At 73.3% G+C, this 56,416-nt stretch carries 56 protein-coding genes (2 of these 56 only partly in view); 38 read left to right on the forward strand and 18 right to left on the reverse strand.

Annotated elements, in window-relative coordinates:
* Together ACA514_RS25560 and ACA514_RS25565 are read left to right on the forward strand one after the other, a co-directional pair.
* Positions 1-572, forward strand: partial view of an ATP-binding cassette domain-containing protein gene (locus tag ACA514_RS25560; RefSeq protein ID WP_375043752.1) — the 3' portion only. It extends 187 nt beyond the left edge of the window; the window shows 572 of its 759 coding nt (coding positions 188-759); the start codon falls outside the window, past its left edge; the stop codon is at positions 570-572.
* Positions 572-1,813, forward strand: a complete 1,242-nt coding sequence (locus ACA514_RS25565; protein ID WP_375043815.1) for an ROK family protein — start codon at positions 572-574, stop codon at positions 1,811-1,813. Before ACA514_RS25560 ends, ACA514_RS25565 begins: the two co-directional genes overlap by 1 nt.
* Positions 1,814-1,834: 21 nt before the next feature.
* On the opposite strand, the gene ACA514_RS25570 is transcribed toward ACA514_RS25565, so the two are convergent.
* From ACA514_RS25570 to ACA514_RS25585, 4 genes are all read right to left on the reverse strand, one after another.
* Positions 1,835-2,341 (reverse strand): flavin reductase family protein, encoded by a 507-nt coding sequence (locus ACA514_RS25570; RefSeq protein WP_375043753.1) that lies wholly within the window; start codon positions 2,339-2,341, stop codon positions 1,835-1,837.
* Between the two features lie 212 nt (positions 2,342-2,553).
* Positions 2,554-3,834 (reverse strand): YbhN family protein, encoded by a 1,281-nt coding sequence (locus tag ACA514_RS25575; protein ID WP_375043754.1) that lies wholly within the window; start codon positions 3,832-3,834, stop codon positions 2,554-2,556.
* Between the two features lie 153 nt (positions 3,835-3,987).
* Positions 3,988-4,257, reverse strand: a complete 270-nt coding sequence (locus tag ACA514_RS25580) for a hypothetical protein (RefSeq protein WP_375043755.1) — start codon at positions 4,255-4,257, stop codon at positions 3,988-3,990.
* Positions 4,258-4,337: 80 nt separating this feature from the next.
* Entirely contained in the window at positions 4,338-5,885 is a 1,548-nt protein-coding gene (locus tag ACA514_RS25585) for a hypothetical protein (protein ID WP_375043756.1), read from the reverse strand.
* A 111-nt stretch (positions 5,886-5,996) separates the two neighbouring features.
* Between ACA514_RS25585 and ACA514_RS25590 the strand changes: the two genes are divergently transcribed.
* The gene (locus ACA514_RS25590; RefSeq protein ID WP_375043757.1) at positions 5,997-6,698 is read left to right on the forward strand and encodes an HAD family hydrolase; all 702 of its coding nucleotides are present in this window, start codon (positions 5,997-5,999) and stop codon (positions 6,696-6,698) included.
* Positions 6,699-6,723: 25 nt separating this feature from the next.
* Here ACA514_RS25590 and ACA514_RS25595 read toward each other — a convergent pair whose 3' ends face one another.
* From ACA514_RS25595 to ACA514_RS25605, 3 genes are all read right to left on the reverse strand, one after another.
* Positions 6,724-7,776, reverse strand: coding sequence for a TRM11 family SAM-dependent methyltransferase (locus ACA514_RS25595; RefSeq protein WP_375043758.1), 1,053 nt, complete (start codon positions 7,774-7,776; stop codon positions 6,724-6,726).
* Positions 7,777-7,871: 95 nt separating this feature from the next.
* Positions 7,872-8,369 carry a hypothetical protein gene (locus ACA514_RS25600; protein ID WP_375043759.1) on the reverse strand — a complete coding sequence of 166 codons (498 nt, stop codon included), beginning with the start codon at positions 8,367-8,369 and terminating at the stop codon, positions 7,872-7,874.
* Between the two features lie 86 nt (positions 8,370-8,455).
* The gene (locus ACA514_RS25605) at positions 8,456-9,433 is read right to left on the reverse strand and encodes a ferritin-like domain-containing protein (RefSeq protein ID WP_375043760.1); all 978 of its coding nucleotides are present in this window, start codon (positions 9,431-9,433) and stop codon (positions 8,456-8,458) included.
* A 251-nt stretch (positions 9,434-9,684) separates the two neighbouring features.
* Between ACA514_RS25605 and rimP the strand changes: the two genes are divergently transcribed.
* The 16 genes from rimP to ACA514_RS25685 all read left to right on the forward strand — a co-directional run bounded on the left by rimP (position 9,685) and on the right by ACA514_RS25685 (position 26,379).
* A complete protein-coding gene (rimP, locus tag ACA514_RS25610) occupies positions 9,685-10,332 on the forward strand; it encodes a ribosome maturation factor RimP (RefSeq protein WP_375043761.1) in 648 nt (215 codons plus the stop codon).
* 25 nt (positions 10,333-10,357) lie between these two features.
* Positions 10,358-11,425: a transcription termination factor NusA gene (nusA, locus tag ACA514_RS25615; RefSeq protein WP_375043816.1), complete on the forward strand. Its 1,068-nt coding sequence runs from the start codon at positions 10,358-10,360 to the stop codon at positions 11,423-11,425.
* 4 nt (positions 11,426-11,429) lie between these two features.
* Positions 11,430-11,732 (forward strand): YlxR family protein, encoded by a 303-nt coding sequence (locus ACA514_RS25620; RefSeq protein ID WP_375043762.1) that lies wholly within the window; start codon positions 11,430-11,432, stop codon positions 11,730-11,732.
* A 108-nt stretch (positions 11,733-11,840) separates the two neighbouring features.
* On the forward strand, positions 11,841-14,867 hold the full coding sequence (gene infB, locus ACA514_RS25625) for a translation initiation factor IF-2 (RefSeq protein WP_375043763.1): 3,027 nt from the start codon (positions 11,841-11,843) through the stop codon (positions 14,865-14,867).
* 226 nt (positions 14,868-15,093) lie between these two features.
* Positions 15,094-15,402, forward strand: a complete 309-nt coding sequence (locus tag ACA514_RS25630; protein WP_375043764.1) for a DUF503 domain-containing protein — start codon at positions 15,094-15,096, stop codon at positions 15,400-15,402.
* Between the two features lie 118 nt (positions 15,403-15,520).
* Entirely contained in the window at positions 15,521-16,054 is a 534-nt protein-coding gene (gene rbfA / locus ACA514_RS25635; protein ID WP_375043765.1) for a 30S ribosome-binding factor RbfA, read from the forward strand.
* Entirely contained in the window at positions 16,051-17,334 is a 1,284-nt protein-coding gene (locus ACA514_RS25640) for a bifunctional oligoribonuclease/PAP phosphatase NrnA (protein ID WP_375043766.1), read from the forward strand. Before rbfA ends, ACA514_RS25640 begins: the two co-directional genes overlap by 4 nt.
* A gap of 9 nt (positions 17,335-17,343) precedes the next feature.
* Entirely contained in the window at positions 17,344-18,216 is an 873-nt protein-coding gene (gene truB / locus ACA514_RS25645) for a tRNA pseudouridine(55) synthase TruB (protein WP_375043767.1), read from the forward strand.
* A 108-nt stretch (positions 18,217-18,324) separates the two neighbouring features.
* Positions 18,325-19,035 (forward strand): hemolysin III family protein, encoded by a 711-nt coding sequence (locus ACA514_RS25650; RefSeq protein WP_375043768.1) that lies wholly within the window; start codon positions 18,325-18,327, stop codon positions 19,033-19,035.
* 109 nt (positions 19,036-19,144) lie between these two features.
* Positions 19,145-20,089, forward strand: a complete 945-nt coding sequence (locus ACA514_RS25655; protein ID WP_375043769.1) for a bifunctional riboflavin kinase/FAD synthetase — start codon at positions 19,145-19,147, stop codon at positions 20,087-20,089.
* 234 nt (positions 20,090-20,323) lie between these two features.
* A complete protein-coding gene (gene rpsO / locus ACA514_RS25660; protein ID WP_021599383.1) occupies positions 20,324-20,593 on the forward strand; it encodes a 30S ribosomal protein S15 in 270 nt (89 codons plus the stop codon).
* 276 nt (positions 20,594-20,869) lie between these two features.
* A complete protein-coding gene (locus ACA514_RS25665) occupies positions 20,870-23,203 on the forward strand; it encodes a polyribonucleotide nucleotidyltransferase (protein WP_375043817.1) in 2,334 nt (777 codons plus the stop codon).
* A gap of 97 nt (positions 23,204-23,300) precedes the next feature.
* A complete protein-coding gene (locus ACA514_RS25670; RefSeq protein ID WP_375043770.1) occupies positions 23,301-24,614 on the forward strand; it encodes a M16 family metallopeptidase in 1,314 nt (437 codons plus the stop codon).
* 48 nt (positions 24,615-24,662) lie between these two features.
* Positions 24,663-25,043: a phage holin family protein gene (locus ACA514_RS25675; protein WP_375043771.1), complete on the forward strand. Its 381-nt coding sequence runs from the start codon at positions 24,663-24,665 to the stop codon at positions 25,041-25,043.
* A 59-nt stretch (positions 25,044-25,102) separates the two neighbouring features.
* Positions 25,103-25,840, forward strand: a complete 738-nt coding sequence (dapB, locus tag ACA514_RS25680) for a 4-hydroxy-tetrahydrodipicolinate reductase (RefSeq protein WP_375043772.1) — start codon at positions 25,103-25,105, stop codon at positions 25,838-25,840.
* Positions 25,840-26,379: a transglutaminase family protein gene (locus tag ACA514_RS25685; RefSeq protein WP_375043818.1), complete on the forward strand. Its 540-nt coding sequence runs from the start codon at positions 25,840-25,842 to the stop codon at positions 26,377-26,379. The genes dapB and ACA514_RS25685 overlap by 1 nt, the downstream gene beginning before the upstream one ends.
* 18 nt (positions 26,380-26,397) lie before the next feature.
* Here ACA514_RS25685 and sigJ read toward each other — a convergent pair whose 3' ends face one another.
* A complete protein-coding gene (gene sigJ / locus ACA514_RS25690; protein ID WP_375043773.1) occupies positions 26,398-27,276 on the reverse strand; it encodes an RNA polymerase sigma factor SigJ in 879 nt (292 codons plus the stop codon).
* 101 nt (positions 27,277-27,377) lie between these two features.
* Between sigJ and ACA514_RS25695 the strand changes: the two genes are divergently transcribed.
* Positions 27,378-28,232: a hypothetical protein gene (locus ACA514_RS25695; protein ID WP_375043774.1), complete on the forward strand. Its 855-nt coding sequence runs from the start codon at positions 27,378-27,380 to the stop codon at positions 28,230-28,232.
* Here the strand turns inward: ACA514_RS25695 and ftsH are convergent.
* Positions 28,229-30,289 (reverse strand): ATP-dependent zinc metalloprotease FtsH, encoded by a 2,061-nt coding sequence (gene ftsH / locus ACA514_RS25700; protein WP_375043775.1) that lies wholly within the window; start codon positions 30,287-30,289, stop codon positions 28,229-28,231. The two genes, ACA514_RS25695 and ftsH, sit on opposite strands and share 4 nt — an antisense overlap.
* A 151-nt stretch (positions 30,290-30,440) precedes the next feature.
* A complete protein-coding gene (gene modA, locus ACA514_RS25705) occupies positions 30,441-31,238 on the reverse strand; it encodes a molybdate ABC transporter substrate-binding protein (RefSeq protein ID WP_375043776.1) in 798 nt (265 codons plus the stop codon).
* Positions 31,239-31,517: 279 nt separating this feature from the next.
* Here modA and ACA514_RS25710 point away from each other — a divergent pair, with 279 nt between their 5' ends.
* The gene (locus tag ACA514_RS25710) at positions 31,518-32,198 is read left to right on the forward strand and encodes a uracil-DNA glycosylase (RefSeq protein ID WP_375043777.1); all 681 of its coding nucleotides are present in this window, start codon (positions 31,518-31,520) and stop codon (positions 32,196-32,198) included.
* Positions 32,199-32,309: 111 nt separating this feature from the next.
* Entirely contained in the window at positions 32,310-33,338 is a 1,029-nt protein-coding gene (locus ACA514_RS25715; protein WP_375043778.1) for a hypothetical protein, read from the forward strand.
* Here the strand turns inward: ACA514_RS25715 and ACA514_RS25720 are convergent.
* The 4 genes from ACA514_RS25720 to ACA514_RS25735 all read right to left on the reverse strand — a co-directional run bounded on the left by ACA514_RS25720 (position 33,302) and on the right by ACA514_RS25735 (position 37,108).
* Positions 33,302-34,168 (reverse strand): 1,4-dihydroxy-2-naphthoate polyprenyltransferase, encoded by an 867-nt coding sequence (locus ACA514_RS25720; protein WP_375043779.1) that lies wholly within the window; start codon positions 34,166-34,168, stop codon positions 33,302-33,304. The two genes, ACA514_RS25715 and ACA514_RS25720, sit on opposite strands and share 37 nt — an antisense overlap.
* Before the next feature lie 43 nt (positions 34,169-34,211).
* Positions 34,212-35,879 carry an MFS transporter gene (locus ACA514_RS25725; protein ID WP_375043780.1) on the reverse strand — a complete coding sequence of 556 codons (1,668 nt, stop codon included), beginning with the start codon at positions 35,877-35,879 and terminating at the stop codon, positions 34,212-34,214.
* Positions 35,880-35,942: 63 nt separating this feature from the next.
* Complete coding sequence (locus tag ACA514_RS25730) at positions 35,943-36,497, reverse strand: GNAT family N-acetyltransferase (protein ID WP_375043781.1); 555 nt, start codon at positions 36,495-36,497, stop codon at positions 35,943-35,945.
* A 50-nt stretch (positions 36,498-36,547) separates the two neighbouring features.
* On the reverse strand, positions 36,548-37,108 hold the full coding sequence (locus ACA514_RS25735) for a CGNR zinc finger domain-containing protein (RefSeq protein WP_375043782.1): 561 nt from the start codon (positions 37,106-37,108) through the stop codon (positions 36,548-36,550).
* A gap of 101 nt (positions 37,109-37,209) precedes the next feature.
* Between ACA514_RS25735 and ACA514_RS25740 the strand changes: the two genes are divergently transcribed.
* Positions 37,210-37,488 (forward strand): hypothetical protein, encoded by a 279-nt coding sequence (locus ACA514_RS25740; protein ID WP_375043783.1) that lies wholly within the window; start codon positions 37,210-37,212, stop codon positions 37,486-37,488.
* On the forward strand, positions 37,485-37,841 hold the full coding sequence (locus ACA514_RS25745) for a VOC family protein (protein ID WP_375043784.1): 357 nt from the start codon (positions 37,485-37,487) through the stop codon (positions 37,839-37,841). The genes ACA514_RS25740 and ACA514_RS25745 overlap by 4 nt, the downstream gene beginning before the upstream one ends.
* 25 nt (positions 37,842-37,866) lie before the next feature.
* Here the strand turns inward: ACA514_RS25745 and ACA514_RS25750 are convergent, their stop codons facing one another.
* The gene (locus ACA514_RS25750; protein WP_375043785.1) at positions 37,867-39,255 is read right to left on the reverse strand and encodes a PLP-dependent aminotransferase family protein; all 1,389 of its coding nucleotides are present in this window, start codon (positions 39,253-39,255) and stop codon (positions 37,867-37,869) included.
* Between ACA514_RS25750 and ACA514_RS25755 the strand changes: the two genes are divergently transcribed.
* Both ACA514_RS25755 and ACA514_RS25760 read left to right on the forward strand, forming a co-directional pair.
* Positions 39,254-40,276, forward strand: coding sequence for a DMT family transporter (locus tag ACA514_RS25755; protein ID WP_375043786.1), 1,023 nt, complete (start codon positions 39,254-39,256; stop codon positions 40,274-40,276). The genes ACA514_RS25750 and ACA514_RS25755 overlap by 2 nt on opposite strands.
* Positions 40,251-41,276 (forward strand): hypothetical protein, encoded by a 1,026-nt coding sequence (locus ACA514_RS25760; RefSeq protein ID WP_375043787.1) that lies wholly within the window; start codon positions 40,251-40,253, stop codon positions 41,274-41,276. Before ACA514_RS25755 ends, ACA514_RS25760 begins: the two co-directional genes overlap by 26 nt.
* Before the next feature lie 69 nt (positions 41,277-41,345).
* Here the strand turns inward: ACA514_RS25760 and ACA514_RS25765 are convergent, their stop codons facing one another.
* Complete coding sequence (locus ACA514_RS25765) at positions 41,346-41,522, reverse strand: hypothetical protein (protein WP_375043788.1); 177 nt, start codon at positions 41,520-41,522, stop codon at positions 41,346-41,348.
* Between the two features lie 344 nt (positions 41,523-41,866).
* Here ACA514_RS25765 and ACA514_RS25770 point away from each other — a divergent pair, with 344 nt between their 5' ends.
* From ACA514_RS25770 to ACA514_RS25805, 8 genes are all read left to right on the forward strand, one after another.
* Positions 41,867-42,946: a hypothetical protein gene (locus ACA514_RS25770; RefSeq protein ID WP_375043789.1), complete on the forward strand. Its 1,080-nt coding sequence runs from the start codon at positions 41,867-41,869 to the stop codon at positions 42,944-42,946.
* 114 nt (positions 42,947-43,060) lie between these two features.
* Positions 43,061-43,282, forward strand: a complete 222-nt coding sequence (locus ACA514_RS25775; protein ID WP_375043790.1) for a hypothetical protein — start codon at positions 43,061-43,063, stop codon at positions 43,280-43,282.
* A 188-nt stretch (positions 43,283-43,470) separates the two neighbouring features.
* On the forward strand, positions 43,471-44,409 hold the full coding sequence (dapA, locus tag ACA514_RS25780) for a 4-hydroxy-tetrahydrodipicolinate synthase (protein ID WP_375043791.1): 939 nt from the start codon (positions 43,471-43,473) through the stop codon (positions 44,407-44,409).
* Complete coding sequence (locus tag ACA514_RS25785) at positions 44,406-46,091, forward strand: ribonuclease J (protein ID WP_375043792.1); 1,686 nt, start codon at positions 44,406-44,408, stop codon at positions 46,089-46,091. Before dapA ends, ACA514_RS25785 begins: the two co-directional genes overlap by 4 nt.
* Before the next feature lie 76 nt (positions 46,092-46,167).
* The gene (locus ACA514_RS25790) at positions 46,168-48,840 is read left to right on the forward strand and encodes a DNA translocase FtsK 4TM domain-containing protein (protein WP_375043793.1); all 2,673 of its coding nucleotides are present in this window, start codon (positions 46,168-46,170) and stop codon (positions 48,838-48,840) included.
* Positions 48,841-49,058: 218 nt separating this feature from the next.
* The gene (locus tag ACA514_RS25795) at positions 49,059-49,814 is read left to right on the forward strand and encodes a helix-turn-helix domain-containing protein (RefSeq protein WP_375043794.1); all 756 of its coding nucleotides are present in this window, start codon (positions 49,059-49,061) and stop codon (positions 49,812-49,814) included.
* A 106-nt stretch (positions 49,815-49,920) separates the two neighbouring features.
* Positions 49,921-51,336 carry a 30S ribosomal protein S12 methylthiotransferase RimO gene (gene rimO / locus ACA514_RS25800; RefSeq protein WP_375043795.1) on the forward strand — a complete coding sequence of 472 codons (1,416 nt, stop codon included), beginning with the start codon at positions 49,921-49,923 and terminating at the stop codon, positions 51,334-51,336.
* An 8-nt stretch (positions 51,337-51,344) separates the two neighbouring features.
* Positions 51,345-51,920 carry a CDP-alcohol phosphatidyltransferase family protein gene (locus tag ACA514_RS25805; protein WP_375043796.1) on the forward strand — a complete coding sequence of 192 codons (576 nt, stop codon included), beginning with the start codon at positions 51,345-51,347 and terminating at the stop codon, positions 51,918-51,920.
* A 36-nt stretch (positions 51,921-51,956) separates the two neighbouring features.
* Here ACA514_RS25805 and ACA514_RS25810 read toward each other — a convergent pair whose 3' ends face one another.
* Positions 51,957-52,739, reverse strand: coding sequence for an MOSC domain-containing protein (locus tag ACA514_RS25810; protein WP_375043797.1), 783 nt, complete (start codon positions 52,737-52,739; stop codon positions 51,957-51,959).
* An 87-nt stretch (positions 52,740-52,826) separates the two neighbouring features.
* On the opposite strand from ACA514_RS25810, the gene ACA514_RS25815 reads away from it, so the two are divergent.
* From ACA514_RS25815 to ACA514_RS25830, 4 genes are all read left to right on the forward strand, one after another.
* The gene (locus ACA514_RS25815) at positions 52,827-53,339 is read left to right on the forward strand and encodes a DUF1990 family protein (protein ID WP_375043798.1); all 513 of its coding nucleotides are present in this window, start codon (positions 52,827-52,829) and stop codon (positions 53,337-53,339) included.
* A gap of 545 nt (positions 53,340-53,884) precedes the next feature.
* Complete coding sequence (locus ACA514_RS25820; protein WP_375043799.1) at positions 53,885-55,180, forward strand: CinA family nicotinamide mononucleotide deamidase-related protein; 1,296 nt, start codon at positions 53,885-53,887, stop codon at positions 55,178-55,180.
* Between the two features lie 111 nt (positions 55,181-55,291).
* Complete coding sequence (locus ACA514_RS25825; RefSeq protein ID WP_375043800.1) at positions 55,292-55,645, forward strand: helix-turn-helix domain-containing protein; 354 nt, start codon at positions 55,292-55,294, stop codon at positions 55,643-55,645.
* Positions 55,646-55,811: 166 nt separating this feature from the next.
* Positions 55,812-56,279, forward strand: a complete 468-nt coding sequence (locus ACA514_RS25830) for a Dps family protein (protein ID WP_375043801.1) — start codon at positions 55,812-55,814, stop codon at positions 56,277-56,279.
* 135 nt (positions 56,280-56,414) lie between these two features.
* Here ACA514_RS25830 and ACA514_RS25835 read toward each other — a convergent pair whose 3' ends face one another.
* Positions 56,415-56,416, reverse strand: partial view of a LysR family transcriptional regulator gene (locus ACA514_RS25835; RefSeq protein ID WP_375043802.1) — a 2-nt sliver only. Its footprint extends 883 nt past the window's final position; only 2 of the gene's 885 nt are visible here; the start codon falls outside the window, past its right edge; only part of the stop codon is in view: it crosses the right edge, with 2 bases visible at positions 56,415-56,416.

Below are 56,416 nucleotides of genomic sequence, written 5' to 3' on the forward strand. Positions count from 1 at the left end.
ACCGCTTCGAGGGCCGCCCGGTGCGGCTCGGCAGCCCGCGCGACGCCGCCGCCCTCGGCATCGAGGTCGTCCACCAGGACCTCGCGCTCTGCGAGAACCTCGACATCGTCCAGAACCTGTTCCTCGGCCGGGAGCGCCGCCGCGGCATCGCGCTGGACGAGCCCGCGATGGAGGAGCTGGCCCGCACCACCCTGTCCGGCCTGTCCGTGCGCACCATGGGCTCGGTGCGGCAGAAGATCTCCACGCTGTCGGGCGGGCAGCGGCAGACCGTCGCGATCGCCCGCGCCGTGCTGTGGGACAGCAAGCTCGTCGTGCTGGACGAGCCCGCCGCCGCGCTCGGCGTCGCGCAGACCCAGCAGGTGTTGGAGATCGTCCGGCGGCTCGCCGACAAGGGCCTGGCCGTCGTGCTGATCTCGCACAACATGAACGACGTGTTCGCGGTCTCCGACCGGATCGCCGCGCTGTACCTCGGCCGGATGGTCGCGCAGGTCCGCACCGCCGACGTGACCCACCGGCAGGTCGTCGAGCTGATCACCTCCGGCGTCAGCGGCGACCTGGGGCTGCGGCGATGATGAGGGCGGGCCCGTCACAGGAGGACATCCGGCGCCACAACCTCGGCACCCTGCTGCGCTTCGTGCACCTGCGCGGCCCCGCGTCCCGCGCGACGCTCGCCGAGTCCCTCGGGCTGAACCGCAGCACCATCATGGCGCTGACCTCCGACCTCACCGCCGCCGGGCTCGTCCGCGAGGAGCTGCCGCGCGGACCCGGCCGGCGCGCCGGCCGGCCGTCGCTGGTGGTGCGGCCCGAGTCCACCCGGGTGTACGTGCTGGCGTTCGAGGTCGGCGTCGACCGGCTCGTCGTCGCCCGCGTCGGCCTCGGCGGCGTCATCCTGGACCGCCGCGAGGGCACCCGGGCCCGCGACTCCGACCCCGCCGACCTGCTGGGCATGCTCGTCGCGGGCGCCCGCTCGCTGGTGCGCAAGGCCGAGCGCGACGCCGTCTGCGTCGGCGCGGCCCTCGGCTTCCCCGGCACCGTCCGCCGCTCCGACGACACCATCATGTTCGGCCCGAACCTCGACGTCGGCGACCTGCGGCTCGGTGACGCGCTGTCGCGCCGGCTCGGTCTCGGCATCCCGGTGTCGGTGTGCAACGACGCCAACCTCGGCGCGCTCGCCGAGCACGAGCGCGGCGCCGGGGTGAACTGCGACAACCTCATCTACCTGCACGGCGACGTCGGCGTCGGCGGCGGCATCATCGCGCACGGCCGGCTGCTCGGCGGCGACGAGGGCTTCGGCGGCGAGATCGGCCACATGATCGTCAATCCGGGCGGCCGGCAGTGCGCGTGCGGCTCCAAGGGCTGCCTGGAGGCCGAGGTGGGGGAGCGGACGCTGCTCGCCCACGCGGGCCGCGAGGAGCCGGTGAACAAGGCGGGCCGCGACGCCGTCCGCGACGTCGTGGACGCCGCCGACCGCGGCGACATCGTCGCGCGCGAGGCGCTGCACCGCGTCGGCACGTGGCTCGGCCTCGGCGTCGCCAACCTCGTCAACGTGTTCAACCCCGGCCTGGTCATCTTCGGCGGGACGCTGCGCGACATCTACCTCGGCGCCGCCGCGCAGATCCGCAGCGTCCTCGCGACCGGCGCGCTGGACGCGCCGCGCGAGAAGGTCCGGCTCCGCACCGCCGCGCTCGGCGACGACACCACCCTCGTCGGCGCCGCCGAGTTCGCGTTCGCCGAGGTCCTGTCCGACCCCGTCCAGGTCCTCGCCCGCCTCCGGAGCGACGAGATCGCGTCCCCTTCGGCGTCAGGCCGCTAGAAGAGCGTCTCAACTCGCGGGTCAGGCGATGCGGCCGTAGGCACCTCTGTAGAAGAGGAGCGGGGCGCCGTCGTGGTGCTCGTCGAGGGCGTGGACGCGGGCGACGACGATGACGTGGTCGCCGGCGACGTGCTCCTGCTCGACGGAGCACTCGAGCCAGGCGAGGGCGCCGTCGATGAGCGGGGCGCCGTCCGGGGTGCCGGTCCACTCGATGCCGTCGAACTTGTCGCCGCCCTTGGCGGCCAGCCGCTCGCAGACCTCCAGCTGGTGGCCGCCGAGGATGTTGACACAGAGCCGGGCGGCGCCGCGCAGACCGGGCCAGGTGGTGCTGGTGTGGGCGACGCAGAAGCCCACGAGCGGCGGGTCCAGGGAGACGGAGGTGAAGGAGTTGGCGGCGAGGCCGGTGGGGCGTCCCGTGCCGGGGTCGACGGCCGTGATGGCGACCACGCCGGTCGCGAAGCGGCCCATCACCTGCCGGAACCGTGCGCCGTCGAGGTCGGTCGCCGGCACCGTGGCTCCGTGCGCCATGGACTCGGTCCCTTCTGTTGGGCCAGTGCTTGCTCGCAGGCCGGCCCGGGGGTGTGGTGGGGGGCCGGCCGTCATGACCACTAAAGCCCCCGCCCGCGGACGCTGATTCCCCGAGCGGACGATCTCCGCCGAAGGTCCCGGGCCGGCCTCGGGCGCACGACCGAGCCCCGGACCGTCCGGCGGCCCGGGGCTCCGCGGGGCTGGGAGCGCGGCTATGGGCGGCGCGCCTCGGCCGGGACGACCAGGGGCACCGCGCTGTACGGGCTGAGGGTCGCGGTGGAGGTCAGGCCGTCCACGACGAGCCGTCCCGCGCCCGCCAGCCGGGCCTTCGCCGGCGCGGGCAGCCGCGGCCCCTCGTGCAGGCCGAGCCAGGCGATCCACCCGGCGGCGACGACGGCCCAGTAGGAGACCAGCCGGTACAGGCCCACCGCCGCGGCGGCCGGGGACAGCGCCGCCCCGAACGCGACCAGCGAGGCGGCCATGCTGCCCTCCACCGCGCCGAGGCCGCCGGGCAGCAGCGGCAGCACGCTGCCCGCCGCCTGCGCGGCGAAGTAGGCGAGCGCGGCCGCGTGCGGGTCGACGTCGATGCCGACCGCGCGGGCCGAGGCCAGCAGCGCCAGGATGTCCAGCACCCAGTTCAGCGTGGCCAGCGTGATCAGCGCGGCCCAGTCGCGCCGGTTCGGGCGCAGCACGTCGCGGACGCCCGCGAGCCGCTCGGCGTACGGGCCGAGCCGCGGATGCGCCAGCGCGGCGCGGTACGCCCGGCGCGGCGGCGCCGCCAGCAGCGCGCGCGGGCGCGGCCACCGCAGCAGCGGCACGAGCAGCAGGAGCAGGACGGCCGGCACCGCGAGCGCGGTCAGCGCCGGGCCCCGCGCGTTCCGGTCGGCCAGCAGTGCCACCAGCCCGATCGCCGAGTACACGGTCGTGGTGATGACGCCGCCCGCCAGGATCACGGCCGTGGCGAGCTTCGCCGACGCCCCGCCGCGGCGGAACTGGCGGAAGGTGTAGACGACGCTCACGGCCGGTCCCGCCGGGAGCGTGGTGGACAGCGCGTTGCCCGCGTAGGTGATCGCGAACGCGCGCCGCAGCGGCATCCGCAGCCCGCCAATGCGCAGCAGCCGCCGCTGGAGCCGGGCGAACGCGGCCATGGAGCCCGCCACCGCGAGCACCACCATCGTCATCCAGCCGGGATCGGCGTGCCGGATCGATCCCCAGATCGCGCCGACGTCGGGAAGCGAGTCGCGGTAGAGCGGCAGCGCGGCGACCGCCACGAGCAGCACGGTCACCTGCACGAGCAGGCCCGCTCTGCGCCGCCACCAGGGCTGGGGCGCCGCCTCCGTCGCGGCGTGCGCACCGCCCTCTCCTGCGGGGAGGAGATGGTCGGCGGACGCCTCGTCCGGGATCGGCTCGTCTCGTCGTGGCCCGTCCGGGACCGGACGGGGTGGTGCGACGTCGGCCGGGGGATGTGCCGGTGCCGCGACTGTCTCCTGCATGTCCCGGTCACCTCGCAAGTTCGCCCGCCTTGCGCAACCTACGGCTCAGGTATGACATTCCCCGTAAGCAGGTAACGGAACCACAAAGTGATCTTTGCCACGGGAGCCCCGCAGGCCCCGTTCGGCGGGCTCGTCGGTCGGTCCAGGGGTGGGTCAGGGACGGCGCGTCGGGTTGACGGCGTCGGACTCGGCGGCGGTGTCGGGCCGCGGCCGCTCCTCGCCGTCGCCCCGGTCCGCCTCCGCCTCGTAGTCGGTGATGCTCACCCCGTCCGGACTCGGCTGCGGGTCCTCGATCCGCAGGTCGTCGGGCGGGTCGGTCACGTACTCCTCGGTCAGGCCGATCTGGATGTCCTGATCGTTGTCGCCCATGTCGTCGACGTCCTCGCGGAAGTCGCGCGTCTCACCGGGCTTGCGTGCCCTCATTGCTCCCCCCATCCGTGTCGGTTTGTCCGATCCGACCGGTATCCCCGCTACGGCCGCGCCTACTCACGGACCCGGCGGCGCTAACCGCGGTCGCGGACGGCCACGAGCCCGCCGACGACGCCGACATAGACCGTCCCGTTCGGGCCGACGGTGACCGGAGCCCAGTTGTTGTCGAACCACTTGCCCGTGCCCGTCAGCACCTTGTAGACGGTCTTGCCCGTGTGCGCGTCCACCGCCGTGAGGTACCAGGCGTCGATGAGGTCCTTGCGCGGCTCCTTCGTGTACAGGTAGAGCAGCCCGGCGGGGACGGACACCTTCGCGACCGTGGACGGCGACCGCTCCGGGCTCGTCCAGACCGTGCGGCAGCCCTTGCCGTCCGCGTTCACGTCCACCCGGCTCACCCCGCCCGTGGACGACCCGCCGGGCGGCAGCTCGAAGAAGTTGCGGTAGCCGTAGTTGTTCTCCACGAACAGGCTGCCGCCGTACCCGATCAGCGAGTTGTCGGTCGCGCTCGCGCCGCTGTTGAAGACGGGGACCTGGCAGACCAGCCCGCCGTCGTCGCGCCGCCGCACGATCACGTGCATCCGGTCGTCGGCGTTGTCGGTGATCGCCACGTACTTCTTGCCGAGGAACGTCGGGGTCGTCCCGGAACCCTGGTCGATCTGCCCCGGCTTGCGTCCGGTGCCCCGGTCATAGGTCCGGCGCCACAGCGTCCGCGGCGTGCCGTCCGGCCCCGCCTCCATCTGGTAGAGCGCGTGGTCCGACACGATCGACACGCCGTCCGCGGCGGCGGCGAACGAGTTCTGGATCTGCTCGTCCGGCAGCCGCGCCATCTTCACCGCGCCCGACGCCGGGTTCACCGTGCCGATCCGCCCGCCGCGCGTGATCCACCAGATCAGCCCCGTCCAGTCCGGGCCGACCGCGGTGATCGGGTCGCACTCGCCCTTCGGCCACGGGTTCGTCCAGGTGGCGCAGTCGTGCGGGAGGTAGCGCGACAGGTCCCAGTCGTCGGTGACTGTGAACCGCCACGCGCCGTCCGGGCCCTTCTCGTGCGCGAAGCGGCGCAGCTGGAACTGCGAGTCGGCCAGCACCGCACGGTCCTGCGGGTCCAGGTAGTAGTAGGCGCCGCCGGAGGTGTCGGTGAAGACCTTGTCGAGGCTGCCGGAGAACACCGCCTGCACCGTGGACGGCCTGGGCGGCAGCTGGTAGGCGGCGAGGTCCTTCAGCGTCACCGGGTCGATCAGCCGCAGCATGAAGTTCTGCCCCTGCGTGCACTGCGCGACGATCAGGTCCGTCCGCTTCGCGAAGGTGACCGTCGAGCAGAGCCCGGGCAGCCCGCCTCCCTTGGCGTCGTTGAGCACCTGCGGGTCGCGGCCCAGCGGCCCCATGAACGGGTAGGCGTCGGACGCGTAGCTGTCGGCGTGCATCGATGACGTGCCGACCGGCCCCTGGTGCGGGTTGGCCGGAACGGGTTCGCCCGCCAGAGGCTTCGGTGTCGCGGGACCGCCGATGTACCGGGGGACCAGGCCCTTCCCCGGGCCGTCCGGGATGGCGCCGGCGGCCGCGGGGACGGCGGCGGCGCCGAGCAGGACGGCCGACAGGGCGGAGGCGGCGAGCGGTCTGCGCATGGGGGGCTCCTAAACCGGGGACGAGGGCGGCCCCGGTCGCGCCCTCCGGGACTGATTCCACCGCGTGAACGGATCATCGTGCACGGTGCCCGGATGGTTACGATTCCCGGCATGGCGATACAAGCGGTGATCTTCGATTGGGGCGGCACGCTCACCCCCTGGCACGACGTCGAGCTGCCCGACATGTGGCGCGCGATCTGCTCCGCGCACCTGCCCCCCGACAGCGTCGAGACGGTCGCGGCCGCCCTCGTCGAGGCGGAGCTCGAGCTGTGGCGGCGCGGCGCCGAGGAGCACCGCAGCGCCACCCTCGCCGACCTGTTCGCCCTGGCCGGCGTGGAACCGACCGACGCCCTGCTCGACACCCACTTCGAGACGTGGACCCCGCACACCTGGACCGACCCCGCCGTCCCCGGCCTGCTGGAGGCCCTGCGCGAGCGCGGCATCAAGGTCGGCGTGCTGTCCAACACGATGTGGAGCCGCGAGGTGCACGAGCGGATCTTCGCCCGCGACCGCGTCCTCGACCTGCTCGACGGCGCCGTCTACTCCAGCGAGATCCCCTGGACCAAGCCGCACGCCGAGGCGTTCCACGCCGCCATGGACGCAGTCGGCGCCACCGACCCCGCCTCCTGCGTCTTCGTCGGCGACCGCCCCTACGACGACATCCACGGCGCCAAGACCGTCGGCTTGCGCGCCGTCCAGATCTGGCATCAGACGACGCACGCGTTCACGCGCCCCGGCCTCACGCCGCCGGACGCGCTGATCCGCGACATCGGCGAGCTGCTGCCGCACGTGGAGACCTGGCACGCGTCCTAGGACGCGCCAGGCGCGTCCTTGAGGGTCAGGGCTTGCGGGCGACGATCAGGTCGCGGGAGATCGCCTGGTCGACGCGGTGCCGGAAGCCGAGATAGGCCTCGGAGTCCTGCACCTCCAGCCCGCTGGAGGCCAGGATCTCCGCCAGGTCCTCGCGGCGCCCCACGAAGGTGTTCCACGAGATCCCGATGGCGCCGCCGGGCCGCAGCAGCCGCGCCCACCCCGGCACCGCGGCGTCCAGCAGCTCCACCGGGCTGCGCGACAGTTGCTGCCTGCGGCCCGGCTGCGCGCCCTTGGCCCGGCTGCCGTGCTGGACGCCGTACGGCGCGTCCGTCACGATCAGGTCGAACGAGCGGGGCCGGAAGAACTTCTCCGCGCCGACCGAGTCGGCGTTCACGACGGTGATCTCCATCGTCTCGCCGCTCTTGTACAGCTCCTTGGACGCGCCGAGCGTGACGTGCAGCCGCCGCCCCAGCACGGCCTTCTCCCGCCGGATGCCGGTGATCTCCGCCTGGTGCTTCACCCGGTTGTTCTTCAGCCAGGTCTTGATGAACGCCGCGTAGGCGTCGAAGTCCTTGCCGTCGATGTCGATGCCCGCCGCGTCCAGGCCGTACATCATGGCCTGGTTCAGCGTCGTGCCCCGCCCGCACATCGGGTCGAGCAGGCGCGGCCTGCCGGTGACCAGGTCCATGGGGGAGTCGGTCGCCATCGCGGTGACGTTCAACAGCAGCTTGGTGAAGTACTCGTTGGTCTTCCCGGAATACTTCTGGATGGTCAGCAGGTCGCTGCCGAACAGGTCCAGGGGCTTCAGCCCGACCGGCCGGAGCAGCTCGCCCTCGATCTCGAACAGCGCGTACAGCGACGACAGGTTCGACAGCAGCCGGACGTCGGTCTCCGCCAGTTCGTCCGCCGAGAAGGTCACGTAGGGGACGCCGCCGATGGACGTCTCCTCGATGTCGCGCACGCGCCCGCCGAGCGCCCGCTCGCCGAACACCGCGAGCTCGGCCTTCACCAGGGCCGCCGCGGCCTGCGCGTAGACCCGGTTGTGCGAGGGGGAGACGAGAAGGCCGTACGAGGTCACCGCAGGACATTAGCAGTTCAGGGGCGAGGAGAGGCCGCCGGGAAATCCTCCCCGGCGGCCTCCGCACGGCCCATGTGCGGGCCGTTCCTCCCCGGTCAACCCGTCCGGACGCGCCTTCGCCTGTCCTTGCGGGACCTGCGCCTGGTCTGGTGCCGGACGATCTCGCCGCCCGGCCGCTCGGCCGGGCCTTCGGCTCCCACCGTCTCCGCCGCCGCGGCCGGCTTCGCGTGCGCCGCCTGCGCGGCGGCGGGCTCGATCCTGGCCGGCTCCGCTAGGGGTGCCGGAAGCGCGCGGGACGCGGCGGGCACCGCCTCGACCTCCGCGGGCCGGGCCGCCGGCTCCACCGCGGGAAGATCCGGAAGGTGCTGCGCGGCCGCGGACAGCAGCTCCTGCACGCGGCTCTTCAGGCTGGCCAGGTCGGCGCGGGCGACCGCGGCCTGCGCCTTGGCCCGGCGGGCCTGGCGGCGGGCCTCATCGCGTTCCGCCGCGAGCTGGTTCAGCTGCTCCCGGTAGGCGGCGCGCAACTCGTCCAGGGCACTGGGCGCGCGGGTGCCGGTCCCGTCGGCCTCGTGCCGTTGCGGGGTGCTGGTCATGGCAGGTCTGGGCTCCTCCCCCGAGTGATCCAGTGCAATAGCGACAACGCGTACATGGAGCGCATTCGTTCCCGGCGTGCGGGAGATCACTCACCCGGTTCCGGGCGAGGCGACAGGGCCGTCGCGGGCAGGCCGGGAAAGGCGTCCGGCGGGGCGCCCTCGCCCGCGTTCGCCCGCCATCTCGCCGACCGCGCCATGGCCCGCTCGGCGCTGTCGGCGGCGAAGACGCGCAGGTCGGTGGCGGGGGCACCGGCGAGGGCGACGTAGGCGGGGACGACGCCGTCCTCCAGCGCGGCGGCGAGCCGCGCGGCGCTGCGCGCGCTGGTGACCTTCACCGGCAGCCGGTACCCGGCGGCGGCGGCGACCGGCTCAACCGACAGGATCGAGATCAGCTTGTCGCGCTGCGCGCGATGGGCCTCCCAGTACGTCTGCGCGGTCTGCTGCAGGGTGCCCCGCAGCCTGCCGCCGAGGACCCCGTAGCCGTAGACGGCGACGTGCTCGGCGGCGAGGGCCTTCTGCACGGCCTGGGCGGCGGACTTGGCCGGATCGGCGGGCGGATGGGCGTGCACCGTCCCGGCGTGGCCCGCCTCGCAGGCCCCGATGCTCGCCAGCAGCTGCGCCAGCCCGGGCGAGGCCTTCGCGGCGTCGGCCCGGCGGGCGGCGGCGGCCCGGTCCTCCACCAGGCGCAGCGCGGACATGATCTGCCCCGCGCCGTCGGGCAGCTCGGCCGCGTGCGGAGGCGGGACGGTGCCGCCCTCGTGCGCCCTGTTCCCCGACCCGGGCACGTAGTGCCGCTTCAGCACGGTGAGATGCCGCCGGTGGTGCGCCAGGACGGGATCGATGCGGCGGGCCAGCGACGCGTCCGCGGCCTTCGCCGCCTCGTAGGTGGCGATGAGGTCCTGCTCGGAGGTGATCGCGCCGACGAGGGTGGAGACCTCCGGGTTCGGGCCGGCCGCCTCCGCCGCGCAGCCGGCCAGCCAGGGCAGCGCCAGCACGGCTCCGCCGCCCAGCAGCAGCCCCCGGCGCGACACGGTTCCCGGCAGGCGCGGCACGGCCTCTGGCAAGGGAGTCTCCTCACCCGGTGGTGTGGTGGTGGCGGCCCGCGCCGCGCCGCCGGCTCCGTCCCGGTCGCCGGACGCGTCCATCAGGCCAGCTCAAGCATTCCATATCCGGCGCGCCGGTGAGCTGTTCGAAAGGCCGCTGGGGTGTCCGGCTCTCGATAGTCTTGAGGAGTCAGCGGACAAGCGGTGACTTCAGCGACAGTCCCCGCCGCCCTCACCGGCGGGCGGGGAAGGCACAACAGGAGGAGGGTCCCATGAGCGTCGAGTCCCGCGGTGGCCGCGCTCAGGGGGGCCGCGCCCGGGCCGGACGCGGCGACGCGCCGGCGCGGCCGGCCCGCGACGCCGCCATCGCCGAGCTGACCGCGCTGCTCGCGCCCGCGGTCGGCGCGGCGGGCTTCGACCTGGAGGAGGTCGACGTGCGGCCCGCCGGGCGCCGCCGGCTCGTCAAGATCGTCGTGGACGGCGACGACGGGGTGGCGCTGGACGACATCGCCCGGCTGAGCGAGCAGGCCTCCGCGCTGCTGGACGCCTCCGAGGTGATGGGCGTTTCGCCGTACGTGCTGGAGGTGACCTCGCCCGGCGTCGACCGTCCCCTCACCGAGCCGCGGCACTGGCGCCGCGCCGTCGGCAGGCTGGTCGCCGTCCCGCTGGCCGAGGGCGGCCAGGTCGAGGGCCGCGTGGTGGCGGCCGACGACGAGGCCGTCGAGATCGACGTCGCCGCGGGCCGGGCCAAGGGGCCCGGCAAGGGCGGCGGCAAGTCCGCCGGACCGAGGGACACCGGGACGCAGCGTCGCCGGTTCGGCCTCGGCGAGCTGGGGCGCGGCCGCGTCCAGGTGGAGTTCAAGCCGCCCGCTCCGGCCGGCGAGGCCGAGGAAAAGCGTTCTCCGGCTGAGCCGGACTAGAGGGGGGAACCTCGTGGACATCGACATGACCGCCCTGCGCGGCCTGGAGAGCGAGAAGGACATCTCGCTCGACGTGGCCGTCAAGGCCATCGAAGACGCCCTGCTGATCGCCTACCACCGCACGGAGGGCGCGGCGCCGCGGGCCCGCGTCGAGCTGGACCGCAAGAGCGGGCACGTGACCGTGTGGGCGACCGAGACCGACGAGGAGGGCGAGGCCCTCCGCGAGTACGACGACACCCCGACCGGTTTCGGCCGGATCGCGGCGACGACCGCCAAGCAGGTCATCCTGCAGCGGCTGCGCGACGCCGAGGACGAGCTGACGTTCGGCGAGTACGCCGGGCGCGAGGGCGACATCGTCAGCGGCATCATCCAGCAGGGCAAGGACCCGCGGAACGTGCTGGTCGACCTCGGCCGGCTGGAGGCCGTGCTGCCGCCGCAGGAGCAGGTGCCCGGCGAGCGCTACGACCACGGCGAGCGGCTGCGCGCCTACGTCGTGCAGGTCCGCAAGGGCCACCGGGGCCCGTCGGTGCAGCTGTCGCGCACCCACCCGAACCTCGTGCGCAAGCTGTTCGCGCTGGAGGTCCCGGAGATCGCCGACGGCACCGTGGAGATCGCCGCGATCGCCCGCGAGGCCGGCCACCGCACCAAGATCGCGGTCCGGTCGCGCAAGCCGGGCGTCAACGCCAAGGGCGCCTGCATCGGCCCGCTCGGCAGCCGGGTCCGCAACGTGATGGCCGAGCTGCACGGCGAGAAGATCGACATCGTCGACTGGTCGGACGAGCCGGCCGAGTTCGTCGGGAATGCGCTGTCCCCGGCCCGCGTTTCAGCGGTCGAGGTGGTCGACCTCGACGGCCGCGTGGCCCGGGTGATCGTTCCCGATTACCAGCTCTCCCTGGCGATCGGCAAGGAAGGGCAGAACGCCCGGCTCGCGGCCCGGCTCACCGGCTGGCGGATCGACATCCGGTCCGACACCGAGCCGGCGTCCGAACGGGCGCAGGGCGAGACCTCCTCGAAGGCGCCCGAGGGCGGCGATTCCGGATCTTCCGCATCGGGAGAGCATGCGACAGGTCCCGCCGACGCCTCGGCGCGGTAGACTCATGGAACGTGGCCGGGCGGTTCCACGACGCACGTGCGTGGGCTGCCGGGTTTGCACGGCCAAGTCCGACCTGTTGCGCCTGGTGGTGGTCGAGGGCGAGATCGTCCCCGATCCCCGCGGGCGGCTCCCCGGACGGGGTGCGCATCTGCACCCCGACCCGAGGTGCCTCGATCTCGCAGAGCGACGTCGGGCGTTCCCCAGGGCGTTCCGCCTGACGGGGCCGCTCGACGCTGGTGCGCTGCGAGACCGGCTTGCGGCGAAAGCCGCGCAGCAGCAGGATGGCCGAATGGTAAGCGACGCCTAGTCGGAAGCAGGTCGAGATTGCTATGAGCGCTCGATGAGCACGCCGCGATGAGTACGGCAGGTTAACGACGGTCCGGTGGCCGCACCCCCGGACCGAGTAGGGAGTGCAGTGGCCAAGGTCCGGGTTTACGAACTCGCCAAGGAGTTCGGTGTCGAGAGCAAGGTCGTCATGGCCAAGCTCCAAGAAATGGGCGAGTTCGTACGGTCGGCGTCCTCGACCATCGAGGCGCCCGTCGTTCGCAGGCTCACAGAAGCCTTCTCCAACGGTTCGTCCTCCAAGCAGGGGGACGGCAAGCGCGTCGCCGGTCAGAAGCGGCCCCAGGGGCCGCGCCCGTCCGCGCCGCGTCCCGTCCCGCCGAACGGCGGGTCGGATTCCCAGGGCGCGCGCCCGCAGGCCCCGCGGCCCGCGACCCCGCGCCCGGCCGGGCCGCGTCCCGGCCCCGGCGCTCCAGGTGCCCCCGGCGGTCCCGCCGGCGGCCCGAAGCCGGGTCCGCGTCCGCCGGTCCCGCCCGCGCCGAGCACGCCGGTAGCACCGGCGACGCCGCCGCAGGCCCCGGCCGCGCAGGCGCCGAGCGCTCCGCCGGCCGGCGGTCAGGGCGCTCCGAGCGCACCCGGCGCTCCGGCCGGCCCGCGTCCGGGCCCCCGCTCGCCGAAGCCGGGTCCCCGGCCCGGCCCGCGGCAGGGTGGCCAGGGCGGCGGCGGTGGCCGTCCGCGTCCGGGCAACAACCCGTTCAGCTCGACCAACACCGGCATGGGCCAGGCGCCCAAGCCGGGCCCGCGTCCCGGCCCGCGGCCGGGCGGTGACCGTCCCGAGCGCGACGAGCGCCCGCGCGGCGGCGACCGCCCCGGCGGCCCGCGTCCGGGCGGTCCGCGTCCCGGCGCCCCCGGTGCCGGCGGCCCGCGGCCGAGTCCGGCCGGCGGCATGCCGCCCCGTCCGGGCGGCCCGCGGCCGAGCCCGATGAACATGCCGTCCTCGCGGCCGGCCGGCGCCCCCGGGCGCGGCGGTCCCGGTGGCGGCGGCGGTGGCCGCGGTCCCGGCGGCGGTGGCCGTCCCGGTGGCGGCGGCGGCGGTCGCGGTCCCGGTGGCGGCGGTCGTCCCGGTGGCGGCGGCGGCTTCGGCGCGCCCCGCGCCGGCGGTGGCGGTCGTCCCGGTGGCGGTGGCGGCTTCGGCCCCCGTCCCGGCGGCGGCGGTCGCGGACGCGGCGGCACGCAGGGCGCGTTCGGACGTCCGGGCGGACGTCCCGCACGCGGCCGCAAGTCGAAGCGGGCGCGTCGTCAAGAGTTCGAGAACATGCAGGCGCCCGCCGTCGGCGGCGTCTCGGCTCCGCGCGGCAACGGCAGGGCCATCAGCCTTCCGCAGGGCGCGTCGCTGACCGACTTCGCCGAGAAGATCGGCGCCAACCCGGCGTCGCTCGTCGCGATCATGATGCACCTCGGCAAGATGCTCACCGCGACGCAGTCGGTCGACCCCGACGACCTGCAGGCCCTGGGCCTGGAGCTCGACTTCGAGGTCCACGTCGTCAGCCCCGAGGAGGAGGACCGCGCGCTGCTCGAGTCCTTCGACATCGAGTACGGCGAGGACGAGGGCGGCGAGGAGCACCTGGAGTCCCGTCCGCCGGTGGTCACCGTCATGGGCCACGTCGACCACGGCAAGACCAAGCTGCTGGACGCCATCCGGCACGCCAACGTGCAGGCGGGCGAGGCCGGCGGCATCACCCAGCACATCGGCGCCTACCAGGTCGAGACCCAGGTGGACGGCGAGGACCGCAAGATCACCTTCATCGACACCCCGGGCCACGAGGCGTTCACCGCCATGCGTGCCCGCGGTGCCGACACCACCGACCTGGTGGTGCTGGTGGTCGCCGCGGACGACGGCGTCAAGCCGCAGACCACCGAGGCGATCGACCACGCCACCGCGGCCGGGGTGCCGATCGTGGTCGCGGTCAACAAGATCGACGTCGAGGGCGCGGACACCAACCGGGTCCGGGCGCAGCTCACCGAGTACGGCCTGGTCGCCGAGGAGTTCGGCGGTCAGACCCAGTTCGTCGACGTGTCCGCCAAGCAGGGCACCAACATCGACGGGCTGCTCGAGGCGATCGTCCTCACCGCCGACGCCGAGCTGGAGCTGAAGGCCAACCCCGACATGCCCGCCCAGGGCTCGGCCATCGAGGCCCACCTGGACAAGGGCCGGGGCGCCGTGGCGACCGTGCTGGTGCAGCGCGGCACGCTGCGGGTCGGCGACTCGATCGTCTGCGGCGTGGCCAGCGGCCGCGTCCGGGCGATGCTCGACGAGAACGGCAACAGCGTCGAGGAGGCGGGCCCGTCCCGTCCGGTGATGGTGCTCGGCCTCGCGGCCGTGCCCGGCGCCGGGGACAACTTCCTGGTCGTCGAGGACGACCGGGTCGCCCGGCAGATCGCCGACAAGCGGGTGGCGCGCAAGCGCAACGCCGAACTCCTGCGCAGCCGCAAGAGCAGCTCCCTCGAGGAACTGTTCAAGGACTTCCAGGAGGGCAAGCGGCAGGAACTGCTGCTCATCCTCAAGGGCGACGTGTCCGGTTCGGTCGAGGCGCTGGAGGACTCGCTCCTCAAGATCGACGTGGGCGACGAGGTCAGCCTGCGGATCATCCGCCGCGGTGTCGGCGCGATCACGCAGGACGACGTCAACCTGTCGCTGGCGTCCGAGGAGGGCGCGGTCATCATCGGCTTCAACGTCCGGCCGGAGCGCAACGCGCAGGAACTGGCCGACCGCGAGGGCGTCGACATCCGCTACTACTCGGTCATCTACCAGGCGATCGACGAGATCGAGGCGGCCCTCAAGGGCATGCTCAAGCCGGAGTTCGAAGAGGTCCAGCTGGGCACCGCCGAGATCCGCGAGATCTTCAAGGTGCCGCGGATCGGCAACGTCGGCGGTTCGATGGTCACCTCGGGGATCATCCAGCGCAACGCCAAGGCCCGGATCGTCCGCGACGGCGTCGTGGTCGCCGACAACCTCACGGTGTCGTCGCTGCGCCGCTTCAAGGAAGACGCGACCGAGGTCCGCGAGGGCTTCGAGTGCGGCATCGGGGTCGGCTACAACGACATCAAGCTCGGCGATGTCATCGAGTGCTTCGAGATGCGGGAGAAGCCTCGCGACTGAGGCCCGCGCTCGCGGCACCCGAACGTCCGCGGTGCGGACCGTCCGCGCGGACCAGGCCTCCGGGCCCGGTCCGCGCGGCGGCCGGCCGGGACGGACCGGTGCGAAAATGTGACACGACGCCAGGCGGTTCTTCTAGCCTGGCGTCTGTCGTTCCCGGGCCCCCGCCCGCCGGGCGGTCCGGGAACACGGCGGCTCACCGCCGTCGTTCCTACTTGTGGATCCCGAGGTGATCGACCAGGTGTACGTGGGTGCGCTGACGCTCGACCTGCTGCTGGGGGACGTGCGGTCGCTGAAGCAGAAGCGGTCGGTGGTCCGGCCCATCATCGCCGAGGTGCGCAAGCACTTCCCGGGGGTGGCCGTGGCCGAGACCGGCGGCCACGACCTGCACCGCAGGGCGGAGATCGGGATCGCCGTGGTCTCGGGCACCGCGGCCAACTGCACCCAGGTGCTCGACCAGTGCGAGCGCCTGGTGTACGGGCGGCCGGAGATCGAGCTGCTGTCCGCGCGGCAGCGGCTGTTCAACGACGAGGAGTGACCGGCCGGAGTCCGGCGCGACGCCCCGGCGGAGCGCGGGACGGCCGGCCGGCCCACCGGGGCCCGCGGGGGTTCGCCCCCCGCGGCACCCCGCGACCATAGAGAAAGGGAGTGCGATCATGGTGGACGCAGCTCGGGCGCGCAAGCTCGCCGACCGCATCCAGCAGATCGTGGCCGAGATGCTGGAGAGGCGGATCAAGGATCCGCGGCTCGGCTTCGTGACCGTGACGGACACCCGCATCACCAACGACCTGCGCGACGCGACCGTGTACTACACGGTGTACGGGTCGGACGGCGAGCGCGCCGAGACGGCGGCGGCCCTGGAGAGCGCCAAGGGCGTCATCCGGACGGAGGTCGGCAGGAAGACCGGGGTGCGGCACACGCCCAGCATCACGTTCGTCATGGACTCCCTGATGGAGAACGCGGCGCACATCGACGACCTGCTCGCCAAGGCCCGCGCGAAGGACGCCGAGGTGGCGAGGGCCGCGCAGGGCGCGTCCCCGGCGGGGGACGAGAACCCCTACCGCGAGCCGGCCTCCGACGACGACGAGGACGAGGACCTGGACGAGGACCTTGACGGGGACGGCCCGGACGAGGACGGCGGCACGGCGGGGGACGGTGAGGACGACCGGTCCGGACGCCCGTCATCGTGAGCGCGCGGGACGGGCGCGCGGAGACGCCGGGCGCCTCCTGGACCGAGGAGTGCTCGCTGCACGAGATGGGCGGGCACGGGGCGAGCGGGCACGACGTCGTGCCGCACGGCGGTGGCGTCCGCGGCGGCTCGCCGGTGTCCGCCGCGCCGAACGCGTCCGCACTGACCGCTCCCGCGCCGGCCGCCCCCGCGCCGGAGACGTCCGAGCGTGCGCCGGCACGGACGGGCACGGACGCGGGCGCGGGCACCGGCGGTGACGCGCCGGGCGCGGCGCCCGGCGAGCTGGACTGGGACCGCGCGGTCGAGCTGATCGAGGCGGCCGACGAGGTGTGCCTCGCCTGCCACATCGCCCCCGACGGGGACGCGCTCGGCTCGATGCTGGCGCTCGCGCAGGCCCTGCACGCGCTGGGCAAGCGGTGCCTGGCCTCGTTCGGCGAGCCGTTCGCGGTGCCGGCGATCCTGCGGTTCCTGCCCGGCCAGGAGTTCCTGGTCGAGCCCGCGCGGATGCCGGCCGCCCCGGCCCTGATGATCTCCCTGGACGCGGCGGGCCAGGCGCGGCTCGGGTCGCTCGCGGCCGCGGCCGGCCGGGCCGGGGCGCTGATCGTGGTGGACCACCACGCCTCGAACGTCGGGTTCGGCGGCGTCCGGCTGGTCGATCCGGACGCGGCGGCCACGGCGGTGCTGGTCGAGGAGCTGATCCGGCGGCTCGGCGTGCCGCTGGACGGCGACATCGCGCAGGGCCTGTACGCGGGGCTCGCCAGCGACACCGGCTCGTTCAAGTACCCGTGCACGACGCCCGAGGTCCACGACCTGGCCGGGCGGCTGCTGTCGGCCGGGGTCCGGCCGGAGGCGGTGAGCCGGGAGCTGTGGGACCGGGCGCCGTTCGGTTACCTGCAGGTGCTGGCGGGCGCGCTGTCGCGGGCCCGGCTGGAGCGGGACGCGGCGGGCGGCCTCGGACTGGTCTGGACGACGATCGCCCGCGCCGACCGGGAGGCCCGCGACGTCCCCTACGACCAGCTGGAAGGCGTCATCGACCAGCTCCGGCGCACCGACGAGGCCGAGGTCGCGGTCGTGCTGAAGGAGAACGACCGGGGCGAGTGGTACGTGTCGACGCGCGCGAAGGGCGTGGTGGACGTCGGCCGCGCCTGCGTGGAGCTGGGCGGGGGCGGGCACCGCACCGCCGCCGCGTTCACCATGGGCGGCGAGCCCGCCTGGATCATCGACCGGTTGCGCGCGGCGCTGCGCGAGCCGGGCCCCGCCGACGGCCGGACCGAGGAGTAGAGAGAGCGCGTGGAGAACTCGGGACTCGTCATCGTGGACAAGCCGGCCGACTGGACCTCGCACGACGTGGTCGGGAAGATGCGGCGGCTGGCCGGGACGCGCCGCGTCGGGCACGCGGGGACACTGGACCCGATGGCGACGGGCGTGCTCGTCCTCGGCGTCGGCAAGGCGACGCGGCTGCTCGGCCACCTCGCGCTGACCGAGAAGGGCTACGACGCCACCATCCGGCTGGGCGAGTCGACCAACACCGACGACGCCGAGGGCGAGACCACCGCGACGGCGTCCGCCGCGTCCGTGGCCGACGAGGCGGTGCACGCGGGGATCGCGGCGCTGACCGGGCCGATCGAGCAGGTCCCGCCGCAGGTCAGCGCGATCAAGGTGAACGGGCAGCGGGCGTACAAGATGGCCCGCAAGGGCGAGGAGGTCGCGCTGGCGGCCCGTCCGGTGACCGTGCACGAGTTCCGGATCCTGGACGTGCGGCGGCACGGCGACCTGATCGACGTGGACGCCTCGGTGTCCTGCTCGTCGGGCACCTACATCCGGGCGCTGGCCCGCGACCTGGGCGCGGCGCTCGGCTGCGGCGGGCACCTGACGGCGCTGCGCCGCACCCGCGTCGGCCCGTACGACCTGGCGATGGCGCGCACCCTCGACCAGCTCGGCGAGAAGCTGGAGATCCTGCCGATGGCGGAGGCCGTCGCGGCGGTGTTCCCGCGCCGGGACGTGTCGGAGGACGACGCCCGCAAGGTCGCGCACGGCGGGCGTCTCGCGGCGGCCGGCCTGGGCCCGGGCCCCGTCGGCGTGTTCGCGCCGGACGGTTCCCTTCTGGCGCTGGTCGAGGAGCGGGGCGGTTCCGCCAAGCCCCTCGCCGTCTTCGTCGGTTAGGCCGCCCGGGGCGGCGCCGTGGCGAGCGTCACCCCGCCGCGGCGGTGCGCACCCAACCTACGGACGCGTAACCTACGTAACCGTAGGTTAGTTGCTGAGGAGGCTGCCATGACCACGGTGACCGATCCCGTGACCGACCCCGAAGACGATCCCGGAGACGACACCGGGCAGGGCGTCGCGTCCCCGACCAAACCGCGGCTGCGCGGCTGGTTGCACCTCGGCGCGTTCCCGGCCGTCATGCTCGCGGGGCTGGTGCTGGTCGCGCTCGGCCCGAGCCCGCTCGCCCGGCTCTCCTCGGCGGTCTACGTCGCCACGTCCGGACTGCTGTTCGGGATCTCGGGCACCTACCACCGGCAGGCGGAGTCGCACCGCCTGATCGAGGTGCTGCGCCGCTTCGACCACGCCAACATCTACCTGATCATCGCCGGGACCTACACGCCGTTCGCCGTGCTGGCGCTCGACGGCGGCGTCCGCATCGCCGTGCTCGCCACGGTGTGGACGGGGGCCGTCGCCGGCGTGGTGTTCCGCACCACCTGGGTCGGCGCCCCGCGCGCCCTGTACGTGACCCTCTACATCGTCCTCGGCTGGGTGGCGGTGTTCTTCCTGCCGCAGTTCCTGGACGGCGCGGGCGCCGTCGCGTGCGTGATGGTCGCGGTCGGAGGCATCTGCTACAGCGTCGGCGGGATCGTCTACGGGCTGCGCCGGCCCAACCCGTCCCCGCACTGGTTCGGCTTCCACGAGGTGTTCCACGCGTGCACGCTCGCCGCCTACGTCCTGCAGTACATCGCCGTCTCGTTCGTCGTCTACCAGTCCGGCTGACGGGCCTTCGCCCCGAAGCGCGCCCCTCGGGTAACGGCACCGGACGGCGCATGGCACCCTTATGTCGACAGACAGAACCCGCAGGGACGTCCTACGCAGGGAGAGCATGGTGCGGCGCTGGCATGGCCTCGAAGAGGTTCCGGCCGACTGGGGCCGTTCGGTGGTCACCATCGGGGTGTTCGACGGCGTGCACCTCGGCCATCAGCGGATCGTCGGCGCCGCCGCCGAGGAGGCGCGCCGCCGCGGCCTGCGCTCGGTGACGATCACCTTCGACCCGCATCCCGACGAGGTGGTCCGGCCCGGCACCCACCCGCCGCTGCTGGCCACCACCCAGCGGCGCGTCGAGCTGCTGCAGGGCCTCGGCACCGACGCGGTCGTGGTCGTGCCGTTCACGCTGGAGCTGTCGAAGACGCCGCCGGACGAGTTCGTCCAGCAGGTGCTGGTCGACCGGCTGCACGCGGCCCACGTCATCGTCGGCGAGGACTTCCGGTTCGGGCACAAGGCCAAGGGCGACGTCGCGCTGCTGAAGGAGCTCGGCGAGAAGTACGACTTCACCGCCGAGGGCATGCCGCTGGTCGCCAACGGCGACACGATCTCCTCCACCTACATCCGGGAGCGGCTGGAGGCCGGCGACGTCGAGGGCGCCGCGGGGGCGCTCGGCCGCCCGCACCGCGTCGAGGGCGTGGTCGTGCGCGGCCACCAGCGGGGCCGGGCGCTCGGCTTCCCCACCGCGAACCTGGAGACGCTGCCGCACACCGCGATCCCCGCGGACGGGGTGTACGGCGGCTGGCTGGTCGCCGACACCGACCGCTACCCGGCGTTCCGCTGGCCCGCCGCGATCTCCATCGGCACCAACCCGACGTTCGAGGGCGCGGGGGAGCGGACCGTCGAGGCCTACGCCCTGGACCGCGACGACCTCGACCTGTACGGCGAGCACATGGGGGTCGACTTCACCGCCCGCATCCGCGACACGCTGAAGTTCGACTCGGTCGACGCCCTCATCGTGGAGATGCGCCGCGACGTCGCCCGGGCCCGCGAGATCACGTCCGGCTGACCGGGCCGGCCGGCGCGAAAGCCCAGGTCAGGTGGTGAGCACGTGGTGATCATGGCGGATTCCGCTGCGTGCCGGGGCGGCTTTGCGGCATGGTACGGTGAATAGTCGCCGGGATGGGCCCCGGCGCGGTCGGCTGCACCCTCATGCGGCCCGGCCACCTCTCCAACGCACCAGGCGGACCCGTGCGCCCACCGGGCCCGGATCTGCGGGTGACGATCTCATCGAAGGAGCCACGTGTCGCTCGACACCGCCACGAAGAACCAGATCATCGCCGAGTACGCGACCACTGAGGGTGACACCGGATCCCCGGAAGTCCAGGTCGCGCTGCTGACGCGCCGCATCAACGATCTGACCGAGCACCTCAAGGAGCACAAGCACGACCACCACAGCCGTCGTGGTCTGCTGCTGCTGGTCGGCCGTCGCCGCCGGCTCCTGAAGTACCTGAGCAACAAGGACATCAACCGTTACCGGCAGCTGATCGAGCGACTCGGTCTGCGCCGCTAGCACGGTGAGGGAGCGGCCTCGGGCCGCTCCCTCTCTTTCTATGACCCGGACGGGGCGCGACGCCCCGTCCGGGGGTAAAACCGAAGAGAAGAGCCTCGCGGACACCGCTGGTGCGGGCCGGTCCTCGGTAGTGGCTTCCGGATCCGTTCCGCCGCATCGGCGGCCTGACGATCCGGGTGCTTCGATCGAAGACCGGCAGCGTGACAAGCCACGGGAAACGGCCGCGAGGACCGACGCCGAGACCTGAGGAGGTTTCCCGTGACAGAAGCCGTGCGCATCGACGGTGCGCAGAGCACCGAGGCCGTGATCGACAACGGCACGTTCGGCACCCGCACCATCCGGTTCGAGACGGGCCGGCTGGCCCGCCAGGCGGCCGGCTCCGCCGTCGCCTACCTCGACGACGAGACGATGGTGCTGTCGGCGACCACCGCGTCGAAGAAGCCCAAGGAGAACCTGGACTTCTTCCCGCTGACGGTGGACGTCGAGGAGCGGATGTACGCGGCCGGGCGCATCCCCGGCTCGTTCTTCCGCCGCGAGGGCCGTCCGTCCGAGGACGCGATCCTGACCTGCCGGCTGATCGACCGGCCGCTGCGGCCGTCGTTCACCAAGGGGCTGCGCAACGAGATCCAGGTCGTCGAGACGATCATGGCGCTGCACCCCGACCACCTGTACGACGTCGTGGCGATCAACGCCGCGTCGATGTCGACCCAGCTGGCCGGGCTGCCGTTCTCCGGCCCGATCGGCGGCGTCCGCGTCGCGCTGATCGAGGGCCAGTGGGTCGGCTTCCCGACCCACCCCGAGCTGGAGCGCGCCACCTTCGACATGGTCGTGGCCGGCCGGGTGCTGGCCGACGGCGACGTCGCGATCATGATGGTGGAGGCGGAGTCCACCCGCGACACCCTCCGGCTCGTCGGCGAGGGCGCGACCGCCCCGACCGAGGAGACCGTCGCGCAGGGCCTGGAGGCGGCCAAGCCGTTCATCCAGGTGCTGTGCAAGGCGCAGAGCGACCTCGCCGCCGTCGCCGCGAAGGACACCCGCGAGTACCCGATCTTCCTGGACTACCAGGACGACGTGCTCGCCGCCGTCACCGACGCCGTCAGCGAGGACCTGGCGCAGGCGCTGACCATCGCCGGCAAGCAGGAGCGCGAGACCCGGCTCGACGAGATCAAGGCCGGTGCGGTCGAGAAGCTCGCCGAGCAGTTCGAGGGCCGCGAGAAGGAGATCTCCGCCGCCTACCGCGCCGTGACCAAGAAGCTCGTCCGCGAGCGGGTCATCCGCGACGGCCTGCGCATCGACGGCCGCGGCCTGAAGGACATCCGCCAGCTCACCGCCGAGGCCCACGTGCTCCCGCGGGTGCACGGCTCGGCGCTGTTCGAGCGCGGCGAGACGCAGATCCTCGGCGTGACGACGCTGAACATGCTCCGCATGGAGCAGATGATCGACACGCTGAACCCCGAGCGCACCAAGCGCTACATGCACAACTACAACTTCCCGCCGTACTCCACCGGCGAGACCGGCCGGGTGGGCTCGCCCAAGCGCCGCGAGATCGGGCACGGCGCGCTCGCCGAGCGCGCGCTGATCCCGGTGCTGCCCACCCGCGAGGAGTTCCCGTACGCCATCCGGCAGGTGTCGGAGGCGCTCGGCTCCAACGGCTCCACCTCGATGGGGTCGGTCTGCGCGTCCACCATGTCGCTGCTGGACGCGGGCGTCCCGCTCAAGCAGATGGTGGCGGGCATCGCGATGGGCCTGATCAGCGAGGGCGGCGAGTACGTCACGCTGACCGACATCCTCGGCGCCGAGGACGCGTTCGGCGACATGGACTTCAAGGTCGCCGGCACCCGCGACGTCATCACGGCGCTGCAGCTCGACACCAAGCTCGACGGCATCCCCGCCTCGGTGCTGGCCGCCGCGCTGAAGCAGGCCAAGGGCGCCCGGCTGGCGATCCTGGACGTGATGCAGGAGGCCATCGAGGCGCCCGCCGAGATGAGCCCGAACGCGCCGCGGATCATCACGATCAAGGTCCCGGTCGACAAGATCGGCGAGGTCATCGGCCCGAAGGGCAAGATGATCAACTCGATCCAGGACGACACCGGCGCCGACATCACGATCGAGGATGACGGCACCATCTACGTCGGCGCCACCGACGGCCCGTCCGCCGAGGCCGCGCGGACCGCGATCAACGCGATCGCGAACCCGCACATGCCGGAGGTCGGCGAGCGGTTCCTCGGCACCGTCGTCAAGACCACCACGTTCGGCGCGTTCGTGTCGCTGCTGCCCGGCAAGGACGGCCTGCTGCACGTCTCGCAGATCCGCAAGCTGCACGGCGGCGCCCGGATCGAGAACGTCGAGGACGTGATGGGCGTCGGCGAGAAGATCCAGGTCGAGGTCACCGAGATCGACCAGCGCGGCAAGCTGTCGCTGGTGCCGGTCGAGGTGGTCGAGCGCGAGTCCGCCGAGCGGACCGAGGGCGACGACGAGCCCGCCGCCGCCGCTGCCGAGGCCGACGGCGACTCCGGCGAGCGCCGGGAGCGCCGCGACGACGGCGACAAGCGCGCCCCGCGCCGCCGCCGCACCCGCCGCGGCGACGACTCCGGCCAGCGCAACTCCTGACCGGGCACGCGATGACCGACCGGCCTGCCCGTCCCGGGCAGGCCGGTCGGCCGCTTTCCGCCCCGATCCCGGACCACCACCGAATGCGAGTGACACCGTGACCCTGCCGGCGCGGGCGCAGGAGCCCGGCACCACCACCACGATCCATACCGACGGCGCCGGCGCGGTCCGCCGCACCGTGCTGCCCGGCGGGCTGCGGGTGATCACCGAGTCGACGCCGGCGGTGCGGTCCGCGGCGTTCGGCGTCTGGTCGGCCGTCGGCTCCCGCGACGAGGCGCCCGCCGACGCCGGCGCCAGCCACTACCTCGAGCACGTCCTGTTCAAGGGCACGAGGCGGCGGTCGGCGCTGGAGATCTCCGCCGCGGTCGACGCGGTCGGCGGCGACCTCAACGCCTTCACCGCCAAGGAGTACACCTGCTACTACGCGCGGGTGCTGGACTCCGACCTGCCGCTCGCCGTGGACGTCGTGTCCGACATGGTCGCCGACTCGGTGAACCGGCCCGAGGACGTCGAGGCCGAGCGCGGCGTGATCCTCGAAGAGATCCACATGCGCGACGACGACCCCGGCGACCTCATCCACGACGAGTTCGCCACCGCGCTGTACGGCGACACCCCGCTCGGCCGCCCCATCCTCGGCACCGAGGACTCGATCAACGCGCTGTCGCGGGACCGCATCCACGGCTACTACCGGGAGCACTACACCCCGTCCAACCTGGTGGTGTCCGTCGCCGGCAACATCGACCACGACGAGGTCGTCCGGCTGGTGTCGGACGCGTTCGCCGAGCACCTGACCGGCGACGCCACGCCCGCGCCGCCCCGCGTCGGCGGGCCCGCCGCCCCGGTCGACCCGCGCACCGTCGTCATCGACAAGGACACCGAGCAGGCGCACATCGTGCTCGGCGTCCCCGGCGTGTGCCGCACCGACGACCGCCGCTTCGCTCTCGGCGTGCTGAACGCCGCGCTCGGCGGCGGCATGTCGTCCCGCCTCTTCCAGGAGATCCGGGAGAAGCGCGGCCTGGCCTACTCGGTGTACAGCTACACCGCCCAGTACGCCGACTCCGGCATCTTCGGGGTGTACGCCGGCTGCCAGCCCGGCAAGGTCGAAGAGGTCCTGTCGATCTGCCGGGACGAGGTGGGCCGCGCCGCCGAGCAGAGCCTGACCGCCGAGGAGCTGGAGCGCGGCAAGGGCCAGCTGCGCGGCGCGATGGTCCTCAACCTGGAGGACACCGGCTCCCGGATGAGCCGCATCGGCAAGAGCGAGCTCGTCTACGAGTCGCTGCTGCCGGTCGACGACGTCCTCGCGTGCATCGAGGCCGTCACCCTCGACGACGTCCGCGCCGTCGCCCGCGACCTCCTCGGCGCCCCCCAGGCCCTCACCGTCATCGGCCCGGTGGGCGACCGGGAGTTCTAGCTCCGCGGGGCCGGTTAGGGACGAGGGGCGTCCGGGTATCGGGGCGGGGTGAAGATCCTTATTCGGGTGCTGATCTCGGCGGTCGCGCTGTGGGTGGCGTCCGCCGCGGTGGACGGCATCGACGTGCGCGGCGGGAGCACCGGCGAGAAGGTGCTCACGCTGATCGTCGTCGCGGTCATCTTCGGCATCATCAACGCGGTGCTCAAGCCGGTCATCAAGGTGCTCGGCTGCGTGTTCTACATCGTCACCCTCGGACTGATCGCCCTGGTCGTGAACGCGGGGCTGCTCATGCTGACCAGCTGGGTGGCGGGGAAGCTGGACGTGCCGTTCCACGTGGAGTGGTTCTGGCCCGCGTTCTGGGGCGCGATCATCATCGGCGTGGTGAGCTGGCTGCTCAACATGTTCGTCGCCGACGACGACCGGGACTGACGGGCAGGAGGCGGGGCGGGGGCCGGTAGGCTCGTCGCACGCTTCATCGGGAGGAACACGTGATCAAGGTTGGGGTGCTGGGCTCGCGCGGCCGGATGGGGGCCGAGGTGTGCCGGGCCGTTCAGGGCGCGGACGACATGGAGCTCGTCGCCGCGGTCGACCAGGACGACGAGCGGGAGCCGCTGACCGCCGCCGAGGTGGTCGTCGACTTCACCCGCCCGGCCGTCGTCATGGACAACCTCAGGTGGTGCGTCGACCACGGCCTGCACGCCGTCGTCGGCACGACCGGCTTCGACCCCTCCCGGCTCGACACGGTCCGGTCGTGGCTGACCGACAAGGGGCCCAACGTCCTGATCGCTCCGAACTTCGGCATCGGCGCGGTGCTGATGATGCACTTCGCGCAGAAGGCCGCCCCGTTCTTCGAGTCCGTCGAGATCGTCGAGCTGCACCACCCCAACAAGGTGGACGCGCCGTCCGGCACCGCGTACCGCACCGCCGAGCTGGTCGCCGCCGCCCGCGCGGAGGCCGGGGTGGCGCCGTCGCCGGACGCCACGACGGACGAGGTCGACGGCGCGCGGGGCGCGGACGTGGACGGCGTCCGCGTGCACGCCGTCCGGCTGTCGGGCGCCGTCGCGCACCAGGAGGTCGTGCTGGGCGGCCACGGCGAGCTGTTCACCATCCGGCACGACTCGATGAACCGCGAGTCGTTCATGCCGGGCGTCCTGATGGCCGTGCGGAAGGTCGTGGACGTCCCGGACCGGCTCACCGTGGGCATCGAGTCGCTGCTCGGCCTGTGATGGACTTCGCCGCCGAGCCCTGGGACTACCTCGCCGCGTCCGAGGCGATCGACATCGAGCATCCGCTCGTCCAGCAGGTCGCCGCGGACCTGCGCGTCGGCGACGACATCGCCTACGCCCGCGCCGCGTTCGACCATGTCCGCGACAAGGTGACCCACTCGATGGACGCCGGCGACGACCGCGTCACCTGGCGCGCGTCCGACGTCCTCGAGCAGCGGACGGGCCTGTGCTACGCCAAGTCCAATGCCTACGTCGCGCTGCTGCGGGCCGGCGGCGTCCAGGCGGGCCTGTGCTACCAGCTCGTGGACGGCTTCGTGCACGGCCTCGCCGCCGCCCTGGTGGACGACCGCTGGGTGCTGCTCGACCCGCGCGGCGACAACGACGAGGTCCACGTGGAGTTCTCCGCCTCGGAGGACCGTCTCGCCTATCCGGCGGTCCCGGTCCTCCCGACGGTGCACGCGGTGCCGCACCCGGCCGTCCTGAAGGCCCTGAAGTCGATGTCGAGGCTCGACGTCGCGTGCCTTCCCACCACGCTCTGACCAGGGCGCCGGAGGGGCTCAGCCGTCCAGCACGGCGAGGTCGAGGTCCTTCAGGCGGGCGGGGTCGGCGAGGATGTCGATCGCGACGATCCGGTCGCCGGCGACGGTGAACGACAGGACGGACACCGGCCGGCCCTCCTGCAGGTTGATGACGCCGGCGGTGCCGTTGACCAGGGCCGGGCGCGACGCGGGAGCGGCGGCGCGGCGGAAGGTGAGCGCCTGGGCCGCCACGGTCCGGGCGCCGCGCAGGTGCATCAGGCCGGCGGCGCCGGTGTCGGCGCGCAGTTCCACGTCCGGGTCGAGGACGGCGACGAGGGCCTCGAAGTCCCCGGCGCGCGCCGCGGCCAGGAACGCCTCCACGACGGCGCGCTGCCGGGCCCGGTCGCGTTCCGGGGCGGGCGCCGCGCCCCGCACCCGGCGGCGGGCCCGGCTCGCGAGCTGCCGCGCCGCGTCCGGGGTTCGGCCCACGATCGGCGCGATGTCCTCGAAGGGCACGGCGAACGTGTCGTGCAGCACGAACGCGAGCCGCTCGGCGGGCGACAGCGACTCCAGCACGACCAGCAGCGCGAGCCCGACGGAGTCGGCCAGCAGCGCCTCCTGCTCGGGGTCGGCGCCGGAGGCCGGTGTGATGACGGGGTCGGGCAGCCGCTCGTCGATCGGGTCCTCGCGTCGGGACGTGCGGGACCGCAGCATGTCCAGGCAGACCCGCCCGACGACGGTGGTGAGCCATCCGCCCAGGTTGACGACCTCATCGGCGTCCGACCGGTTCAGCCGCAGCCACGCCTCCTGCACGGCGTCGTCGGCCTCCGCGAGCGATCCGAGCATCCGGTAGGCCACCGCCTTCAGGTGCGTCCGGTGCTCCTCGAACCGGTTCGCCAGAAGGTCGCGCTCATCCATCACAGTCCCCCTCGTCGGCCATGTTCATAGCACTGACGGATCATCCGCCGCGAATGTGACCGGCTTGTCGCCCGCGAGGGCGCGGGCTTAGCGTTCGACGGGTGAACGACTCGATCGCGCGCGACCTGTGGACGGTCCTGGAGCCGCTGCACGCGGTGACGTACTTCTCGCCCGAATGCCTGGAGGCCAACAAGGCCGTCGGGCTGAAGGGCTTCTGGATGGGCTACTTCGGCAGCCGCGCCGCCCCGCTGGGCGCGGTGCCGCCGGGGGTCGTCGAGGCGGCGTTCTTCGGTTTCCATCCCGGCCGGGTGCGGCGGGCCGTCCCGGACGCGTGGCGCTTCGCCTCGCCCGAGCGGATCCTGGCGGTCCGCGGTGAGGCGGCGGCGCGGGCGCTCCGCAGGATCGTGCCGGGGATCGAGGACGCGGCCGCCGAGGCGGCGCCGGCGTTGCGCCGGGCGGTCGAGGCCGCTGAACCGGCAGGGCGTCCGCTGTTCGCCGCCAACCGCGACCTGGACGTCCCGGACGACCCGGTGGAGGCGTTCTGGCAGGCCGCGACGGCGTTGCGCGAGCACCGCGGCGACGGGCACGTGGCCGTCCTGACCAGCGAAGGGCTCGACGGCCTGACCGCGAACGTCCTCGCCGCCGCGGTCGGCGCGGTCACCCGCGACCAGATGCTGGTGAGCCGGGGCTGGACGGAGGAGCAGTGGGACGCGGCGGCCGGCGCCCTCGCCGAGCGCGGCCTCGTGGACGGCGGCGGCGCGACGGAAGCGGGCCGGTCCCTCAAGGCCGGGATCGAGGGGCGCACCGACCGCCTCGCCGCGCCGCCGTACCGCGTCCTGGACGACCCGAAGGCCCTCTACGACCGCCTCGTCCCCGCGGCGAAGGCCGTGGCGGACGCGGGCGAGATGCCCTTCCCCAACCCGATCGGCCTTCCCCGCGTCGGACGGGACGGCTAGCCCCGGGATGGGGTCTTGGACAGGTCGACCTCGGTGATGGTCCGGGTGATGCCGGCGGCCGCGTAGGCGGCCTCCTCGTCGAGGGTCTCGGCCTCCAGCAGGGCGGCGGCGAGGGAGTCGAGCTGGTCGCGGTGCGCGCGCAGGGTGTCGAGCGCCTCGGTGTAGCACTCGTCGACGATGCGGCGGGCCTCCAGGTCGACGGCGTCCAGGGTGCCCTGGGCGGCGTACTGGCCCATCGGCTCCATGCCCTCGGACGGCAGGATCGACAGCGGGCCGACCTTCGGGGACATGCCCCAGCGGCCCACCATCCCGCGGGCGATCTTGGTGACCTGCTCCAGGTCGCTCTCCGAACCGGTGGTGATCACGCCGAACACCAGCTCCTCGGCGGCCATCCCGCCGAGCGCCCCGATGATGCGGCCGCGCAGGTAGCGCTCGTCGTAGGCGTACCGATCGCTGTCGGGCGTGGAGACCGTGACGCCGAGCGCCCGGCCGTGCGGCACGATCGTGATCTTGCGGACGGGGTCGGCGCCGGGCTGCAGCATCCCGAGCAGGCCGTGCCCGGACTCGTGGTAGGACGTGCGGCGCCGCTCCTCGAACGGCATCACCAGCGCGCGGCGGGTACCGAGCTGCACCTTCTCCAGCGCGGTCTGGAAGTCGTCCATGTCGACCGCGCCCTTCTCGCGCTTGACGGCGAGCAGCGCGGCCTCGTTGACGAGGTTGGCCAGTTCGGCGCCGGTCATCCCGGGGGTCATCTTCGCGACCGAGACGATGTCGGCGTCGCCGCCGAGCGGGACCTCGCGGGTGTGCACCCGCAGGATCGCGACGCGGCCGTCCAGGTCCGGCGGCGACACGGCGACCTGCCGGTCGAACCGGCCGGGGCGCATCAGCGCCGGGTCGAGGATGTCGGGGCGGTTGGTGGCGGCGATGACGACGACGCCCTCGGAGCCGGAGAAGCCGTCCATCTCGGTGAGGATCTGGTTCAGCGTCTGCTCGCGCTCGTCGTGGCCGCCGAGGCTGGCGCCGCTGCCGCGGGTCCGGCCGATGGTGTCGATCTCGTCGATGAAGATGATGGACGGGGCCGTCTTGCGGGCCTCGGTGAACAGCTCGCGGACGCGGGCCGCGCCGACGCCGACGACCATCTCGATGAACTCCGACGCGGCGGCCGAGTAGAACGGCACGTCGGCCTCGCCGGCGACGGCGCGGGCCAGCAGCGTCTTGCCGGTGCCGGGCGCGCCGGTCAGCAGCACGCCGCGCGGGACGCGGGCGCCCATCGCGCGGTACCTGCCCGGGTCCTTCAGGAAGCCGACGATCTCACTGAGCTCGGCCTCGACCTCATCGATCCCGGCGACGTCGGCGAACGTGGCGCGCTTCTCGTCCGGCGCGACGGGCTTGGGCGAGCGGCCGAAGCCGCCCATGATCCCGCCGCCTCCGCCGCCGGTCATCCGGCGCTGCAACCAGACCATCACGCCGATCCACAGGCCGACGAACAGCAGGGTCGGCAGCAGCGACAGCGCCAGGTTGGCCAGCAGGCCGCGGTCCTCGTTGACGGGCTTGGCCTCGACCTCGACGCCCTTGTTCACCATCTCGGTGTAGATCTTGTCGTCGGCGAACGCGGGGCGCAGCGTCTCGAACGCCGTGTAGGTCTTCTTCGCGTCCTTCTGCCCGGGGACCTGCTGCGCGCTCTTCAGCTTGCCCTGGATCTGGTAGCCCTTGGTGTAGACGTCCTTGACGTTCCCCGCCTGCACCTGCTGGGTGAAGGCGGTGTAGGGGACGCTCACCTTCTCCTGCTGGCCGGTGTAGTGCATCGAAACGTAGCTCAGCCCGAACACCACGAGCAGCAGCAGCCAGAACAGGGAGGTGTTGCGGCGGGGCCGCCAGCCGCCGAAGCCGCCGCCGGCCTTCTTCGGCCGCTCGGGCACGCCCTCGGCGCGCCAGGGACGTTCGGGGTCGTTGCGCGGCGGCACCGACTCGCGCCGGTCGTGATCCGCGGAACCTGCACGCTGCGCCGCCGCCTCGCTCGGCTGCGGCGCGGGTCGCTTGGACGGCACGTCTGGCATCTCCCGGTACACCTCGCCCGCGCGCGGCGCGAGCGATCGACTTCGGCGGGGCCCCGGTTTCGGGGCTCCGGGGAGGTAAACGGGATTCCTGTACGAGACGTTCCCGTGCAGTATCAGCGGTGGGCGAACGCACACCGGCCTGTGGCGCGGGTCACTGCGGCGCGACCGGGGTGGCGAACCCGTACTTGCGGAACAGCCCCTGCGCCTCCGGTGTGACCAGCCACGACACGAACTCGTCCGCCTCGTCCTGGTGAGGGCCGTCCTTGACCGCCGCCGCGGAATAGGACGCCGTCACGTTCTCGTTCGCCGGGATGGGCACGCTGGTGACCGCGATCCCGGCGGACCGCAGGTCGGTGATGTACACCACGCCCGCGTCGGCGTCCCCGGTGCGCACCTGGTCCAGGACGGCCCGGGAACTGATCTCCTCGGCGATCGTCCGGACGCTCACGCCCGCCTTCGCGAACGCCTGGCGGCTGTAACGGCCGATCGGCGCGGACGGGGCGCCGGCCACCACGCGCAGCCCCCGGCGCTCCAGGTCGGCCAGGCCGCGGATGCGCCCGGGGTTGCCCGGCGCGACGGCGATCGTGAGCCCGGTGTGGGCGATGACGCGGCGGTGGCCGTCCAGGTACCGGTCCGCCTGGTTCAGGCTGACGGTGTCCGCGGTCGCCAGCACGTCGCCCGGGTCGCGCTCGGAGAGCCGCTCGGCCATCTCCTCCGAGCCGCCGAACTCCGGCCTCAGCCGGACGCCCGGATGCGTCTGCCGGTAGGCCGCGCTCATCTCGCCGAAGACCTCGGTGAGCGACGAGGACGCCAGCACCGTCAGCGTCACCGGCCCGGACGACCCGCCGCACCCGCAGAGCAGGCCCGCCACCACCAGCGGGACGAGCAGGACGGCCCCGCGGGCACGCCCGACGGCACGAACACGGAACGCTCGGGGGGAGTCGGGCATATCGCGTCATCCTAGGGACGGACCCCGCCCACGCCCCCCGATCGCCTTCGGCGTGGCGTTACTTTTCGAGGGGGGCCGACCCCCCACGCCCCCCGATCGCCTTCGGCGTGGCGTTACTTTTCGAGGGGGGCCGACCCCCCACGCCCCCCGATCGCCTTCGGCGTGGCGTTACTTTTCGAGGGGGGCCGACCCCCCACACCCCCCGATCGCCTTCGGCGTGTCGGTGCCCGGCGCTACTGTTCCCCCAACTGGAGATCACCTTCCCGGAGGCAACGGACGATGTCCCTCGACCTGATGGAACTGCTGCCCGGCGACTGGCGGGAGCGGCTCGACCCGCTGCTCGACCCGCTCGCCACCGCCGCGCTGGGCGCCTTCGTGGCGGGGGAGTACGACGCGCAGACCGTGTACCCGCCGCGCGAGGACCTGTTCAACGCCTTCCGGCACTGCCCGTTCGACGGCGCCCGCGTCCTGGTCCTCGGCCAGGACCCCTACCACGGGCCGGGCCAGGCGCACGGGCTGAGCTTCAGCGTCCGCGACGGCGTGCGGCTGCCCCCGTCGCTGCGCAACATCTACAAGGAGCTGGCCGCCGACCTGGAGGTGCCCGCCGCCGCGTCCGGTGACCTCACGCGGTGGGCCGACCAGGGCGTCCTGCTGCTGAACGCGGTGCTGACCGTGCGCGCCGGGGAGGCCGGATCACACGCCGGCAAGGGCTGGGAGGACTTCACCGACGCCGCGATCCGCGCCCTGAACGACAAGACCGACCGCGTCGTCTTCGTGCTGTGGGGCGCCTACGCGCGCAAGAAGGCGCGGCTCATCACCGGCCCGCAGCACACCGTGATCGAGTCCGCGCACCCGAGCCCGCTCAGCGCGAAGAAGTTCTTCGGCACGCGCCCGTTCAGCGCCGTGAACAAGGCCCTCGTCGACGCGGGCCAACCCGAGATCGACTGGAGCCTCGCCTGACCCGCGCCGCCTGAGCGCCCGGTCCGGCTCCCCCGCGCGGGGGACGCGGGGCCGGCAAGGCTCCCCGTGCGGGGGAGGCCCGGCACGGCGGCGCGGTGCGATCGTCGGCGCATGACCGTCTCAGCTCAGCTCGCGGCCGGGCGCACGGCGCCCCGCCGCGGCCCCGGTGCTCCGCGGGTCGCCGTCTGCGCGGCGACCGCGGCCGCCTGCGTCCCCTACCTCGGCCTCAAGATCGCCTGGTTGTCCGGCAGCACGGTCGGATGGAACGACCCCGAGGCCGCTGAGAACTCCGTCCTGTACGTGGGCAACGCGATCACCATGGTCATGGACGCGGTGGCGGTGCTCGTCGCGTGCGCGTTCACGTTCCCGTGGGGACGGCGCGTTCCGGCGTGGCTGGTGCTGCCGCCGATCTGGATCGCGACCGGCCTGCTCGCACCGATCGCGCTCGCCGTCCCGCTGGGGACGCTCGTGCAGAGCGTCGTGTCCGCGGAACCGGTGACCGGGTCGCAGAACGGCTTGCAGGGCTGGGTGTACGGCATCGTCTACACGGGCTTCACCCTGCAGGGGATCGGGCTGCTCACGGCGTTCGTCCTGGACGCGCGGACGCGGTGGCCGGAGGTGTTCGCCGTCCGCACGGCCGACGTCCCGCCCGGCCCGACGCATCGTTTGCAGGTGCTGCTGGCGCGCGGCGCGACCGTCCCCGCCGCCGTCTGCGCCGCGGCGCACCTGTTCTGGGCGTTCGGCGGGACGGCCGGCCTCCCGCACGACCAGGCGGTCGACCGCACCGCGCCGCAGCAGATCGTCGACGGCGCCTGGGGCCTCCTCGCGCTCGCCGGCGCCGCCGGGCTCCTCGCGCTGACCGGACGGGCCCGCCGCCCGTCCCGGCTCGTCGTGCCGCTGGCCGCCGCCTGGGCCGGGGCGGGCGCGACGTTCGCCTGGTCGCTGTACGGGCTGATCGTGATGCTGGCGGCCTCGACGGCGCTGGGCGCCGACTCGTCCCCGGCGAGCGGCCTGGTCGCGCTGGGCGGCGTGCTGACGGGGCTCGTCATGGCCCTGACCGGAGCGTTCCTGCTCGCCGAGCTCGGCGCCGCCCGGCGTGCGGCTCAGAGGGCCAGGCCGATGGCGAGCAGCACTCCGTAGGCGATCTGGAGGCGTCCGGTCTCGCCCAGCACCGGGATCAGGGCGGGGCCGGACGCGCCGCCCAGCACCTTCTGCGTCGGCGGGATCGACAGCGGCGCCGCCAGCAGCGCGATCAGCACCCAGGGGTGCGGCGCGGCCAGCGCCAGCACGAACATGAACGGCAGCGCGGCGCACGCGGCGTACAGGATGCGGGTGCGGCGGTCGCCGAGCAGGACCGCGAGGGTCCGCTTGCCGGACTCGCGGTCGGTGGGGATGTCGCGCAGGTTGTTGGCCACCAGCAGCGCGCAGGCCAGCAGCCCGACCGGCACCGCCGCCGCCCACCCCTCCCACGGCAGCTCCTCGGCCTGCACGTACACCGTCCCGACGACGGCGACGAGGCCGAAGAACACGAACACCGACACCTCGCCGAGGGCGCGGTAGCCGTACGGGGTCTTGCCGCCGGTGTAGAACCAGGCCGCGAGGATCGCGACCGCGCCGACCAGCAGCAGCCACCAGGTGGTGACGGCGGCGAGCACCAGCCCGGCCACGGCGGCGGCGAGGAAGCAGCCGAGCGCGGCGGCGAGTACCTGCTTGGGCGCCGCGACCTTGGATCCGACGAGGCGCAGCGGCCCGACCCGGTCCTCGTCGGTGCCGCGGATGCCGTCGCTGTAGTCGTTGGAGTAGTTCACCCCGATCTGCAGGACGAGCGCGACGAACGCGGCCAGCAGCGCGCGCCACCAGACGGCGTGGTCCACGCCGATGGCGACGCCGGTGCCGACGACGACGGGAACGAGGGACGCGGGCAGGGTGCGGGGCCGGGATCCGGCGACCCATTGGTTCAGCGTGGCCACGGTTACCGTTCGTTCTGAGGGACGACAGGGGTGCAGGGCGGCGTCAGCCGCCCCGGCGCTTCGATTCTTCCCGATGTCGATCACTGCTCGGGCGCAGCCGCAGCGAGAGCGCCAGTCCCGCCGCCAGGATCGCGGCGGTCGTGAGCGCCGCGTGCCCGGTCGCGACCGCGAGGCTCGCGTCGGCGGCGTGCGCCTCGACGGCCGTTCCGGGATCGTCGTGCAGGTCGCGCCCGTACGTCCCGGCGCTGTCGCGCAGGTGCCGGGTGACGGAGGCCTGCTGCCCGGGGGTGAGGGACGTGCCCGCCAGCCGGTCGCTCATCGCGTGCCCGAGGCTCGTGGCGAAGACCGTCCCGATGAGGGCGATGCCGAGGGCCGCGCCGACCTGCCGGGCGGTGGACTGCGTGCCGGACGCCTGCCCGGCCTGCGCGGGCGGGACGTCCGCGAGCGAGACGTTCGTCAGCTGCGCCGACGTCAGGCCGAGGCCGAGGCCGTACAGCAGCATCCACGGCGCGAGCCCGAACCCGCCGGTGGTCGCCGACACCGTCACGCCGAGCGCGAGGACGGCGGCGACCTCCAGCACCAGGCCGAACTGGACGACCCGGTGCGCGCCGCGCTTGTTGGCGAGCTTGCCCGCGTATCCGCCGGAGAGGAACGCCCCGACGGCCAGCGGCAGGATCGCGACGCTGATCTCCAGCGGGTTCGTGCCGTGCACGCCCAGCAGGAACAGCGGCAGGATGAACAGCAGCCCGAGCTCGCCCACGTTGATCAGGGACGAGGCGAGGTTGCCGTGCCGGAAGTTCGGGATCCGGAACAGCTCCAGGTCGAGCATCACCGGACGGCCCGCCGCGGCCCGCGCCCGCTCGACCACCACCAGCGCCGCGATCAGCACGATCCCCAGCGCGATCACGACCGGGACGGGCGACAGCGCGGTCCCCGGCCAGTCGAACCCGCCCGCCGAGAACCGGCGGGTGGCGGCCCACCAGCCGTAGGTCTGGCCCTCGATGAGCCCGCACACCAGGGCGCCGAGCCCGAGCGCGGACAGCACCGCGCCCGGCCAGTCGATCTCCCGGAGCACGCCCCGCGAGCCCGCGCCGGGCGCCCGGGTCTCCGGCATCAGCCGGAACGCGGCCGCGATGAGCGCCGCGCCGAGCGGCAGGTTGATCCCGAACGCCCAGCGCCAGCCGCCGCCGGTGGCGACGGCGCCGCCGAGCAGCGGGCCGAGCGCGGCCATCCCGCTGATCATCGAGCCCCAGATGCCGAACGCGATGGCACGTTCCCGCCCGGTGAACACCGCGTTCACGGTGGACAGCGTCGCCGGCAGGATCATGGACGCGCCGACGCCCTGCGCCGCCCGCGCCGCCACCAGCGCGCCCTCCCCGCCGGCCAGCGCCGCGGCGACGCTCGCCAGCGCGAACACCGCCACCCCGAGCACGAACATCCGGCGGCGCCCGAACAGGTCGCCGGCCCGGCCGAACGGGATCAGCAGCGCCGCGAACACCAGCGAGTACACCGAGGTGATCCACTCCGCGCCGGCGGTCGTCAGGTCCAGGTCGGACACGATCCGCGGCAGCAGCACGCCGACGATGGTGGCGTCCACGACGACCAGCGAGACGCCCAGGCTGATGACGACCATGGCGAGCCAGCGGCGGTGGTCGGCCGCCGGAGGCGTCACCGGGGCATGCGGCGGCGTCAGAGAGGTGGACTCGGGCACGGCCTCAACGATATGGCCGGGACGCCCATGCCCCTCACCGACCCCTGCGCAACGGCGAGCCCTCTAGGCGACCGTGATGTCGGTGTGCAGCCGGATCTGCCGGACCGGCTCACCCATGTCGAGCGTGCGGGCCGTCCCGTCGGGCGCCCAGCCCGCCCCGCCGAGGAAGGCGCGGGTGACCTCGTCCTTCTCGAACGTCCAGCCGACCAGGGTGGTGAAGCCGTCCTCGCGGAGCAGGTCGACGGTGGCGGCGAGCAGCCGGCTGCCGTGCCCGGCGCGGGCGTGCAGCGGGTCGACCAGCAGCGTGATGAGTTCGGCGGCGGCCGCGGGATCGAGGTCGGCGTCCTCGGCCGGGGCGTGCGCCGCGAACCCCACGACCAGGTCGGACGCGACGGCGACGAGCAGCCGGTGCCGCGGGCTCGGCGGGTTCGCCGCCGCGTCCGCCCAGCGCTCCCGCCACGCCTCCAGCGCGTCGGGGCCGGTCACCCGGTCCAGGACGGCGGCCGGGAGCAGGTCGCGGTAGCCGTGCCGCCAGGCGCGCACCTGGATGTCGGCGACGGCGGCCGCGTCGGCGCGGCGCGCGCCGCGCACTCCCGCATCGGGCCCGCTGGCGGTCATGGACGCCCCCTCCTGAACGATCACCGGACAGCCTAGGGCCCGCGGCCGCCTCAGGCGCGGTTGCGGGCCCGGTAGGCGCGGGTCTTGGTGCGGTTGCCGCAGGTGCGCATCGAGCACCAGGTCCGGGACCGGTTCTTGGAGGTGTCGAGGAACGCCCAGCGGCAGGTGCCCTCCTGGCAGACCTTCAGCCGCGACCAGGTGCCGCCGGCGGCCGCGGCCGTGATCGCGGCGGCGACGCGGGCGAGGCCGGCGGCGGCGGTCGCGGGCGGGTCGAGCGGGACGAGCGCGGGCCGCGCCCCGGTGAGCTCGACCCGCAGCGGCAGCGCGGACAGCGTGTCGTCCAGGTCGGCGGGCAGGTCGGGCTCCTGCGGGCCGTGGTGGCCGGCCATGGCCTCGCGCAAGCCCTCGCGCAGGGTGATCGCGGTGGCCAGGTCGGCGTCGCCGGCGGGCGTGCCGTCCGGGACGAGGCCGCGCCCGGCCAGCCACGCGGCGAGCGCGGCGGGCGACGCGAGGCCCTCGGTGCCGGAGTCGATGTCCAGCGTGTTGACGAAGTCCTGCAGCAGCAGCGCCGGGTCGTCGCCGGGGCGCTCGCCGGATCGCGCGTCGGCCATCGGTCCCTCCAGCCCTTCACCGGGCAGCCTACCAACTGTCGACACCAGTGAACGGCTTTGACCGGTTGCAGAATTCCGACACCACCGTTACCGTTTGAGTGGTGTCAACGGAGGGAGGCGCGATGAACGCGCTGCCGTATCTCGCGGGTCTCGCGACCCGGCATGCGTGGGCCGAGCGGGAGTACGCGCGGCTGCACGCCGACATCGTGGAGGCGCGGCTCGCCGCCCGCGCGCAGGCCATGGAGCGCGCCGCCCGCCGGCGCGCCCGGCTGCTCGGGCTGCGCCCGGCGCGCCCGGCCCGCCGCCCCGAACCCGCTTACTGCCGGCGCGCCGCCGCGCGCCCGGTCCGCATCACCGGCTCCCTGGAAGGAACCCGATGACCAGCCCGAAGATCGGCAACATCGTGATCGACTGCGCCGACCTGGACGCGATGGCCGCGTTCTGGGGCGGCCTGCTCGGCGCGAAGACCACCGCGTCCGACGACGGATGGCTCGACCTGGAGCCGCTGGGCGCGGGCGGGCCGCTGCTGTCCTTCCAGCGCGTCCCCGAACGAAAGACGATCAAGAACCGGCTGCACTTCGACCTGGACGTCCCGGACATCCACGCGGCCGGCGAGCGCGCCGCGAGCCTCGGCGCGACGCCGGCCGGCGAGCCGATGGGCAACCCGGAGGCGCCGTTCCGGGTGTGGCGCGACCCCGAGGGCAACGAGTTCTGCTTCTGCACGGCCCGCTGAGCGCCGCGAACGCCGGCGCGGCGCGTCAGCCGAGGACGGTCGCGAGGCGGCGGACGCCCTCGGCCAGCTCCGCCTCCGAGGACGCGCTGCCGTAGCTCAGCCGCAGGTAGGGCGCCGGGGCCTCGGCGGGGAAGAACGGCCGCCCCGCGCTCACCAGCACTCCGGCGCGCAGCGCGGCCTCGGCGACCGCGACGTCGTCCAGGCCGTCCGGCAGCCGGACCCACAGGTGGAGCCCGCCCGCCGGGCGGTCGGCCCGCAACCGCGGCAGGTGCCGGGCGAGCGCGGTGCGCAGCGCGTCGCGGCGCGCGGGCAGCGCCGCCCGGATCGCGCGCAGGTGCCGCGGCCAGCCGGGCGAGCTGACGAGCTCCAGCAGCGTCTCCTGCAGCGGCCGGGCCGGGAAGAACTCCTCGACGAGCTGCGTCGCGCGGATCCGCTCGGCGACCGGCCCGCGCGCGATCACCGCGGCGATCCGCAGGCTCGGCGCGGTGGCCTTGGTGAGCGAGGCGATGTGCACCACCCGGCCGTCGGCGTCCTGCGCGATCAGCGGCGGCGGGGGCGGGTCGATGCCGAGGTGCCGCGCGAAGTCGTCCTCGACGACGAAGGCGCCCGCCGCGCGCGCCACCGCGAGCACCCGCTCGCGGCGCTCGGCGCTCAGCACGGCCCCGGTCGGATTGTGGAAGGCGGGCTGGCAGTAGAACGCCCGCGCGCCGCTCATGGCGAACGCCTCGGCGAGCAGGTCGGGCCGGACGCCCTCGGCGTCCACCGGGACCGGCACCGGCTGCAGCCCGCTCGCCCGCGCGACGGCCAGCACGCCGAGGTAGGTCGGCGACTCGACCAGGACGGGGGCGCCGGGCGGGAGCAGCGCCCGCAGCACCGTCGTCAGCGACTGCTGCCCTCCGTTGGTGATGGTCACGTCGCCGGGAGACACGCCCCCGCCGACCGTGCGGGCGAACCAGGCGCGCAGCTCCGGTGTCCCGCCGAGCCGGGGCATGGCCCAGGCGTCCGGGCGCCGGGCGGCCCGCGCGGCGGCGTCCGCCATGGCGCGGACCGGTTGCAGGCTCGGATGCAGGTAGCCGCCGCTGAGCGCGACGGTGCCGTCGGGCGGCGGGGTGAGCAGCCAGGACACGCCCGCGGCGTCCACCGAGCGGCCCGCCAGCGTCACCGCCTGCCAGCCGTAGTCGGCCGGCTCGGCGGCGGGGGACGGGCGGCGGGCGGCGAACGCGCCCGCGCCCGGACGCGTCACGACCAGCCCCTCGGCGGCCAGCAGCCCGAGCGCCCTCGACACCGTGACCGGGCTGACGCGGTGCCGCTCCACCAGCGCCCGGCTCGACGGCAGCCGCTCGCCCGGGCTCAGCCGGCCCACCTCGACGCGCAGCGCGTCGGCCAGCGCCGCGACACTGCTATCGTTGTTCATGAGGAACAAGGATAGCGCTACTGTCGGCAGGCCGATAGCGCGCGGGACGCTCGGGCCCGGCATCGGGCTCGCCGCGCTGGGCGTGCTGATCTACTCGTTCACCCTCCCCGGCACGGAGTACGGGCTGGAGGGCCTCGACCCCTACCTGATCGGCGTCGGCCGGTCGGCCGCCGCGACCGTCCTCGCCGCGGTCGCACTGCTATCGGTCCGGGCCCGCCGGCCGCGCGGGCGCCAGTGGGGCGCGCTCGCCGTCGCGGCCGCCGGAGTGATCTTCGGGTTCCCGGTGCTGTCCACGCTCGCGCTCGACCGGGGCGCCTCGTCCGCGCACTCGGCGGTCGTGGTCGGGCTGCTGCCGGCCGCGACCGCCGTCCTCGGCGTGCTGCGCGCGGGCGAGCGCCCGTCCCGCGCCTTCTGGCTCGCCGGCGCCGCCGGGGCCGCCTGCGTCACCGGCTTCGCGCTGGTCCGCGGCGCCGGCCGGTTCAGCGCCGCCGACCTGCTGCTGTTCGGCGCGCTGCTCGCCGCCGCCGCGGGCTACGCCGAGGGCGGCCGGCTCGCCCGCGACATGCCCGGCTGGCGGGTGATCTCCTGGGCGCTCGTCCTCGCCGCGCCCATCACCGTCCCGGTCACCGGATGGCTGCTCGCCACGACGCATCCGCACTGGACGGGCCACGCCGTGCTCGGCTTCGGATACGTGACGGTGTTCTCCGCCTATCTCGGCTTCTTCGCCTGGTACGAGGGGCTGGCGCGCGCCGGGATCGCCCGCGCCAGCCAGGTGCAGCTCGCCCAGCCGGTGCTGACGCTGGTCTGGTCGTGGCTCCTGCTCGACGAGCCGGTCGACGCGGTGACCGTGCTCGCCGCCGTGGGCGTCCTCGTCTGCGTGGCCCTGACCCAGCGGACGCGGGTCCGCCGCACCCCCGCCGCTTTCCGGGCCGGGACGGGGTCGCCCACAATGGACGGTAGGGCGTCACAGAACGGTGACCATCGAGGAGCCTTCCATGGCCGACAAGCCGATCGTGCCTGAGGGCGGGTTCTGGCCCGCTCCGGAGATCCCGCAGCCGAACATCTACCCGATGGAGTGGCGGGTCGAGACCGACAAGCTCGCCGCCATCTACGAGAAGTCCAAGCGGACGGTGTGGAACCCCGCCGACCTGCCCTGGGACGAGTTGCGCCCGGAGGAGTTCGCACCGGAGCAGCGGCTCGGCATCATGTACTGGTTCGCGGTGCTGGCCAACTTCGACGCCTCCGGTCCCGCGGTGTTCGCCCGCGCCACCATCCACGCGTTCGAGCAGCACGAGGAGGACCCGGTCCGCAAGTGCTTCTTCTCGATCACGCGCGACGAGATGAACCACGAGGAATGCTGCCAGCGGTCGATCGCGCGGATCTGGCCGGGCGGCCCGCTCGACTGGCGGCCGGAGACGGACCTGGAGAAGGCCGCGCACAACAACATCGGCTGGCTCTACCACAATGGCGGCCGCTACTGGCACGGCTACAACAGCGCCGTCAACAAGTACTCGCTCGCCGTGCTGTTCACCAGTTTCATGATGGGGGAGATGGCCGCGTCGACCCTGTTCCGCGGCATGGCGTCCGGCACCCGCCATCCGCTGTTCGGCGAGATGTTCAAGCGGATCGGCCGGGACGAGTCGCGGCATCTGCAGATCTGCATGACGATCCTCGAGAACGAATGGCCCGGACTCACCGAGGACGTCAAGGGCCAGATCACCCGGCAGTTGCGGGCCGGTTTCGTGTTCCTGTCGATGATCCTCTGGGAGCCGCCGGACGGTTTCTGGGACCTGCCGCCCTACTTCCTGGCCAACCACCGCGTGCTGATGGACCACGCCCGCGACGCGGGGCTCGGCGTCCTGTCGTTCGACGAGCAGGCGGAGAACTGGCGGGTCGCGATCGCCCGCGTCCGCGCGATCGTGGAGCGCTGGGGCATCGAGTTCCCGGCCATTCCCGAGCTGGACATCTCCGGCGTCGACGTCACCGGCATCGAGGCCGAGGACATCATCCCCGTCTTCTGACCCTTCGCGAGTTGCGGCGAGTCGTCGATACGGATGGTCCGTATCGACGACTCGCCGCAACTCAACGGCTCAGTCCTTGACGATCTGGGCCAGCAGGGTGACGACGCCGACGCCGACGCCGATGGGGATCGCGGCCCGCGGGGCCAGCGCGGTCAGCGCGGCGGCGCCGGCCGCCACGAGGACGATCAGGAGCGCGCGGGTGCTGATCAGGGGTTTCGGTTCGGCCTGGTTCGGTCGTGCTCGCATGTCGGTTCGACCTCCATCCCGGTACTTCGGAACAGGATCGGGGCGGCCCCCCATCGGAACCTCCGATTCGAACCGGTGTTCGAATCGGAGGTCGCGGCGCCGCTGAACCGCCTCGTCACCACAGGGTTCCCCCGCTGCGGGCGCTCGGCGCACGCGCCACGCCGGCCCGGCACGATCATGATCGACTCATGGCCGTCGCATGCCCTGGGCCATGCCCGGCGCCGGCCCGGCCGGCTCTGGTGCGCCCGATGTGGCACGGCACTCCCGATATGACCGAGGTGTGGAGCTACACCCGGTCAACGCTGGATGTCCGATGCGCTGGCCTTGTAGGCGATCATTGCCGGATGACGGGGACGAGGCGGGCGGGCGGGGTCCGGCGCGGGGTACTGCGGTGGGCGGGCTGGACGGCGGCGTACGCGCTCGGCCTGGTGGCGATCGCCTTCGCGGGGGCGTGGGTGTGGTGGCAGCCCGAGCCCAAGGCGCACGGTACCGGGGTGAACGCGCTGTGGGCGCGCCACCAGTGGGTGGGGGAGCCGCACACCGACGCCGAATACCGGGCCCTCGCCGGGCTCCTCCAGGAGAACCGGATCACCGACGTGTTCTTCCACGCCGGGCCGTTCGAAGCGGACGGGACGGTGCCCGCGTCCAAGTACCGGTACGCGAAGCGCCTCGTCGCCGCCGTCCACAAGTACGCGCCGGGCGTGCACGCCCAGGCGTATCTGGGGCAGATCCGCACGGTCGAAGGCAAGGGCGTCATCGACCTGGACGACCCGGCGGTCCGGGGGCAGGTGCTCAAGACCGACGCGGTGTTCCTCGACCTCGGCTTCGACGGCGTCCACTACGACTTCGAGCCGATCTATCCCGACGACCGGGCGTTCCTGGCGCTGCTGGACGGCACCCGTGAGCTGACCCGCTCGCGCGGGCGCCTGCTGTCGGTCGCGCTGGAGCAGCCGCCCCTCGTGGACGCCGCGCAGCCGGTCTACAAGGCCCTGCTCCCGCGCACCGGGCCGTGGCACTACCCGCCCCGCCCGACCGACACCTTCCTGCGGCAGGTCGCCCGCCGGGTCGACCAGGTGGCGATCATGACCTACGACGTGTCGCTGCCGACGCGCTCGCTGGCGGGCTGGCACTTCGCCCGGCACACCCGGCACACCCTCGAACTCATCGGCGATCAGGTGACGGTATTCGTCGGCGTCCCCACTTACCGGCCCACGATGGACTGGGCTGAGAATCTCACCGTCGCACTCCGTGGTGTAAGGCGCGGAATCGACGAGCTGAAACGGCCGCCGAAGCGCCCGTACGGCGTCGGCGTGTACGCCGACTGGACCACCGGACCGGCCGAATGGGCCCGTTATCGCGCGACATGGCTGCCTCCCGCGACAGAAAAAGTTGGCCGCTGGGAAACCCGGCCGACTACGTACTGATTTCTTCGTATGCCCAGGTAGAAAGGGGTGTATAGCGGCGTCCCGGCGGGGTAGGGACGGGTGCGGAAGACCGGGCCGTACCAGCGGATGGCAAAGGGAAGTGGGGACGAGGCCGTGCGCATTCAGCAGAGCGTGTGGCATGACGCCGACCGCCTCGGCGAGCTGTCGGCCGAGTTCGCCGGCTGGCGGATCGGGCGGGGCGGGTCAGGGCACTGGTGGGCCGTCCGGGGCAATGATCTCGTGCGCACGCCGGACGTCGAGGAACTGCGCGGCCGGCTGCGTGAACTGACCGGAGGGTCATGTTATCCAACCGAGTCCGGGAAGTGGCCGGACTGACCCCGTAACGAGGCATTTGCGTGCCACGATGTCGGGTGTGGGAGCCGCCGCCACGCGTACCCCCGAGCGTGTGGCGGCGGCTTCTTCCATGCCCGGCGCGGGCCCGCCCGCGCCCCCGTCCGGGCCCGGCCGCGAAACCCCTCCACCTGCGGGTCCAAGCCGGCGGCCGGAACGGTACCGTTCGATGCATGGCACCCAGCACATCGACCGACGCCCCGTTCGGGCGGATGCTGACCGCGATGGTCACGCCGTTCCTGCCGGACGGCGGAGTCGACTACGACGGCGCCGCGCGCCTCGCGACCCACCTGGTCGACGAGCGGCGCCACGACGGCCTGGTCGTCAACGGGACGACCGGCGAGTCGCCGACGACGAGCGACGACGAGAAGAGCACGCTTCTGCGCGCGGTCATCGAGGCGGTCGGCGACCGCGCCGTGATCGTCGCCGGTGCCGGAACCAACCACACCGAGCACACCCTGCAACTCGCGCGGCAGGCCGAGGCCGCCGGCGCGCACGGTCTGCTCGTGGTCACCCCGTACTACAACAAGCCCCCGCAGGAGGGCCTGCTCCGCCACTTCACGGCGGTGGCCGACGCGACGGGCCTGCCGAACATGCTCTACGACATCCCGGGGCGCGCCGGGGTGCCGATCCAGAACGACACGCTGATGAAGCTCGCCGAGCACCCGCGGATCATCGCCGTCAAGGACGCCAAGGGCGACCTGTTCGGGGCGTCCCGGGTGATGGCGGAGACCGACCTGGTCTGGTACTCCGGCGACGACGTATTGAACCTGCCGTGGCTGTCGGTCGGCGCCGCCGGGTTCGTCAGTGTGGTCGGCCATGTCGTGGGCACCGAGCTCCATGAGATGATCGACGCATACCGCGCCGGTGAGCATGGGCGGGCGCTGGAGATCCACCGGCGCCTGCTGCCCGTGGTCACCGCGATCATGACCCGTACGCAGGGCGCCATCGCCGTGAAGGCAGCGCTGAACCTGCTGGGCCTTCCCGGGGGCGGCCCGCTGCGCGCTCCGCTGGTGGAGGCCACGGCCGAGTTCGCGGCGCACCTGCGCGAAGACCTCACGATAGGGGGAGTGAAAGTGCCGGAGGCAACCATTCCGGAGGTCGCCCGGTGAGCCATCCTCACCCGGAGCTCTCGGACCCGCCCGCCCCGCCCGAGGGCGGGCTGCGCATCGTCGCGCTCGGCGGGCTCGGGGAGATCGGCCGCAACATGACGGTCTACGAGCACGGCGGACGCCTGCTCATCGTCGACTGCGGCGTGCTCTTCCCCGAGACCGAGCAGCCCGGCGTCGACCTGATCCTGCCGGATTTCGAGTACATCAGGGACCGCCTCGACGACATCGAGGCCGTCGTCCTCACGCACGGGCACGAGGACCACATCGGTGCCGTCCCGTACCTGCTGCGCGAGCGCCGCGACATCCCCCTGATCGGCTCGAGGCTCACCCTGGCCCTGCTGGAGGCCAAGCTCACCGAGCACCGCATCAAACCGGTCACCGACGTGGTGGCCGAGGGCGACCGGCGCACGTTCGGGCCGTTCGACTGCGAGTTCTTCGCCGTCAACCACTCGATCCCGGACGCCCTCGCGCTCGCCGTCCGCACCACCGCCGGGCTCGTCCTGCACACCGGCGACTTCAAGATGGACCAGCTGCCGCTGGACGGCCGCCTCACCGACCTGCCCGGGTTCGCCCGGCTCGGCGCCGAGGGCATCGACCTGCTGCTGTCGGACTCCACCAACGCCGAGGTCCCCGGCTTCGTCACCAGCGAGCGCAACATCGGGCCGGTCGTCGACGAGGTGTTCCGCACCGCGCAGGAGCGGCTCATCGTCGCGTGCTTCGCCTCGCACATCCACCGCGTCCAGCAGGTGCTGGACGCCGCGGTCGCCAACGGCCGCAAGGTGTGCTTCGTGGGCCGCTCGATGGTCCGCAACATGGGCGTCGCCCGCGAGCTGGGCTACCTGAACGTCCCCGAGGACATCATGGTCGACCAGAAGGAGCTGGACGACATCCCCGGCGACCGGCTGGTGCTGGTGTGCACCGGCTCGCAGGGCGAGCCGATGTCGGCCCTGTCGCGGATGGCCAACCGGGACCACTCGATCCGCATCACCGACCGCGACACGGTGATGCTGGCGTCCTCGCTCATCCCCGGCAACGAGAACGCGGTGAACCGCGTCATCAACGGCCTCACCCGGTGGGGCGCGCGGATCGTGCACAAGGGCAACGCGCTGGTGCACGTGTCGGGGCACGCGTCGGCGGGCGAGCTGCTGTACGTGCTGAACGTGACCAAGCCCGGCAACTTCATGCCGATCCACGGCGAGTGGCGGCACCTGCGGGCGCACGCCAAGCTCGCCGCGCTCACCGGCGTCCCCGACGACAACATCGTCATCGCCGAGGACGGCGTGGTCGTCGACCTGGTGGACGGGCACGCCAAGATCGTCGGTGCCGTCCCGGCCGGGTACGTGTACGTGGACGGCCTGTCGGTCGGCGAGGTCACCGAGACCTCGCTGAAGGACCGGCGGATCCTCGGCGAGGAGGGCTTCGTGTCCATCGTCGTCGGGATCGACTCCACCTCCGGCAAGCTGGTGGCCGGGCCCGAGGTGCACGCCCGCGGCGCCGGCATCGTCAACGAGGACTTCAACGAGATCATCGAGCGGATCGAGGGGGTCCTCGCCGGCGCGGCCGGCGACGCGGTCAACGACCAGCACCAGATCAACCAGCTGATCCGCCGCACGGTCGGCAAGTGGGTGAGCGACAACTACCGCCGCCGCCCGATGATCATCCCGGTGGTCGTCGAGGTGTAGCCGCCGTCCCGGTATGGGGCAACACGCCCGTTCGCCGTCCCGGGAACCCCCGGCGTCCTTGGTTACTCTCATAACCATGGCCACACGTGCGTCCGGGGGAGCGAAGACCACCTCCTCGCGTACCGGGGGCAGCGCGGCTCGCAAACCCGCAGGGCCGTCCCCCCGGAAGCGAACGAGCGGCAGTGCGAAGGGCGGTGGCGCGAAGGGCGGCGGAGCCAGGAGCGGTGCGGCCAAGGGCGGCGCGGGCCGGGGCTCCGGCCGCGGGCGCCCGCAGCAGCAGAGGCCCGACCCGATCTCGCAGGCCGTCCTCGGGTTCTTCAAGCTGCTGTTCAAGCTGTACCTGCTCGCGGCGGTCACCGTCGGCTCCATCTTCCGCGCCTACGGCAACGGCGCCCGCAACCTCGACCCCGAGCACCGGCGCGACGGGCTCGGGCTCGCGCTGCTCGGCTCGTCGATCGTGCTGGCGTCGGTCACCTGGTTCCGGCCCGACGGCGTCGTCACGATCGCGCTGGAGAAGGTCGTGCGCGGCGGCATCGGCATCGTCGCGATGGCGCTGCCGGTGGTGCTGGCGCTGCTGGCGTGGCGGACGCTGCGCCATCCCGAGCAGAACGAGGAGACCGGGCGCGTCGTCATCGGCCTGACCGCGCTCACCGTCGGCGTGCTCGGCGTCCTGCACATCGCCGCGGGCATCCCGTCCCCGGCGAAGGACATGCCCGGGGTCCGCGACGCCGGGGGCGTCGTCGGCTGGCTGGTGTCGGCGCCGCTCGACGCCGCGCTCAGCGGCTGGGTGGCGGTGCCGCTGCTGCTCCTGCTGTCGGGGTTCGGGCTGCTGGTCATCACCGCGACCCCGATCGCGAAGGTGCCCGAGCGGGTCGGCGACCTGTGGGCCGTCGCGACGCTGCAGGGCCGTCCGGAGCGCCCGTCCGACACGGTGGAGGGCGAGCAGGAGGCGCCGAAGAAGCGCCGCCGCAAGAAGAAGGCGGAGGAGGCCGGCGACGAGCTGGAGGTCGGCGAGCACTCCAAGCCGTACGACACGCCGCTGCTGGAGGACGAGCCGAAGCGCGCCGACCGGCCGGTCCGCGACCTCGCCGACGAGCTGTTCGAGCCGGACCCGTTCGGCGGCGACGTCCCGCCGCCGGCCCCGCCGGCCGACGACGGGCCGCCGCTGGACGACGCGCCGCCGGAGGAGTTCGCCCCGGCCGAGCAGCCCGAGCGCGCCGAGGTCCGCGACCCGACGCCGGCGCCGCGCAGCTCCGAGCAGCTGCCGCTGTCGTCGTCCGGTGAGATCTACGTGCTGCCGGATCCGATGGTGCTGCGGCCGGGCAGCGTGTCCAAGCCGCGCACGAAGGCCAACGACACGGTGGTGAACGCGCTCACCGGGGTGCTGGAGCAGTTCGACATCGACGCGCAGGTCACCGGGTTCACCCGGGGGCCGACGATCACCCGGTACGAGATCGAGCTGGGCCCGGCGGTGAAGGTCGAGAAGGTCATCGCGCTGACCAAGAACATCGCGTACGCGGTGAAGAGCGCGGACGTGCGGATCATCTCCCCGATCCCCGGCAAGTCGGCGATCGGGGTGGAGATCCCGAACACCGACAAGGACATCGTCAGCCTCGGCGACGTGCTGCGGTCCCCGGCCGCGACCAACGAGCACCATCCGATGGTGGTGGGGCTCGGCAAGGACGTCGAGGGCCGCACGGTGGTGGCGAACCTGGCGAAGATGCCGCACATCCTGATCGCGGGCGCGACCGGCGCGGGCAAGTCGACGTGCATCAACGGGCTGATCACCTCGGTGCTGATGCGGTCGACGCCGGACGAGGTGCGGATGATCCTGGTCGACCCGAAACGGGTCGAGTTGACCATGTATCAGGGCATTCCGCATCTGATCACCCCGATCATCACAAATCCCAAAAAAGCGGCCGAGGCGCTGGAATGGGTCGTCGGTGAAATGGACCGCCGGTACGACGACCTCGCCGCGTCCGGGTTCCGGCACATCGACGACTTCAACAAGGCGGTGAAGGCGGGCAAGCTCACCGCGCCGCCCGGCAGCGAGCGCGTCTACACCCCCTACCCCTACATGCTGGTGATCGTCGACGAGCTCGCCGACCTGATGATGGTCGCGCCGCGCGACGTCGAGGACTCGGTCGTGCGCATCACCCAGCTCGCCCGCGCCGCCGGCATCCACCTGGTGCTGGCGACGCAGCGGCCGTCCGTGGACGTGGTGACCGGCCTCATCAAGGCCAACGTGCCGTCCCGGCTGGCGTTCGCGACGTCCTCGCTGTCGGACAGCCGCGTCATCCTCGACCAGCCGGGCGCGGAGAAGCTGGTCGGGCAGGGCGACGCGCTGTTCCTGCCGATGGGCGCGAGCAAGCCGATGCGGATCCAGAACGCCTACGTGTCGGAGAAGGAGATCCACGGGATCGTCGACCACTGCAAGGGGCAGATGGAGGCGCACTACCGGGAGGACGTCGCCGAGTCGTCCGCGCCGAAGAAGGAGATCGACGAGGACATCGGCGACGACATGGACCTGCTCGTCCAGGCGATCGAGCTGGTGGTGTCGACGCAGTTCGGGTCGACCTCGATGCTGCAGCGCAAGCTGCGCGTCGGGTTCGCCAAGGCGGGCCGGCTGATGGACCTGATGGAGAGCCGCGACATCGTCGGGCCGAGCGAGGGCTCCAAGGCCCGCGACGTGCTCGCCAAGCCCGACGACCTGCCCGGGGTGCTCGCGGAACTGCGCGGCGGAGGCTGACCGGCCGTTCCCCCGCGGCTCTTACCGCGGGGGAACAATGGAATGTCCGCCCGGTTGCCGTCATATGGCCGTCCGATCCAGGGACGGGCATGGCGGAATGATGCGAAATCTTGCCCTGTTTCGAACGTGTTGGCGCTCGCCGAGCGGGCATTCCCGTTTCTAGACTGGTGTCGCATCAGCGTGGAACCAGCCGTGGACGCGCTCGAAGGAGGCCTGGCGTGAGCATCGGTGAGACCTTGGCCCAGGAGCGTCGGCAGGCGGGTCTCTCGGTGACGCAGGTCAGCCTCCACACGCGGATCCGCGAGACGGTGATCCGCGGCATGGAGTCCGACGACTTCTCCGCCTGCGGCGGCAACTTCTACGCCCGCGGCCACATCCGCAGCATCGCGCGGGTCATCGGCATCGACCCCGAGCCGCTCGTCACCGAGTTCGACGCCGCGCACGGCGGCGCGCCGCAGCCGGTGTCGGCGACGGCGGCGTTCGAGCCGGAGCGCCCGATCCCCTTCCGCGAGCGCCGCTCGGCGAACTGGAGCGCGGCGATGGCCCTCGCCCTCGCCGTCGTGGTCATCGGCGGGGTGTTCCAGGCCATCCGGCACGACGGCGGGCACGAGCGGCACACCGCGCGGCAGGTCGCCGGGACGCCCGCGGCGCGCACCCCGAAGCCGAGCCCGTCACCGCCGGCCAAGACGACCGACCCGGTGGCGGCGGCCCCGCGCACCAAGGTCGAGGTCCAGGTCGTCGCCAAGCGGACGGTCTGGGTCAACGTCCGCGGCGACAAGGGCAAGGCGCTGTACTCCGGCGTGCTGCGCAGCGGCGACCAGAAGAAGTGGACCGCCAAGAAGAAGATCAGCATGGTGATCGGCATCGGCGGCGGCGTCCGGCTCACCGTGAACGGCAAGGACATCGGCACGCCCGGCAAGGGCAAGGGCGTGCAGCGGCTCAGCTTCGACCGCAACGACCCGGCGGCGGCCTGACGCCGCGATCCGGGCCCGCCCGGCCCCGTCCGGGGGCGTGACCGCCCGGTCGCCGCACCGGCGGGGCGCGGGTCCGCCAGGTCCCGGCGCCCATTACCTTAGGGGCATGTCGACTCGCCGCAAGGTCTCGCTGATCACGCTGGGCTGCGCCCGCAACGAGGTGGACTCCGAGGAGCTCGCCGCGCGCATGGAGGACGCCGGCTGGGACCTGGCCGACGGCGCGGACGGCGCCGACGTCGTGGTCGTCAACACCTGCGGCTTCATCGAGGCGGCCAAGAAGGACTCGATCGACACGCTGCTGGCCGCGCACGACTCCGGCGCCAAGGTCGTCGCCGCCGGCTGCATGGCCGAGCGGTACGGCAGGGAGTTGGCGGAGGCGCTGCCGGAGGCCGACGCGGTGATCGGCTTCGACGACTACCTGTCGATCGGGGAGCGGCTCGACGAGGTGGTGGAGGGCCGCGCGCGCGAGGCGCACACCCCGCGCGACCGCCGCACGCTGCTGCCGATCAGCCCCGTCGAGCGCTCCGCGTCCGCGCCGGACGTGGCGATCCCCGGGCACGGCGGCCCCGGCGACCTGCCGGCCGGCCTGGCCCCCGCGTCGGGACCGCGGGTGCTGCGGCGGCGCCTCGGCGGCGGCCCGGTCGCCCCGCTGAAGCTGGCGTCCGGCTGCGACCGGCGCTGCACGTTCTGCGCGATCCCGGCGTTCCGCGGCGCGTACGTGTCGCGCCCGCCGGCGGAGGTGCTGGAGGAGGCGCGCTGGCTCGCCGGCCACGGCGTCCGCGAGCTGGTGCTGGTCAGCGAGAACTCCACCTCCTACGGCAAGGACCTCGGCGACCTGCGGGCGCTGGAGAAGCTGCTTCCGGGCCTCGCCGCCGTGGACGGCATCGAGCGCGTCCGGGTCAGCTACCTGCAGCCCGCCGAGACCCGGCCGGGGCTGATCGAGGCGATCTGCGGCACGCCCGGCGTCGCGCCGTACTTCGACCTGTCCTTCCAGCACGCCAGCGGACCGGTGCTGCGCTCGATGCGGCGGTTCGGCGACCGCGTCCGGTTCCTTGAGCTGCTCGACCAGATCCGCGCGCTGGCCCCGGAGGCGGGCGTGCGGTCCAACTTCATCGTCGGGTTCCCCGGCGAGACCGAGGACGACTACGAGGAACTGGCGGAGTTCCTGTCCGCCGCGCGGCTCGACGCGATCGGCGTGTTCGGCTACTCCGACGAGGACGGCACCGAGGCCGCGAACCTGCCCGGCAAGGTCGACCCGGACGAGATCGCCCGCCGCGTCGAGGACCTGACGGAGCTCGCCGAGGAGCTGACCGCGCAGCGCGCCGAGGACCGCGTCGGCACCGCGATCGACGTCCTGCTGGAGGACAAGGCGGACGGCGGGTTCGAGGGCCGCGCCGCGCACCAGGCGCCCGAGGTGGACGGGACGGTGCTGGTCCGCGGCGAGGGACTGGCCCTCGGCGAGATCGTCGCCGCCCGCGTCACCGGTGCCGACGGAGTGGACCTCGTCGCGGACGTGTCATGATCGCGGGCATGCCCGAACCGGTCGCCGGGGCGCCCGATCCGCCGCCCGCGAGCGTCTACAACGTCGCCAACGCGCTGACGCTGCTGCGCATCGCGCTGGTCCCGCTGTTCGTGTGGCTGCTGTTCCTGGACGGCACCGGCTGGCGGATCGGCGCGTTCGCGGTGTTCGCCGCCGCGTCCGTCACCGACAAGATCGACGGGGATCTGGCCCGCTCCCGCGGCCTGGTCACCGACTTCGGCAAGATCGCCGACCCGATCGCCGACAAGGCGCTCATCGGGGCCGCCCTGGTCAGCCTGTCGGCGCTGGGCGAGCTGTGGTGGTGGGTGACGGTCGTCATCATGGTCCGCGAGATCGGCATCACGCTGATGCGGTTCGTCGTCATCCGGTACGGGGTGATCCCGGCCAGCAAGGGCGGCAAGCTGAAGACGATGCTGCAGGTCTTCGCGATCGGGTTCTTCATCCCGCCCGGCCCGCTGGACTACCTGCGCTGGGTGACGATGGGCGCGGCCCTGATCGTCACCGTCGTCACCGGCGCCGACTACGTCGTGCAGGCCTGGCGCCTGCGCCGCGCGCCGCGCTCCTGAGGCGCCGCGCTCCGGGCTCCTGACCGGCAGCCGGCATCAGGTCGCGGACAGCTCGGCGCCGACGCGCAGGACGCCGGTGACGCGCGGGACGCCGAGCCGGCCGAACACGATCTCGCGGGAGCCGTCGAAGCGCCCGGTGCGGTACCCGGCGAGCGCGCGCAGCGGCGCGGGGGAGCGCCGGGCCGTCTCCTGGTCGGTGTTGATGATGACGCAGCGCCCGCACGGCTTGATCAGCTCGATCTCGGCGCCGCCGCGCAGCCGGGTGACACCGTCCTCGCCGTAGGGGCCGAGGCCGCGCAGGACGATGTTGGGCCGGAACCGGTCCATCGGGAGCGGCGCGTCCACCCGGCCGTTCAGGTCGTCGAGCGACTCGGCGGACAGCACCGAGACCGGGTACCCGTCCGCGAACGTCAGCGTGCCGCCGCCGCGCTGTGTCGGGCGCGTCCCGGTGAAGCGGACGAGGCGGCAGTCGATGCCGAGGGCGTCGGAGAACCATCCGGCGGCGTCGTCGCCCTGGTCGACGCCCTGGCAGGGGCGGCGGTGCACGGTGACGTCGCGCGCCGGCCCGTCGGCGGCCTCGCAGATCAGGGGCGAGTCGGCGAGCGGCGTGTGGACGGTGAGCTTCGCGCCGTCGTAGGCGGGCCGGAGCAGGGCGAGTTCGGGCACCTCCCGCTGCGACAGGTGCCGCCCGTCCGGGCGGACGAGCATGAACGCGCGGTCGTGCCGGAGCCCCTGCGGTGTCAGCTCGGCCTCGGCGAGCGCGCCACCGCCCGCGCTCTTGATCGGGAAGACGTTCAGTCCGGCGATGACGGCGATCATGAGGCGACGTTAGAGCGGCGTCCGGCGGGTGACCAGGAGAACAGGCGATACTTGACACCGATTGGTCAGTTTGGGGGCCGGAGGTCGATGAGCGGGCAAGGCTTCACCTATCGCGAGGTCGGCGCGACGCGGGACGCCGACCGGCCGCCGGGGTACCGGCATCTGCGGGTGCGCACGCTCGTCGGCGCCGGGCCGGACGCCTTCCGGAACGCCTCGGACGCGCTGATGGAGTTCTGGATGCACCGGGCGCTTCCGGCGCGCGTGCGGGCGTCGGCTCCGCGCGCGGCGCCCGGCGTGAGCGTCGAGATGGGCCTCGGGATCGGGCCGCTCCGGCTGACGGCGCCGTGCCGGGTCGTCTGGACGCAGGAGGAGGAGCGCCGCGCCGGATGGGCCTACGGGACGCTGGAGGGCCATCCGGTGGCGGGGGAGGAGGCGTTCGTCGTGCACCTGGACGACGGGGGCGAGGTGTGGCTGACGGTCACCTCGTTCAGCCGTCCGGCCACGGCGCCGGCGAGGCTGGCGGGGCCGTTCGGCCCGCTGTTCCAGCGCGCGTACGCGCGGCGCTGCGGGGCCGTCCTGCGCCGGCTGGCGCGCCCCTGACCCCCGGAGGAGGCCAGGGCCGCGAACGGATACGGCCGCCATGCGGGCTGCGGGAGCACGCCCACCCCGGTCGTGCCCCGCAGCCCCGTTCATGGCGGCCGCACTGGCAATTATCCCTGTGAATGGGGAGTGGTCGCGACATGGCAAATGAGTTCTGACTCACAAAATGACGGCACGTGTGGCCGATGGTGGACCGCGGAACGCAATGGCGCAGGTCGGGGCGGTGCGACGATGCGCGCCCCGGTCGCGTTCCCATCCGCGCGCAGTGTGCGGGGCCGCGCGGGTGTGTGACACAATGCACGGCTCGCGTTTTTCCCCGCCAACGAAATGGGATATGCGGCGGACGATCAGGCAAGTGGTGTTTGCCGAGAAAGAGTCCTTCGTCCTGATTCGGCCGTCCGGCGCCGTCAACCGGGCGCGCCCCGCCGCCGTCGGCGCCCCGCTCCGGTCGCTCGCCGGCTCCGGCCGCCCGCGTGCGAGGCCCGCTCCGGACCGTCCGCCCCGGCCGGTAGATTCGGCTGGTCGGCGAACGGGACGGGGAAGCGATGCGGGTCGAACTGCTCACCGTCGGGGACGAGTTGCTCCTCGGCGACACCATCAACGGGAACGCGGCCTGGCTCGGGCAGCGCCTCGCCGAGCACGGCGTCGAGGTGACCCGCAGCGTGGTCGTCGGCGACGAGATGGACGTCATCGTCGCCGCCGTCCGGTCCGCGCTGGAGCGCGCCGACGCGGTGATCACCACCGGCGGCCTCGGCCCCACCTACGACGACCTGACCCGCGACGCGCTCGCGCGGGCCGCGGGCGTCCCGCTGGTCCGCGACCCGGGCCTGGAGCGGCGCCTGCGCGAGCGCGCCGAGGCGGCCGGGCGGGAGTTGCAGCCGATGGCGTTCCGCATGGCGGAGGTCCCCGAGGGGGCCGGGCTGCTGCGCAACTCCGCCGGCACCGCCCCCGGCCTGCGCGTCGAGCTGGACGGCGGCGTCGTCTACGCGCTGCCCGGCGTCCCGTTCGAGATGCGCACGATCATGGACGAGGTCGTGCTGCCGGAGATGGCCGCGACCGCCGGGCTGCCCGCGGTCGCCCGCCGCACGCTGCGCACCGCCGGGATCTGGGAGTCGGTCGTCGCGACGCGGCTCGCCGAGGTCGAGGCCATGGACGGGGTGAAGCTGGCCTACCTGCCCGACCCCGCCGAGGTGAAGATCCGCATCACCACGGTCGGCGCGGACCCGAAGGGCCGGCTCGACGGCGTCGAGATGCGCGTCCGCGAACTGCTCGGCCCGGTCGTCTACGGAGTCGGCGACGAGACGCTCGACCGCGTCGTGCACCGGCTGCTCGCCGAGCGCTCCGCCACCGTCGCGGTCGCCGAGTCGCTCACGGGCGGCCTCATCGGCGCCGAGCTGACCGCGATGCCCGGCTCGTCGGAGACGTACGCGGGCGGGATGGTGACGTACGCCACGGAGCTGAAGCACCGCCTGCTCGGCGTCCCGGAGGACCTGCTCGCCGAGCACGGGGCCGTCCATCCCGACGTGGCGGCCGCGATGGCCGCGGGCGTCCGCGACCGGCTCGGCGCGACCTACGGGCTCGCGGTGACCGGCGTCGCCGGCCCGTTGCCGCAGGACGGGCGGCCGGTGGGAACGGTCTATATCGGCGTGACCGGACCCGGGGATACGCGCACCGTGGTCAGGCCGAAACTCCCCGTGCCCGGCACCGGGCCGGAGGTCCGCGCGGTGCTCCGCCGGATGACCGTGGTGCACGCGCTTGAGCTGCTCAGACGTGTCCTGCTGGGGCTTGACGCCGAGGTCGCGACCGGGGACGCTCGGGAAGATCGGGAAGTTCGGGGCTGATTACAGCGTTACGTTCCGAGCGAACACGAAATCAACGGTCTGCCATGGCCACCGCCAAGCCGGGTACGGTGGAACCGGCAGATGGTCCGAACTGAGGGAGGGAGCGAGACGATGGTCCTGCTTCGCCAGCTGCTCGGTGACGTACTGCGGCAGCTGCGGCTGCGCCAGGGACGCACCCTCCGTGAGGTCTCCGCGGCCGCGCGGGTTTCCCTCGGCTACCTGTCCGAGGTCGAACGTGGGCAGAAGGAGGCCTCCTCCGAACTGCTCTCCTCGATCTGCAAGGCGCTGGGCGTTCCGCTGTCGCACGTGCTCAGGGAGGTGGCCGACTCGCTGGCCCTCGCCGAGCTGCAGCACGAGCCGGTCATGGCGGGCGCGCCCGAGCACGAGCGGATCCCCACCGAGCGCATTCCGGAGACCCCCGAGGAGATCACCGGCGAGTTCCGCGGCGACATGGTCGCGGCCTAGCCACCGCAGATCGCCGTACCGGCCGCCGCCCGCCGGTCGGCGGGCGGCGCGGGGCTCATGCCCCACGGGGCCGCGGGTGTGCGCGGCCTCACGCATGAGCTCGGCATATGCGGGGAGGCTCTCCCGTTGTAGCGGATGACCGTAACGACGCGGAAGGAGCCCGACAATGGCGGCCGTCAAGAGCCCGCTCTCCGACGAGGCACTGAAGGTCACCGGGCAGGCCCTGCAGGGCGCCCTCGTGGACCTCATCGATCTTTCGCTCGTGGCCAAGCAGGCGCACTGGAACCTGACCGGTCGCCACTTCAAGGTCGTGCACGAGCACCTGGACGAGGTCGTCGACCTCGCCCGCGGCGGCCAGGACGACGTGGCCGAGCGCGCCGTGGCGATCGGCGTCAACCCCGACGGCCGTGCCCGCACGGTCGCGGACCGCACCGAAATCCCGCAGCTCGAGGCCGGATACCTGGCCGACGACAAGGTCGTCGCGGCGATCACCGACGTCCTCGCCCAGATCATCGCGCGGTTCCGCGAGCGGATCGCGGCGACCGACGAGCCCGACCCCGTCACCCAGGACCTGCTCATCGGCATCACCCAGGAGCTGGAGAAGCAGCACTGGATGTTCCAGGCGCAGACCTGACCGCGCGGCGCGCGGATCCCCGCGCCGCGCCGCCGCGATCCTCGGCGCGGCCCCGGATCCGGACGGAGAAAGGCCCGGCCCCTCGTGTGGGGCCGGGCCTTTCCGCGTGCGGGCGGCTTCAGGGCCCTGCGCGGGTC

The sequence above is a fragment of the Actinomadura sp. NTSP31 genome (genome assembly GCF_041951385.1).
In the GTDB taxonomy this organism is placed as follows: Bacteria; Actinomycetota; Actinomycetes; order Streptosporangiales; family Streptosporangiaceae; genus Spirillospora; species Spirillospora napierensis.

Bases quoted from the DNA above. Each gene is read 5' to 3' on its own strand.
- ACA514_RS25565 (WP_375043815.1), top strand. From the start codon at position 572: ATGAGGGCGGGCCCGTCACAGGAGGACATCCGGCGCCACAACCTCGGC.
- ACA514_RS25570 (WP_375043753.1), bottom strand. From the start codon at position 2,341: ATGGCGCACGGAGCCACGGTGCCGGCGACCGACCTCGACGGCGCACGG.
- ACA514_RS25575 (WP_375043754.1), bottom strand. From the start codon at position 3,834: ATGCAGGAGACAGTCGCGGCACCGGCACATCCCCCGGCCGACGTCGCA.
- ACA514_RS25580 (WP_375043755.1), bottom strand. From the start codon at position 4,257: ATGAGGGCACGCAAGCCCGGTGAGACGCGCGACTTCCGCGAGGACGTC.
- ACA514_RS25585 (WP_375043756.1), bottom strand. From the start codon at position 5,885: ATGCGCAGACCGCTCGCCGCCTCCGCCCTGTCGGCCGTCCTGCTCGGC.
- ACA514_RS25590 (WP_375043757.1), top strand. From the start codon at position 5,997: ATGGCGATACAAGCGGTGATCTTCGATTGGGGCGGCACGCTCACCCCC.
- ACA514_RS25600 (WP_375043759.1), bottom strand. From the start codon at position 8,369: ATGACCAGCACCCCGCAACGGCACGAGGCCGACGGGACCGGCACCCGC.
- rimP (WP_375043761.1), top strand. From the start codon at position 9,685: ATGAGCGTCGAGTCCCGCGGTGGCCGCGCTCAGGGGGGCCGCGCCCGG.
- nusA (WP_375043816.1), top strand. From the start codon at position 10,358: ATGACCGCCCTGCGCGGCCTGGAGAGCGAGAAGGACATCTCGCTCGAC.
- ACA514_RS25620 (WP_375043762.1), top strand. From the start codon at position 11,430: ATGGAACGTGGCCGGGCGGTTCCACGACGCACGTGCGTGGGCTGCCGG.
- rbfA (WP_375043765.1), top strand. From the start codon at position 15,521: ATGGTGGACGCAGCTCGGGCGCGCAAGCTCGCCGACCGCATCCAGCAG.
- ACA514_RS25650 (WP_375043768.1), top strand. From the start codon at position 18,325: ATGACCACGGTGACCGATCCCGTGACCGACCCCGAAGACGATCCCGGA.
- ACA514_RS25685 (WP_375043818.1), top strand. From the start codon at position 25,840: ATGGACTTCGCCGCCGAGCCCTGGGACTACCTCGCCGCGTCCGAGGCG.
- sigJ (WP_375043773.1), bottom strand. From the start codon at position 27,276: ATGGATGAGCGCGACCTTCTGGCGAACCGGTTCGAGGAGCACCGGACG.
- ftsH (WP_375043775.1), bottom strand. From the start codon at position 30,289: ATGCCAGACGTGCCGTCCAAGCGACCCGCGCCGCAGCCGAGCGAGGCG.
- modA (WP_375043776.1), bottom strand. From the start codon at position 31,238: ATGCCCGACTCCCCCCGAGCGTTCCGTGTTCGTGCCGTCGGGCGTGCC.
- ACA514_RS25710 (WP_375043777.1), top strand. From the start codon at position 31,518: ATGTCCCTCGACCTGATGGAACTGCTGCCCGGCGACTGGCGGGAGCGG.
- ACA514_RS25715 (WP_375043778.1), top strand. From the start codon at position 32,310: ATGACCGTCTCAGCTCAGCTCGCGGCCGGGCGCACGGCGCCCCGCCGC.
- ACA514_RS25730 (WP_375043781.1), bottom strand. From the start codon at position 36,497: ATGACCGCCAGCGGGCCCGATGCGGGAGTGCGCGGCGCGCGCCGCGCC.
- ACA514_RS25735 (WP_375043782.1), bottom strand. From the start codon at position 37,108: ATGGCCGACGCGCGATCCGGCGAGCGCCCCGGCGACGACCCGGCGCTG.
- ACA514_RS25745 (WP_375043784.1), top strand. From the start codon at position 37,485: ATGACCAGCCCGAAGATCGGCAACATCGTGATCGACTGCGCCGACCTG.
- ACA514_RS25755 (WP_375043786.1), top strand. From the start codon at position 39,254: ATGAGGAACAAGGATAGCGCTACTGTCGGCAGGCCGATAGCGCGCGGG.
- ACA514_RS25750 (WP_375043785.1), bottom strand. From the start codon at position 39,255: ATGAACAACGATAGCAGTGTCGCGGCGCTGGCCGACGCGCTGCGCGTC.
- ACA514_RS25760 (WP_375043787.1), top strand. From the start codon at position 40,251: ATGGCCGACAAGCCGATCGTGCCTGAGGGCGGGTTCTGGCCCGCTCCG.
- ACA514_RS25765 (WP_375043788.1), bottom strand. From the start codon at position 41,522: ATGCGAGCACGACCGAACCAGGCCGAACCGAAACCCCTGATCAGCACC.
- ACA514_RS25770 (WP_375043789.1), top strand. From the start codon at position 41,867: ATGACGGGGACGAGGCGGGCGGGCGGGGTCCGGCGCGGGGTACTGCGG.
- dapA (WP_375043791.1), top strand. From the start codon at position 43,471: ATGGCACCCAGCACATCGACCGACGCCCCGTTCGGGCGGATGCTGACC.
- ACA514_RS25790 (WP_375043793.1), top strand. From the start codon at position 46,168: ATGGCCACACGTGCGTCCGGGGGAGCGAAGACCACCTCCTCGCGTACC.
- rimO (WP_375043795.1), top strand. From the start codon at position 49,921: ATGTCGACTCGCCGCAAGGTCTCGCTGATCACGCTGGGCTGCGCCCGC.
- ACA514_RS25805 (WP_375043796.1), top strand. From the start codon at position 51,345: ATGCCCGAACCGGTCGCCGGGGCGCCCGATCCGCCGCCCGCGAGCGTC.
- ACA514_RS25810 (WP_375043797.1), bottom strand. From the start codon at position 52,739: ATGATCGCCGTCATCGCCGGACTGAACGTCTTCCCGATCAAGAGCGCG.
- ACA514_RS25815 (WP_375043798.1), top strand. From the start codon at position 52,827: ATGAGCGGGCAAGGCTTCACCTATCGCGAGGTCGGCGCGACGCGGGAC.
- ACA514_RS25820 (WP_375043799.1), top strand. From the start codon at position 53,885: ATGCGGGTCGAACTGCTCACCGTCGGGGACGAGTTGCTCCTCGGCGAC.
- ACA514_RS25825 (WP_375043800.1), top strand. From the start codon at position 55,292: ATGGTCCTGCTTCGCCAGCTGCTCGGTGACGTACTGCGGCAGCTGCGG.
- ACA514_RS25830 (WP_375043801.1), top strand. From the start codon at position 55,812: ATGGCGGCCGTCAAGAGCCCGCTCTCCGACGAGGCACTGAAGGTCACC.